This is a genomic window from Micromonospora gifhornensis (genome assembly GCF_016863515.1).
GTDB classification, from domain to species: Bacteria; Actinomycetota; Actinomycetes; order Mycobacteriales; family Micromonosporaceae; genus Micromonospora; species Micromonospora gifhornensis.
On record NZ_BOPA01000029.1, the window covers coordinates 1 to 56,467 of the forward strand.

At 71.1% G+C, this 56,467-nt stretch carries 48 protein-coding genes and 2 pseudogenes (1 of these 50 cut by a window edge); 27 read left to right on the forward strand and 23 right to left on the reverse strand.

Going from position 1 to position 56,467, the window contains the following annotated elements:
* Both Vgi01_RS20905 and Vgi01_RS20910 read left to right on the forward strand, forming a co-directional pair.
* Positions 1-198, forward strand: a pseudogene (locus Vgi01_RS20905) (hypothetical protein); the annotation flags it as partial.
* A gap of 43 nt (positions 199-241) precedes the next feature.
* A complete protein-coding gene (locus Vgi01_RS20910) occupies positions 242-490 on the forward strand; it encodes a hypothetical protein (RefSeq protein ID WP_102660215.1) in 249 nt (82 codons plus the stop codon).
* A gap of 211 nt (positions 491-701) precedes the next feature.
* Here the strand turns inward: Vgi01_RS20910 and Vgi01_RS20915 are convergent, their stop codons facing one another.
* Together Vgi01_RS20915 and Vgi01_RS20920 are read right to left on the reverse strand one after the other, a co-directional pair.
* Positions 702-1,628: an alpha/beta hydrolase gene (locus Vgi01_RS20915; protein WP_102660216.1), complete on the reverse strand. Its 927-nt coding sequence runs from the start codon at positions 1,626-1,628 to the stop codon at positions 702-704.
* On the reverse strand, positions 1,625-1,966 hold the full coding sequence (locus Vgi01_RS20920) for a hypothetical protein (RefSeq protein WP_102660217.1): 342 nt from the start codon (positions 1,964-1,966) through the stop codon (positions 1,625-1,627). Before Vgi01_RS20920 ends, Vgi01_RS20915 begins: the two co-directional genes overlap by 4 nt.
* A 74-nt stretch (positions 1,967-2,040) precedes the next feature.
* On the opposite strand from Vgi01_RS20920, the gene Vgi01_RS20925 reads away from it, so the two are divergent.
* Entirely contained in the window at positions 2,041-2,628 is a 588-nt protein-coding gene (locus Vgi01_RS20925; protein ID WP_204292119.1) for a helix-turn-helix domain-containing protein, read from the forward strand.
* On the opposite strand, the gene Vgi01_RS20930 is transcribed toward Vgi01_RS20925, so the two are convergent.
* Complete coding sequence (locus Vgi01_RS20930) at positions 2,580-3,014, reverse strand: VOC family protein (protein WP_102660219.1); 435 nt, start codon at positions 3,012-3,014, stop codon at positions 2,580-2,582. The genes Vgi01_RS20925 and Vgi01_RS20930 overlap by 49 nt on opposite strands.
* The gene (locus tag Vgi01_RS20935; RefSeq protein ID WP_013735626.1) at positions 2,990-3,562 is read right to left on the reverse strand and encodes a cob(I)yrinic acid a,c-diamide adenosyltransferase; all 573 of its coding nucleotides are present in this window, start codon (positions 3,560-3,562) and stop codon (positions 2,990-2,992) included. The genes Vgi01_RS20930 and Vgi01_RS20935 overlap by 25 nt, the downstream gene beginning before the upstream one ends.
* On the opposite strand from Vgi01_RS20935, the gene murA reads away from it, so the two are divergent.
* The gene (gene murA / locus Vgi01_RS20940) at positions 3,561-5,003 is read left to right on the forward strand and encodes a UDP-N-acetylglucosamine 1-carboxyvinyltransferase (protein ID WP_102660220.1); all 1,443 of its coding nucleotides are present in this window, start codon (positions 3,561-3,563) and stop codon (positions 5,001-5,003) included. The two genes, Vgi01_RS20935 and murA, sit on opposite strands and share 2 nt — an antisense overlap.
* 74 nt (positions 5,004-5,077) lie before the next feature.
* Positions 5,078-5,926, forward strand: coding sequence for a 3-hydroxyacyl-CoA dehydrogenase family protein (locus tag Vgi01_RS20945; RefSeq protein ID WP_204292120.1), 849 nt, complete (start codon positions 5,078-5,080; stop codon positions 5,924-5,926).
* 139 nt (positions 5,927-6,065) lie between these two features.
* Here the strand turns inward: Vgi01_RS20945 and Vgi01_RS20950 are convergent, their stop codons facing one another.
* From Vgi01_RS20950 to Vgi01_RS20970, 5 genes are all read right to left on the reverse strand, one after another.
* Positions 6,066-6,914 (reverse strand): ABC transporter permease, encoded by an 849-nt coding sequence (locus tag Vgi01_RS20950; RefSeq protein ID WP_204292121.1) that lies wholly within the window; start codon positions 6,912-6,914, stop codon positions 6,066-6,068.
* On the reverse strand, positions 6,911-7,759 hold the full coding sequence (locus tag Vgi01_RS20955; RefSeq protein ID WP_204292122.1) for an ABC transporter ATP-binding protein: 849 nt from the start codon (positions 7,757-7,759) through the stop codon (positions 6,911-6,913). The genes Vgi01_RS20950 and Vgi01_RS20955 overlap by 4 nt, the downstream gene beginning before the upstream one ends.
* A gap of 126 nt (positions 7,760-7,885) precedes the next feature.
* Positions 7,886-8,185, reverse strand: a complete 300-nt coding sequence (locus Vgi01_RS20960) for a DUF1540 domain-containing protein (RefSeq protein WP_102660224.1) — start codon at positions 8,183-8,185, stop codon at positions 7,886-7,888.
* Between the two features lie 29 nt (positions 8,186-8,214).
* On the reverse strand, positions 8,215-9,213 hold the full coding sequence (locus Vgi01_RS20965) for a polysaccharide deacetylase family protein (protein ID WP_239089093.1): 999 nt from the start codon (positions 9,211-9,213) through the stop codon (positions 8,215-8,217).
* A gap of 105 nt (positions 9,214-9,318) precedes the next feature.
* Positions 9,319-9,939 (reverse strand): DUF4126 domain-containing protein, encoded by a 621-nt coding sequence (locus tag Vgi01_RS20970; RefSeq protein ID WP_102660241.1) that lies wholly within the window; start codon positions 9,937-9,939, stop codon positions 9,319-9,321.
* 71 nt (positions 9,940-10,010) lie between these two features.
* Here Vgi01_RS20970 and nucS point away from each other — a divergent pair, with 71 nt between their 5' ends.
* Positions 10,011-10,670, forward strand: coding sequence for an endonuclease NucS (nucS, locus tag Vgi01_RS20975; RefSeq protein ID WP_102660226.1), 660 nt, complete (start codon positions 10,011-10,013; stop codon positions 10,668-10,670).
* A gap of 13 nt (positions 10,671-10,683) precedes the next feature.
* Here nucS and Vgi01_RS20980 read toward each other — a convergent pair whose 3' ends face one another.
* Complete coding sequence (locus Vgi01_RS20980; RefSeq protein WP_204292123.1) at positions 10,684-12,186, reverse strand: aldehyde dehydrogenase family protein; 1,503 nt, start codon at positions 12,184-12,186, stop codon at positions 10,684-10,686.
* Positions 12,187-12,404: 218 nt separating this feature from the next.
* On the opposite strand from Vgi01_RS20980, the gene Vgi01_RS20985 reads away from it, so the two are divergent.
* The 5 genes from Vgi01_RS20985 to Vgi01_RS21005 all read left to right on the forward strand — a co-directional run bounded on the left by Vgi01_RS20985 (position 12,405) and on the right by Vgi01_RS21005 (position 16,979).
* Positions 12,405-12,815 (forward strand): FHA domain-containing protein, encoded by a 411-nt coding sequence (locus tag Vgi01_RS20985; RefSeq protein WP_102660228.1) that lies wholly within the window; start codon positions 12,405-12,407, stop codon positions 12,813-12,815.
* 32 nt (positions 12,816-12,847) lie between these two features.
* Positions 12,848-13,903, forward strand: a complete 1,056-nt coding sequence (locus tag Vgi01_RS20990) for an alpha/beta fold hydrolase (protein WP_204292124.1) — start codon at positions 12,848-12,850, stop codon at positions 13,901-13,903.
* Positions 13,904-14,041: 138 nt separating this feature from the next.
* Entirely contained in the window at positions 14,042-15,670 is a 1,629-nt protein-coding gene (locus Vgi01_RS20995; RefSeq protein WP_204292125.1) for a 3-hydroxyacyl-CoA dehydrogenase family protein, read from the forward strand.
* A gap of 107 nt (positions 15,671-15,777) precedes the next feature.
* On the forward strand, positions 15,778-16,104 hold the full coding sequence (locus Vgi01_RS21000) for an Rv1322 family protein (RefSeq protein ID WP_102660231.1): 327 nt from the start codon (positions 15,778-15,780) through the stop codon (positions 16,102-16,104).
* A gap of 65 nt (positions 16,105-16,169) precedes the next feature.
* Complete coding sequence (locus Vgi01_RS21005; RefSeq protein ID WP_204292126.1) at positions 16,170-16,979, forward strand: alpha/beta hydrolase; 810 nt, start codon at positions 16,170-16,172, stop codon at positions 16,977-16,979.
* A 43-nt stretch (positions 16,980-17,022) separates the two neighbouring features.
* Here the strand turns inward: Vgi01_RS21005 and Vgi01_RS21010 are convergent, their stop codons facing one another.
* The 3 genes from Vgi01_RS21010 to Vgi01_RS21020 all read right to left on the reverse strand — a co-directional run bounded on the left by Vgi01_RS21010 (position 17,023) and on the right by Vgi01_RS21020 (position 19,119).
* Complete coding sequence (locus Vgi01_RS21010) at positions 17,023-18,285, reverse strand: AI-2E family transporter (RefSeq protein ID WP_204292127.1); 1,263 nt, start codon at positions 18,283-18,285, stop codon at positions 17,023-17,025.
* 100 nt (positions 18,286-18,385) lie between these two features.
* Positions 18,386-18,568, reverse strand: coding sequence for a DUF397 domain-containing protein (locus Vgi01_RS21015; protein ID WP_204292128.1), 183 nt, complete (start codon positions 18,566-18,568; stop codon positions 18,386-18,388).
* A complete protein-coding gene (locus Vgi01_RS21020) occupies positions 18,559-19,119 on the reverse strand; it encodes a helix-turn-helix domain-containing protein (RefSeq protein WP_204292129.1) in 561 nt (186 codons plus the stop codon). Before Vgi01_RS21020 ends, Vgi01_RS21015 begins: the two co-directional genes overlap by 10 nt.
* Positions 19,120-19,480: 361 nt before the next feature.
* On the opposite strand from Vgi01_RS21020, the gene Vgi01_RS21025 reads away from it, so the two are divergent.
* Positions 19,481-19,864: a hypothetical protein gene (locus tag Vgi01_RS21025; protein ID WP_239089096.1), complete on the forward strand. Its 384-nt coding sequence runs from the start codon at positions 19,481-19,483 to the stop codon at positions 19,862-19,864.
* A gap of 155 nt (positions 19,865-20,019) precedes the next feature.
* On the opposite strand, the gene Vgi01_RS21030 is transcribed toward Vgi01_RS21025, so the two are convergent.
* The 3 genes from Vgi01_RS21030 to mce form a co-directional block, all read right to left on the reverse strand.
* Positions 20,020-22,293 carry a hypothetical protein gene (locus Vgi01_RS21030; protein ID WP_204292130.1) on the reverse strand — a complete coding sequence of 758 codons (2,274 nt, stop codon included), beginning with the start codon at positions 22,291-22,293 and terminating at the stop codon, positions 20,020-20,022.
* A gap of 171 nt (positions 22,294-22,464) precedes the next feature.
* Positions 22,465-23,733: a DivIVA domain-containing protein gene (locus Vgi01_RS21035; protein ID WP_102660237.1), complete on the reverse strand. Its 1,269-nt coding sequence runs from the start codon at positions 23,731-23,733 to the stop codon at positions 22,465-22,467.
* Between the two features lie 414 nt (positions 23,734-24,147).
* Entirely contained in the window at positions 24,148-24,630 is a 483-nt protein-coding gene (mce, locus tag Vgi01_RS21040; protein WP_204292131.1) for a methylmalonyl-CoA epimerase, read from the reverse strand.
* Positions 24,631-24,691: 61 nt separating this feature from the next.
* Between mce and Vgi01_RS21045 the strand changes: the two genes are divergently transcribed.
* The 6 genes and pseudogenes from Vgi01_RS21045 to Vgi01_RS30800 form a co-directional block, all read left to right on the forward strand.
* Positions 24,692-25,891 (forward strand): acetyl-CoA C-acetyltransferase, encoded by a 1,200-nt coding sequence (locus tag Vgi01_RS21045; RefSeq protein WP_204292132.1) that lies wholly within the window; start codon positions 24,692-24,694, stop codon positions 25,889-25,891.
* Between the two features lie 62 nt (positions 25,892-25,953).
* Entirely contained in the window at positions 25,954-26,889 is a 936-nt protein-coding gene (gene meaB / locus Vgi01_RS21050) for a methylmalonyl Co-A mutase-associated GTPase MeaB (protein ID WP_373307010.1), read from the forward strand.
* A 326-nt stretch (positions 26,890-27,215) separates the two neighbouring features.
* Positions 27,216-27,620 carry an Asp23/Gls24 family envelope stress response protein gene (locus Vgi01_RS21055; protein WP_102658598.1) on the forward strand — a complete coding sequence of 135 codons (405 nt, stop codon included), beginning with the start codon at positions 27,216-27,218 and terminating at the stop codon, positions 27,618-27,620.
* A 99-nt stretch (positions 27,621-27,719) separates the two neighbouring features.
* Positions 27,720-29,408: a coenzyme B12-dependent isobutyryl-CoA mutase large subunit gene (gene icmA, locus Vgi01_RS21060; protein WP_102658597.1), complete on the forward strand. Its 1,689-nt coding sequence runs from the start codon at positions 27,720-27,722 to the stop codon at positions 29,406-29,408.
* Between the two features lie 100 nt (positions 29,409-29,508).
* Complete coding sequence (locus Vgi01_RS21065) at positions 29,509-30,414, forward strand: tetratricopeptide repeat protein (RefSeq protein ID WP_204292133.1); 906 nt, start codon at positions 29,509-29,511, stop codon at positions 30,412-30,414.
* A 180-nt stretch (positions 30,415-30,594) separates the two neighbouring features.
* A pseudogene (locus Vgi01_RS30800) lies at positions 30,595-31,509 on the forward strand (arginase family protein); the annotation flags it as partial.
* 1,110 nt (positions 31,510-32,619) lie between these two features.
* Here Vgi01_RS30800 and Vgi01_RS21075 read toward each other — a convergent pair.
* Complete coding sequence (locus Vgi01_RS21075; protein WP_204292171.1) at positions 32,620-34,569, reverse strand: penicillin-binding transpeptidase domain-containing protein; 1,950 nt, start codon at positions 34,567-34,569, stop codon at positions 32,620-32,622.
* A gap of 290 nt (positions 34,570-34,859) precedes the next feature.
* Between Vgi01_RS21075 and Vgi01_RS21080 the strand changes: the two genes are divergently transcribed.
* Entirely contained in the window at positions 34,860-39,914 is a 5,055-nt protein-coding gene (locus Vgi01_RS21080) for an NAD-glutamate dehydrogenase (RefSeq protein WP_102658594.1), read from the forward strand.
* 129 nt (positions 39,915-40,043) lie between these two features.
* On the opposite strand, the gene Vgi01_RS21085 is transcribed toward Vgi01_RS21080, so the two are convergent.
* Both Vgi01_RS21085 and Vgi01_RS21090 read right to left on the reverse strand, forming a co-directional pair.
* On the reverse strand, positions 40,044-40,727 hold the full coding sequence (locus Vgi01_RS21085) for a class F sortase (RefSeq protein ID WP_102658593.1): 684 nt from the start codon (positions 40,725-40,727) through the stop codon (positions 40,044-40,046).
* Between the two features lies 1 nt (position 40,728).
* Positions 40,729-41,805 carry a GVDTG sorting domain-containing protein gene (locus Vgi01_RS21090; RefSeq protein ID WP_204292135.1) on the reverse strand — a complete coding sequence of 359 codons (1,077 nt, stop codon included), beginning with the start codon at positions 41,803-41,805 and terminating at the stop codon, positions 40,729-40,731.
* A 529-nt stretch (positions 41,806-42,334) separates the two neighbouring features.
* Here Vgi01_RS21090 and Vgi01_RS21095 point away from each other — a divergent pair.
* Positions 42,335-44,146 carry a glycoside hydrolase family 6 protein gene (locus tag Vgi01_RS21095; RefSeq protein ID WP_204292136.1) on the forward strand — a complete coding sequence of 604 codons (1,812 nt, stop codon included), beginning with the start codon at positions 42,335-42,337 and terminating at the stop codon, positions 44,144-44,146.
* 135 nt (positions 44,147-44,281) lie between these two features.
* Here the strand turns inward: Vgi01_RS21095 and Vgi01_RS21100 are convergent, their stop codons facing one another.
* The 3 genes from Vgi01_RS21100 to Vgi01_RS21110 all read right to left on the reverse strand — a co-directional run bounded on the left by Vgi01_RS21100 (position 44,282) and on the right by Vgi01_RS21110 (position 46,428).
* Positions 44,282-44,665: a hypothetical protein gene (locus tag Vgi01_RS21100; protein ID WP_102658590.1), complete on the reverse strand. Its 384-nt coding sequence runs from the start codon at positions 44,663-44,665 to the stop codon at positions 44,282-44,284.
* A gap of 193 nt (positions 44,666-44,858) precedes the next feature.
* Positions 44,859-45,824, reverse strand: coding sequence for a hypothetical protein (locus tag Vgi01_RS31465; RefSeq protein ID WP_204292137.1), 966 nt, complete (start codon positions 45,822-45,824; stop codon positions 44,859-44,861).
* Between the two features lie 10 nt (positions 45,825-45,834).
* Entirely contained in the window at positions 45,835-46,428 is a 594-nt protein-coding gene (locus Vgi01_RS21110; RefSeq protein WP_102658588.1) for a hypothetical protein, read from the reverse strand.
* Positions 46,429-46,773: 345 nt separating this feature from the next.
* On the opposite strand from Vgi01_RS21110, the gene Vgi01_RS21115 reads away from it, so the two are divergent.
* The 7 genes from Vgi01_RS21115 to Vgi01_RS21145 all read left to right on the forward strand — a co-directional run bounded on the left by Vgi01_RS21115 (position 46,774) and on the right by Vgi01_RS21145 (position 55,642).
* On the forward strand, positions 46,774-49,524 hold the full coding sequence (locus Vgi01_RS21115; RefSeq protein WP_204292138.1) for a sensor histidine kinase: 2,751 nt from the start codon (positions 46,774-46,776) through the stop codon (positions 49,522-49,524).
* The gene (locus tag Vgi01_RS21120; RefSeq protein ID WP_199180218.1) at positions 49,524-49,943 is read left to right on the forward strand and encodes a roadblock/LC7 domain-containing protein; all 420 of its coding nucleotides are present in this window, start codon (positions 49,524-49,526) and stop codon (positions 49,941-49,943) included. Before Vgi01_RS21115 ends, Vgi01_RS21120 begins: the two co-directional genes overlap by 1 nt.
* Positions 49,933-50,322: a DUF742 domain-containing protein gene (locus Vgi01_RS21125; RefSeq protein ID WP_102658604.1), complete on the forward strand. Its 390-nt coding sequence runs from the start codon at positions 49,933-49,935 to the stop codon at positions 50,320-50,322. Before Vgi01_RS21120 ends, Vgi01_RS21125 begins: the two co-directional genes overlap by 11 nt.
* Positions 50,303-50,905 carry a GTP-binding protein gene (locus Vgi01_RS21130; protein ID WP_102658585.1) on the forward strand — a complete coding sequence of 201 codons (603 nt, stop codon included), beginning with the start codon at positions 50,303-50,305 and terminating at the stop codon, positions 50,903-50,905. The genes Vgi01_RS21125 and Vgi01_RS21130 overlap by 20 nt, the downstream gene beginning before the upstream one ends.
* 92 nt (positions 50,906-50,997) lie before the next feature.
* Entirely contained in the window at positions 50,998-52,035 is a 1,038-nt protein-coding gene (locus tag Vgi01_RS21135; protein WP_102658584.1) for a lactonase family protein, read from the forward strand.
* A 144-nt stretch (positions 52,036-52,179) separates the two neighbouring features.
* A complete protein-coding gene (locus Vgi01_RS21140) occupies positions 52,180-53,946 on the forward strand; it encodes a substrate-binding domain-containing protein (RefSeq protein ID WP_102658603.1) in 1,767 nt (588 codons plus the stop codon).
* 208 nt (positions 53,947-54,154) lie between these two features.
* On the forward strand, positions 54,155-55,642 hold the full coding sequence (locus Vgi01_RS21145; RefSeq protein WP_102658583.1) for a sugar transferase: 1,488 nt from the start codon (positions 54,155-54,157) through the stop codon (positions 55,640-55,642).
* A 9-nt stretch (positions 55,643-55,651) separates the two neighbouring features.
* Here the strand turns inward: Vgi01_RS21145 and Vgi01_RS21150 are convergent, their stop codons facing one another.
* Positions 55,652-56,467, reverse strand: the 3' portion of a protein-coding gene (locus tag Vgi01_RS21150; protein WP_102658582.1) for a PP2C family protein-serine/threonine phosphatase. It continues 312 nt past the right edge of the window; only the last 816 of its 1,128 coding nucleotides appear in the window; the start codon falls outside the window, past its right edge — the gene reads right to left on this strand; its stop codon occupies positions 55,652-55,654.

Sequence of the window (56,467 nt, forward strand, 5' to 3'; positions counted from 1 at the left end):
CTGACCAAGGCCGCCCAGACGGTGCAGGTGTCGGCCTACCCGGACCACTACGCCCAGTGGAGCAGCAGGCCGCTGACCTGGTCGCCAAGTACTGGAACAGCTGACCACCAGACCAACGCCCGACTGGCCGGACCCCACACCCGGGGGCCGGCCAGTTCGGCGTCTGGCGGCCTGTGCGTGACTGCAGGCCCGGTGTAGTCCGCCGCGCGCCCCGGTTGCGGCTCTCGGCGAGGATGGGGTCATGTCTGCGTGGGACAAGTGGCGGGGCCGCCTGGGCGTGGTCCTCGGTGCGGTCGGGCTGTCGGTGTTCATGCCTGTCGCGGCCTGGGCATCGTCGGGCAGCGGCGAGATCGTGGTGCGGGCGGGACAGAACGCACGCCCCGCCAAGGCGGGGTTCAGTGGCCTCGACTGCTGCCTGGCGGTGCTCTTCGGCATCGGTCTGCTGGTGGTGCTGCTCATCAAGCTCTCCCGCAACCGCCCCTCAGACTGACACCCCCACCGCCACCACCACCGCCACTGACACCGCCACGGCCACCGCCCCCAGACGGACACCGCCGCCGTCCACCCGCCCTACCGCTGCACGTCTCGTTGATCATGGCCGGAACGGCTGGCCGATGAACCAGGCCAACACCGGAACACCTGTAGACCAACACGGAAAGCCGGCACCCGATCTCGGGTGCCGGCTTTCCGGCGTCTTCACATCAGGTCAGCTCGGCGACACGGGCGCGGAGCCAGTCGACGACCGCGCCGGTGACGGCTGGATCGACCGGGTTGCGGATCTCCCGGCGGTACGCCCCCAGCGACGGCGGACCGGGCTGGTGTCGCAGCACGTGGGTGACGTCCGGCAGGAGTCGGGTCTGCACCGGGCCGCCGGCGTGCTCGGCGATGAGCGTCAGGTCGGCCGGGTCGACCTGGAGGTCCTTGCTGCCGGTGACGGCGAGGATCGGCGCGTTGATGCGGGCGAGGTCGTGTCGTGGGTCGTACCGCAGGAACTCCCGCATCCACTTCGCGTTGATCCGCTGCCCGCCGATACGTGTCACGTCGGCGGTGGTGGCCAGGATCTTCTCGTGGTTGCGGGACACCCTGGCCACCAGGTTCAGACGCATGAGCCGCAGTAGCAAGCGTACCGGGGCGGGCAGGGTGGGCACGATCTGTGCTGTCTGCCAGCGCAGCACCTCGGCACCGAGCCGGGCACTGCTGGAGAGCAGGACCAGCCCGGCGGTGGTCACGCCACGCGCGGCGAGCGTGGTGGCGGTCAGTGCCCCTTCGCTGTGCCCGACCAGGAACAGCGCCCGGCTGTCCACGCTCGCGTCGGCCTCGAGTGCGGCGAGGGCCGCCTGGGCGTCGTCGACGTTGTCGTGGAACCCGGTGGGCCAGAACCCGCCGGAGCTCTCGCCGATCCCGCGCCGGTCGTACCGCAGGGTGGCGATGCCTGCGGCGGCCAGCGCGGCGGCCAGGTCCCGTTGAATGCCGAGGCGCATCCGGCGGTGGTCGCCGTCGCGGTTCAGCGGCCCGGAACCGGGCAGCAGCAGCGCGGTGGGGTGGGGCCCCGGACCGTCCGGCAGCGTGAGGGTGCCGACCAGGCGGTGACCGGCGGACTGGAACGTCAGTTCGCGGTCGGTGCTCACCGGCGTACCGCCTTCGCCACGGCAGCCGCGTCGTCGGTACCGATGACCAGGGCGTCGTACCGCTGGCCGGTGAGGGTGATGCGCACGGCCGGTTGGTTGGCGCGGACGCTGACGAACTCCTTGCCGGCCCGGCCGCGCCAGGTGCCGACCTTGCGGGCACCGGGCAGGCCGAGGCCGGGCGCCCGGATGCCTCGGGGGGCGCGCAGACCGTCGGGCTGCACGGTGACGGCGGTTACGGCGGAGCGCGGAACGGTGACGTCGCCCCGGAGCGCCCACAGCTTCTCGGCGGGGGTGAGCCGGACGCGGATCGAATCGGGGGTGAGGTCGATGGTGGCCATCGGCGCTCCTTCATGCTCGCTATAATCTCGTCAGCGATAACATTATCAGAGATGAGAACGATGGGGAGGCGTTTGTGGCCCTCGACACTGCTGAGCTGCTGCTGCATCCGGTACGACTGCGGATCGTCCAGGCATTTCTGGGCGGCCGGACGCTTACCACCGCCGACCTGCGCGCCGAACTGGCGGACGTGGCCCCGGCGACGCTGTACCGGCAGGTCGCCACCCTCACCGGTCACGGGGTCCTGCGGTCGGTCGGGGAGCGGCGCATCCGGGGTGCGATCGAGCGCAGCTACCAGTTGGACGAGGCGGCGGCTGCGGTGGACGCCGACACGATCCGCGGGATGACCCCGGAACAGCACCGGCGGGCCTTCCTCACCTTCGTCGCCGGGCTCCTCGCCGACTTCGACAGCTACCTCGACAGCGGTGGTGGTGACCTGGCCCGTGACCTGGCCGGCTATCGGCAGAACGCGTTCTACGCCACCGACGCCGAGCTGGTCGAGTTCATCACCCGGATGCGTGAGCTGTTCGCCGAGTACGTGGCGCTCGGGCCGGGACCGGGCCGGACACGACGGTTGTTCACCACCGTCCTGCTCCCGGCCGACCCGGTGGCCGCTCAGGACGAGGGGGGCGCGCCGTCGGAGGCCACCAACTCCACCTCGTAACCCTGCCCGTCGGACAGGTACGCGGCGTAGGTGTCGGCACCGCCGGCGTACGGGTGGCGGTCGGGGAAGAGCAGTTCCCAGCCGTACGCCGGGGCCTGCTCGACAAGCCGGTCCACCGCGGCGGGTGGACCGGCGTGAAAGGCCAGGTGGTTCAGGCCGGGCGCGAGCCGGTCGTGGCGTCGACCGGAGAGCGCGGGCGACTGCTCAAGGACCAGGTACGTCGGGCCGAGCCGCCAGGAGTGGCCGGCCGGCCACTGCTGGAACGGTGTCCAACCCAGGTTTCCGAGCAGCCAGCCCCAACTGTGCATTGCTGCGCCCAGGTCGGGTACCCAGACCTCCACGTGGTGCAGGGCGCCGAACGTCACCGGCCTCCGCCGGGGACCCATAGCACGTCTCCGTCCGGATTTGCGGCTCTTGACAGGATAAAGAGCAGATCCGACAGCCGGTTGAGATACTTTGCCGGGAGGTGGCTGGTCCGGTCGGGGTCGTGTGCGACGAGCGCCCACGCCGACCGCTCGGCGCGCCGGGCGATCGTCCGCGCCACGTGCAGCAGTGCCGCGCCCGCGGTGCCGCCGGGGAGGATGAAGGAGTCGAGGTTGCTCAGGCGCGCGTTGTACTCGTCGCACCAGCCCTCAAGGCGCTCGACGTACCCCTCGGTGACCCGCAGCGGCGGATACTTGGGGTCCGGTTCGACCGGGGTGGACAGATCGGCGCCCACGTCGAACAGGTCGTTCTGGATCTGCCCGAGCACCGGACGCAGGGCGTCGTCGAGCTGTCCCAGGGCCAGTGCCACGCCGATGGCCGCATTGCACTCGTCGACATCGGCGTACGCGCAGATCCGCGGGTCTGTCTTCGACACCTGCTCGTTGTTGCTCAACCTGGTCATGCCGGCGTCGCCGGCCTTGGTGTAGATGCGCGTGAGGTGGACGGCCATGACGCACAGCCTACGGATACCGGACCTGACCATCCCGACCCGCCCGCAGCCGGGTACGGGCTGGTCCGCCGGGGTGGGACCGGGTGACGCGGGTGACCCGGCGATATCCGACGTCGATGTCATCCGGGTCAACGGTGCGGCCCGACTCGCCGGCACGGTGCACGTGGTCGGCGCGAAGAACTCGGCGTTGAAGCTGATGGCCGCCGCGTTGCTCGCACCCGGCCGAAGCGTGATCACCAACGTGCCGCGGATCACCGACATCGCCATCATGGGTGAGGTGCTGCGCAGGCTCGGCTGCGACGTGCGGTTCGACGAGGACGACCCGGTGGACCCGATGGTGGCGGTCGGCGGGGTGCCGCGTTCCCGGTCGGTCACCATCGACGTGCCGGAGCGGCCGGGCGTCGAGGCCGACTACGACCTGGTGCGTCGGCTCCGCGCGTCGATCTGCGTGCTCGGACCGCTGCTGGCGAGGTGCGGCTACGTGCGGGTGGCACATCCGGGCGGCGACGCGATCGGTTCGCGTGGACTGGACATGCACATCTCCGGGCTGACCCGGATGGGTGCCGACATCTCCGGCGAGCACGGCTTCGTGATCGCCTCCGCGCCGCAGGGACTGCACGGTGCGGAGATCACGCTGGAGTTTCCCAGTGTCGGGGCGACCGAGAACCTGGTCATGGCGGCGGTGCTGGCCGACGGCACGACGGTGATCGACAACGCGGCCCGCGAGCCCGAGATCGTGGACATCTGCACCATGCTCATCCGGATGGGCGCGCTGATCGAGGGCGAGGGCACGTCCACCATCACGGTCGTCGGCGTACCCCGGTTGCAGCCGGTGCGGCACGCGACGGTGGGGGACCGGATCGTCGCCGGCACCTGGGCCTTCGGGGCCGCGATGACCCGCGGCGACGTCACCGTGACCGGCCTCGACCCGAGCTACCTGGAGATCGCGCTGGACAAGGTGGTCGCGGCCGGCGGCCTGGTGGAGACCCGGGCCAACGCCTTCCGGGTACGGATGGACGACCGACCCCGGGCGGTGGACGTGGTGACCCTGCCCTATCCGGGCTTCGCCACCGACCTGCTGCCGATGGCGATCGGTCTGGCCGCGCTCAGCGACGGTGCCTCGCTGATCACCGAGAACATCTTCGACGGCCGGTTCATGTTCGCCAACGAGATGATGCGACTCGGCGCGGACATCAAGACCGATGGGCACCACGCGGTCGTACGCGGCCGCGAGCGGCTCTCCGGCGCCCCGGTACGCGCCACCGACATCCGTGCCGGCGCGGGACTGATCATCGCCGGGCTCTGTGCCGACGGGGTGACCGAGGTGTCCCACGTGCACCACGTGGACCGGGGCTATCCCGACTTCGTGGCCGACCTGCGGGCCCTCGGCATCGAGGTCGAGCGGGCCACCGCGCCGGAGGAACCGGAACTGACCATCTGAGCCGCCTTAGCCGTCGTTCAGGCTCGCCGACTAGGGTGCAGACAGACACTCGAATCGCAGCGAGGGAGCAACAGATGGCGGGTCGACTCGCGGTCGTCGGTGCCGGGCTGATGGGCTCGGGCATCGCCCAGGTGGCGGCGCAGGCAGGCTGGCAGGTGACACTGCGGGATCTGGACGACGCGGCGACGCAACGCGGCGTGGACGGCATCCGCAAGTCGCTGACCCGGTTCGCCGAGAAGGGGAAGATCTCCGCCGACGACGTCGAGGCGACGCTCGGCCGAATCACCCCGACCAACGACCTGGAGGCGGCGGCGGACGCGGACATCGTCGTCGAGGCGGTCTTCGAGCAGCTGGAGATCAAGCACGAGGTGTTCCGCGCGCTCGACCGGATCTGCAGGTCGGACGCGATCCTGGCCACCAACACCTCGGCCATCCCGGTGACCCAGATCGCGGCAGTCACCGAGCGTCCCGAGGCGGTCGTCGGCACGCACTTCTTCTCGCCGGTGCCGATGATGAAGCTCTGCGAGCTGGTCCGTGGCTACAAGACAAGCGACGCGACCCTGGAAACGGTCAAGTCCTTCGCCGAGGAGATCGGCAAGACCGTGGTGGTGGTCAACCGGGACATCGCCGGCTTCGTCACCACCCGGCTGATCTGCGCCCTGGCCATGGAGGCGGTCCGGCTGGTCGAGGCGGGAGTCATCTCCGCCGAGGACCTGGACACCGCCTGCAAGCTCGGCTTCGGCCACGCCATGGGGCCGCTCGCCACCGTCGACCTGACCGGCGTCGACGTGCTGCTCAACGCGACCCGCAACATCTACACCGACACCGCCGACGAGAAGTTCTTCCCGCCGGAACTGCTCCAGCGCATGGCCACCGCCGGCGACCTGGGCCGCAAGTCCGGCCAGGGCTTCTACTCCTACTGACGGTGTGTTGTAAGGAAGGGCACCTTATTAACGCCTCGTGCATAGGAAGGGCCCCTTATTAACAAGATCAGCTGGATCTCGTTAATAAGGGGCCCTTCCTCTACCGCAGGCGTTAATAAGGTGCCCTTCCTTGCACCCGTCAGCCGTCGCGGCGGGTGGTCCAGCGGAAGGTGGTCAGGCAGAGCACCAGGCCGATCACGCACCAGGCGCCCAGCACCAGCGCGACCCGGGTCAGCTCGAAGGACCCGCCCGGCTCGTTGGCGCCGAAGCTCTCCGGCAGGAAGACCGCGCGCAGCCCCTGGCACATCCACTTGAGCGGGAAGATGGCCGCCACCTGCTGCATCCAGGTCGGCAGGTTGGTGAAGACGAAGAAGACGCCGGAGATGAACTGGAGCACCAGGGCGATCGGGGTGACCACCGCCGAGCCGCTGCGCGCGGTGCGGGCCAGCGACGAGATGGCGATGCCGCACAGGGTGCAGGCGGTGATGCCCAGCGCGCTGACCCAGCCGAAGGTGAGCCACGCCGTCGCGGTGCTCGGCAGATCCAGGTCGAACAGGGCCACCGAGACGCCGAGCAGCAGGGCGGTCATCACCACGCCGGTGACCAACACCATGATCACCTTGCCGGCGAACCAGACCCACTTCGGCATCGGCGTGCCCCGGTAGCGCTTGAGCACGCCCCGGTCCCGCTCGATGGGGATCCAGATGCCGAGGTTCTGGAAGCTGACCGTCATCAGACCGGTCGCGATCATGCCGGTGATGAAGTACTGCGTGTAGCTGACCCCGTTGCCGAGATCGCCGTCGAAGATCGAGGCGAAGATCAGCACCATGATGATCGGGAAGCCGAGCGTGAAGACCACGGACTCCCGGCTGCGCAGGAACTGCCGGATCTCCATCCGTCCCTGACGCAGGGCGAGACTGGCCGAACCCGGCCGGCGGGCGGGCGCGGCGGCGGCGACCGGGGCCGCCGGCTTCGTCGTGGTGGTCATCGGTGTCCGATCATCCGCAGGTAGATGTCTTCGAGGGTGGGCCGGGTGACGGTCAGGCCGGGCACCTCGCCGCCGAACCGCGCGGCCAACTCCGCCACCAGCGCCGTCGGCGTCGCGCTCTGCGCGCTCTCCGGGGTGCCTTCCGGCGTACGCCAGGAGACCGTGGCCAGGGCCTCCTGCCGGTTGCCCAGGCTGGTGGGTGGGGCCACCTCGACCAGTCGGCCGCCGGTGATGACACCGACCCGGTCGGCGAGGGCCTCGGCCTCGTCGAGGTAGTGCGTGGTGAGCACGATTGTGGTGCCGGCCGCGGCGAGGTCGCGGATCAGCTCCCAGAACTCGCGGCGGGCCTCCGGGTCGAAACCGGTGGTCGGCTCGTCGAGGAAGAGCAGTTCGGGGCGGCCGATGATGCCCAGCGCGACGTCCAGTCGGCGTTTCTGCCCGCCGGAGAGGGTGTGCGTACGGGCACGGGCTTTGCCGGCCAGGCCGACGCGGGCGATCACCTTGTCCGGGTCGTCGGCGTCGGGGTAGAAGGCGGCGAAGTGGCGTACCACCTCGGCGACGGTCAGCTCGTCGAACTCGCCGGTGCCCTGGAGCACGATGCCCACCCGGGCCCGCCACTGCGGGGTGGCCTCGGTCGGGTCGACGCCGAGCACCCGCACCTCACCGGCGTCGCGGTGTCGGTAGCCTTCGAGAATCTCCACGGTGGTGCTCTTGCCGGCGCCGTTCGGCCCCAGCAGGGCGAACACCTCGCCCCGGTGAACGTCCAGGTCCAACCCGGCCACCGCGACGTTGTCGCCGTACGCCTTGCGCAGTCCCCGGACGTGGATCGCCACGTCGTCACTCATGACGTCAAGTGTGCGACCCGTGCCACCAGGTCAGCTGCGTCGGGGGTGGTGGTTTCCACCACCCGAGGTGTTAAGAAGGGCCCCTTGCTCTACCGGAGGCGTTAACAGGGGGCCCTTCCTTACCGCTCAGCGGCGGGTGTAGGTCATGCAGTCGGCCATGTCGGCGTCGGGGCCGACCCGGATCGCGGGCGCCTGGCACTCCAACTGCTCGTTGTGCCGGCAGTCGGCCCGCTTGCAGGCGCCCACCTGCGCCTTCTGGCCGTCGGCACCGGCCCGGATGGCCGGCATCTCGATGAAGGTGTGGCAGTGGGCGTGGTCCATGCTGCCGATCGTGATGGCGAATGCGTGGCAGTCGTTCGTGTGGTTGTACGCACAGGCGGCCACCACGCACTCCTGGACGCGCGGCATCTCCAAGGCTGCGGTCATCGCGACCTCCTCTAGGTATTTGCCTGATTTTAGGCATCTGGGAGATCTGTACGGTCCGGTTCGCGGGATCCGGCACCGGCCTGGCCCGTGCCGAGCACCTCGGAGAGCAGGGCCGGTTCGAGACCTCGTTCGGCGAGACCCGCCAGGATGTGCGGCAGTGCCTCGTCGGTCATCGGCGCGTTGGCCTCGGTCACGTGCAGGACGATCACCGAGCCGGGGCGTACCTGGTCCAGCACGGCCCGCACGATCGGCTGCCAGGCCGTGGCGAACGGGTCGCCGCTGACCACGTCGCCGTCAACGACGGTGAGGCCGAGCGGGGCGAGTGCGGTGAGCGCCGCCCGGTCGTGGCAGAGCCCGGGGAACCGGAAGTACCGGGTCTGTCGACCGCCGTAGGCGCTGACGAGGTCGAAGGTGCGGGCGACGTCGGCGGTCATCTTCCGGCGGTCGATGCGGGGCAGTCCGTAGCAGTCCGCGGTGAAGGCATGGTGCCCGTAGGTGTGGTTGGCCAACTCGAATCGCGGGTTGGCGGCCAGCCGTCGGGTCACCTTCGGGTACTGCTCCACCCACATGCCGGTGAGGAAGAAGGTGGCTGGTATACCGTCGCGCTCCAACCGGTCGATGAGCTTCAGATTGGCGTACGACGTGACGGCGCCGCCGCGCAGGTGCCGTCGCATCGCGTCGGTCATGTCCGCGTCGAAGGTCAGTGCCACCTTGTTGCCCCGGCGTGGGCCGTGGTCGACCACCGGCGGCAGCGCGTCGGTCCGGGTCGCGCCGGGCAGCGTGTCGGCCGCGCCGGGCAGCGTGTCGGCCGGCGGGGTGGACGGCACGTTCGACGGTGTCGCCGACGCCTCCGGCCGGTCACCGGCATCCGCCTCCGCTTCGACGAACCTCGCGCCGGATTCGGACCGCTGCCCGAGGTCGGCATCGTCGGGCTGGCGCAGCGGGTTCAGGACGGCCAGCAGGGTGAGGGCACCGACGACGGCGGCGAGCGTCACCACGAGCGGAACGCGGGAAGTCTTCACGGACACCGGAGGATGATGTCAACCGCGCCCGGCGGCCGACATCATCCGGCCCGGCAGCGCCGGGGGCGGGTCGGAGGCGCAGTGCGTACGCCCAGGTGGGACGCGCCCCGGTCAGACGCGGAAGCCGGCCTCGCGGGCGGCCCGGCGTTCCCGGCGGCGTTCCGCCCGACGACGCAGGAACCAGGGCAGGAAGAGCAGGAAGGCGACCAGGAACACCAGCACCAGCACCGGCAGGATGATCGCCACCAGGGACATCACCACACTTGTGGCGTCCTCGGCGGTGCTCGCCACCGGGGCACCGACGCCGGCCGTGGCCGCGTTGATGACCGGCCGGGCGGCGGACTTGAGCAGGTGGATGCCGAGGGCGATGACCACCCCGGCCAGCACCGGCAACCACTGACCCCCACCGGCGAAGAAGCTGTCGGGATCGCTGACCGTCACCGTCTCGGCGGCCGAGCCGGCACCGAAGGCCAGACCGCCCGCCGTCGGCCGGACCACCGTCTGCACCACGTCGTTGATGTGGTCCACCACCGGCACCTTGTCCGCGACGACCTCGACGACCAGCAGAGCGGCGAGGATCGCGAGCACCCAGCCGTTACCCAGCCACTGCCAGCCGCCGGGCAGGTCGATCACGCTTGTGTAGCGGGCCAGCCCGCCCATCAGCAGCAGCGGGATGTACGCGTTCAACCCCGCCGAGGCGGCCAGTCCGGTACCGGTGAGCAATTCGAGCACCATCTCAGCATCGCACCGGCACGCCAGTGGCGCTCGGCGGCGATCCGCGGTGCCTCCGCTACCCTCGTCGGGTGCGGTTGGTGATTGCGAAGTGCTCGGTGGACTATGTCGGACGGCTCTCGGCCCACCTGCCGCCGGCCACCCGGTTGCTGATGGTCAAGGCGGACGGATCGGTGTCGATCCACGCCGACGACCGGGCGTACAAGCCCCTGAACTGGATGAGCCCGCCCTGCCGGCTGGAGGAGGCTCCGGGCGTGTGGCGGGTGGTCAACAAGGCCGGCGAGGAGCTGCGGATCACCCTGGAGGAGATCTTCCAGGACACCTCGTACGAGCTGGGCGTCGACCCGGGGCTGCGCAAGGACGGTGTCGAGGCGCACCTGCAGGAGTTGCTGGCCGCCAACCCGGAGACCCTGGGCGAGGGCTTCACGCTGATCCGTCGGGAGTACATGACCGCGATCGGCCCGGTGGACCTGCTCTGCCGGGACGCCAACGGCGGCACCGTCGCCGTCGAGGTGAAGCGGCGCGGCGAGATCGACGGGGTGGAGCAGCTCACCCGCTACCTCGAACTGCTCAACCGGGACCCGCTGCTCGCCCCGGTGACCGGCGTCTTCGCCGCGCAGGAGATCAAGCCGCAGGCCCGGGTGCTCGCCACGGACCGGGGGATCCGCTGCGTCGCGGTGAACTACGACCGGCTGCGCGGCATCGAACGCGACGAGCTGACCCTCTTCTAGGGGCTTCCGGCTTCTAGGGCTTCCGGGCGTACAGCAGCTTTACCGCTTTGACCAGGCGGTCGACGTCGGCCTGGGTCCGCTCGAAGGTGGTGGACGGCAGCAGCGAGCGGGCCCGCCGGCGGGTGATCGCCTTGGCCCGGCCGAACTCCCGCAGCCCGTCCTCGCCGTGGATGCGACCGAAGCCCGACTCGCCGACCCCACCGAACGGCAGGGTGGACATCCCGGCGAAGGTCAGCGTCGAGTTGATCGAGGCCATGCCGGAGCGCAGGCGACGAGCGATCGCCACCGCCCGTCGCTCGCCGAAGACCGAACCGCCGAGGCCGTACGGCAGGGCGTTCGCGCGGGCGAGCGCCTCGTCGGCGTCGCGGACCCGGTTGATGGTCACGGTGGGCCCGAAGGTCTCCTCGCGTACGGCGAGGGACTCCTCCGGCACGTCCACAAGCACCGTCGGATGGGCGTACGGCGGCTGGACCGAATCCGGGCCGCCCAGCGCGGCGCGTCCGCCCCGGGCCAGCGCGTCGGTGATGTGCCGGCGGATGACGTCGAGCTGGCTCGGCATGGTGATCGGCCCGATGTCCGCGCCGTCGGCACCGACGGTCAGCCGGCTGGCCCGCTCGACCACCTTCTCCACGAAGGCGTCGAAGACCGGCTCCACCGCGTAGACCCGCTCGATGCCGATGCAGGTCTGCCCGGCGTTGGTCATCGCGCCCCAGACGCACGCCTCGGCGGCGGCGTCCAGGTCGGCGTCGGCGTCCACGATCATCGCGTCCTTGCCGCCGGCCTCCAGCAGTACGGGGGTCAGGGTCTCGGCGCAGGCCGCCATGACCTTCTTCGCGGTCGCCGTGGAGCCGGTGAAGGCCACCTTGTCGACCCCGCTGCGGCACAGCGCGGCACCGATGTCGCCGAGCCCGTGCACGGCGGTGAGAACGGGCTGCTCCGGTACCACCTCGGCGAAGGTGTCGACCAGCCACTGCCCGACGAGCGGCGTGTACTCGCTGGGCTTGAAGACCACCGCGTTGCCGGCGGCCATCGCGTACGCGGCGGAGCCGATCGGGGTGAAGACCGGATAGTTCCAGGGGCCGATGACGCCGATCACGCCGTGCGGTTGGTACTCCAGGTGGGCGGAGAACTCCGCCAGCACGAGCCGGGACCGGACCTTGCGGGGGCCGAGTACCCGGCGGGCGTTACGGGCCGCCCAGTCGACGTGTTCCACGGCGGTGACGATCTCGACGATCGCGTCGGCGACCGGCTTGCCGCCCTCGATGTGCACCAGCTCCGCCAGCTGCTCCATCCGTTGGGCGATCAGTTGTCGCCAACGCAGCAGCCGGTCGCGTCGTGCGTCGAAGCCGAGCCCGGCCCACCACCGGCCGGCCGCGCGGGCCCGCTCGACGGCCTGCTCGACGTCGGCGACGGTGGCGAGCGGAAGCCGTCCGGCCTCGGCACCTGTTGCCGGGCTGGTCGAGACCAGGTGATCGCCCTCGATCACGGGGGTGCCGGGCAGATGCACAGCCGTCATGGCCGGAAGTCTAAACCCGAAACCTACTCATCGGTAGGACGCGCGTCCGGGGTGGTGCGCCACGGCACCGGCCGGGCGAACGGGCGGTATTCGTGGAAGTGGCGAACGGAAGGTGGCTTGCTGGTTACTGCTCGATGGCCGGATGGGCGGTAGAGGTGACCGGTAGGTGATGGCAGGCTGGGTCGGGGATGGCGCAGAGCGTGGAGGTCTGACGGTCCATGGAGCAACATCCGCAACTGCTGCCGATGCTGACGGTGGCCGCCGGCCCGATGCGCGGGCTCGGTTTCCGGCTGCGTGCACAGCCGATGGTGATCGGCCGGGACACGGCGGCGGACATCGTCGTGCACGATCCGCACATGAGTCGTCGACACGCGGAGATCCGGCTGGCCGGTGACGGGGTTTCCCTGCTGGATCTCGGCTCCACCAACGGCACCTGGGTCAACGGGCTGCGCACCACCGGGCCGGTCTGCCTCACCGACGGCGACATGATCCTGGTCGGCCGTACCGAGCTGCGTTTCTTCGACCCCGCACTGGCACGGACCGACCCGGTGGGCCTGAGCTTCGGCGTGCCCCGGCAGGAACGGCGCGCCACGCTGGTGCTGCCCACCGGTGGGGGTCGGGCACATTGACGGGTGCGGCGCGGCTTGCCAGCATCGCGCGAATGAAGACCGAGCACCGCAGGGTGACAGCCAACGGAATCTCCCAGGCCGTCCGGGTGGCCGGCCCCGCCACGGGTGTGCCGGTGCTGCTCATCCACGGCAACTGCTCCTCGGCGGCTTTCTGGGAGCCACTGATCCGGCGGCTACCGGAGACGTTGCGGGTCGTCGCGCCGGATCTGCGCGGGTACGGCGACACGCAGACCGCGCCGGTGGACGCCGGGCGGGGCCTCGCGGACTTCGCCGACGACGTGGCCGCCCTGCTCAACGAGCCGAGCCTCTTCGCCGACGGGGCCCGACCGGTGGTGGTCGGCCACTCGCTCGGCGGGGGAGTGGCGATGCGCCTGCTGGTGGACCATCCCGACCGGGTGAGCGGGCTGCTGCTGGCCGCACCGGTGTCGCCGTACGGCTTCGGTGGCACCCGCGACCTGGCCGGCACGCCGACCACCCCGGATTTCGCGGGCACCGGCGGCGGCACGGCCAACGCCGACTTCGTGGCGCGGTTGGCGGCCGGTGAACGCGACGCGTCGGCACCCGCCAGCCCGCGCAGCGTGCTGCGCTCGGCGTACGTGGCCGACCCGGCCTCGCTCGGCGACGACGAGGAACTGCTGCTCGACAGCCTGCTCTCCACCGCCACGGGCACTGACAACTATCCCGGCGACGCCGTGCCGTCGCCGCACTGGCCCGGATTCGCGCCGGGAGGCCGGGGCACCCTCAACGCCCTGGCACCCGCACACTTCCGGATCGCCGACGAGTTGGTGGCGGTCACGCCCAAACCGCCGGTGACCTGGATCCGGGGCGACGCCGACGTGATCGTCTCGGATGCCTCCCTGTTCGACCTGGCCCGGCTCGGCGCACTGGGTGTGCTGCCCGGCTGGCCCGGGCCGCAGGAGTGTCCGCCGCAGCCGATGGTGGGCCAGACCCGCGCCGTCCTCGACCGGTACGCCGCAGCGGGCGGCAGCTACCGGGAGGTGACGCTGCCCGGCTGCGGGCACAGCCCGCACCTTGAGCGACCGGCGGAGTTCGTCGCGGAACTGCTCGCCCTCTGCCCCCACGCCTAGCCTGCGCTCTACCGCCGCGACCGGGTCGCACTCGGCCCCCGCGCCTGCTGACCGTCCGTAGCGTGGGAGACTCGCGCCGATAGCCTTAGCGGCCGTTAACTACCCGGCCGCGCGGAGCGGACAGGGAAGGCCAGGGGCATGGCGCGCGAGTTCACCAGGGTGGGTGTGGTGGGGCTGGGCACCATGGGTGCCGGCATCGTCGAGGTGTTCGCCCGCAACGGCGTCGACGTCGTCGCCGTGGAGATCTCCGACGCCGCCCTGGAACGTGGACGGGCCAACCTGACCGGCTCGACCGACCGGGCGGTGGCGCGGGGCAAGCTCGCCGAGGCCGACCGGGACGCCCTGCTCGGCCGGGTCACCTTCGCCGTCGGGCTGGACGCGCTGCACTCGGTGGACCTGGTGATCGAGGCGGTTCCCGAGCGGCTCGACATCAAGCAGCGGCTCTTCGCCGAACTGGACCGGGTGTGCAAGCCGGAGGCCATCCTCGCCACCAACACCTCGTCGTTGAGCGTCACCGAGATCGCGGTGGCGACGACCCGGCCCGACCAGGTGATCGGCATGCACTTCTTCAACCCCGCGCCGGTGATGAAGCTGGTCGAGGTCGTGCGTACGGTGGTCACCTCGGCCGACGTGGTGGCGGACGTGGAGGCGCTCTGCGTACGCCTCGGCAAGGTCGACGTGACGATCACCGACCGAGCCGGGTTCATCGCCAACGCCCTGCTGTTCGGATACCTCAACCAGGCGATCGGCATGTTCGAGGCCCGCTACGCCACCCGCGAGGACATCGACGCGGCGATGAAGCTCGGCTGCGGTCTGCCGATGGGCCCGCTGGCCCTGCTGGACCTGATCGGCCTGGACACCGCGTACGAGATCCTCGACACCATGTACCGGCGCGGCGGGCGCGACCGTCGGCACGCCCCGGTGCCGCTGCTGCGGCAGATGGTGACCGCCGGGCTGCTCGGCCGCAAGTCCGGCCGGGGCTTCTACACCTACGAGCGGGCCGGTTCCGGCAGGCTCGTACCGGACGAGTTGACGCCGACGGCCCCGGCATCGACCGACGGCGCGCGAGCCGTCACCACGGTCGGGGTGGTCGGCTCGGGTCCGCTGGCCGCCGGCCTCGTGGAGACCTTCACCGCCGCCGGGTACCAGGTCGTGCCGGTCGATTCTGCTGCGGAGTTGCCGCGGTTGGCCGACGTCGACCTGGTGGTCGAGGCGACTGCCGACGATCTTGACGGGAAGAAGACGCTCTTCGCCGGCCTGGGCGAGGTCTGCAAGCCGGACGCGGTGCTGGCCACCACCACCTCCGCGCTGCCGGTGATCGACCTGGCGATGGCCAGCGGACGCCCGGCCGACGTGGTGGGCCTGCACTTCGCCAACCCGGCCACCCCGCTGGTGGAGATCGTCGAGACCATCCGCACCTCGGCGGAGGCCACCGCCACCGCCCGCGCGGTCGTCGCCGCCCTCGGCAGGACCGGGGTGGTCTGCGCGGACCGGGCCGGGTTCATCGTCAACGCGCTGCTGTTCCCGTACCTCAACGACGCGGTACGGATGCTGGAGGCCGACTACTCCACCACCGACGACATCGACAACGCCATGAAGCTGGGCTGCGGCTACCCGACCGGCCCGTTCGAACTGCTCGACACCGTCGGGCTGGACGTGGCGTTGGCCGTCCAGCGGGCGCTGTACCGCGAACTGCGTGAGCCCGGTCTCGCCCCGGCACCCCTGCTGGAGCAGCTGGTAACCGCCAACCGCCCCTTCCGGAGGTAAGGAAGGGCACCCTGTTAACGCCTCCGGTAGAGCAGGGGCCCCTTGTTAACACCAGTGGTGTCACCTCAGGGCAAGGCTGCCGCCAGCACGGTCGTACGCTGGATGACGTGAGCCCCCGTCGCAACCGCCCCCGCCGCGATGACGCCGAGCGCCTGGACACCGAGCGGGCCCGACAGGGCGTCGCCTCGGTGCAGCAGTGGCGTGACGGGGACTGGCAGGTACGCGGAATCAGCGGCGGTTCGTCGGTCAAGACGTACCGTTGCCCCGGTTGTGACCAGGAGATCCGGCCTGGTGTGGCGCATCTGGTCGCCTGGCCCGCCGACGGTCGGGGCGACCTCACCGACAGGCGGCACTGGCACAGCGGGTGCTGGCGGGCCCGCGACCGCCGGGCACCCGTCATCCAGCGCGGACGCGGCGCACCCCGGCACGGCTGAGGCCGGCGGGGCGATCTTTGTCACCTCGGGCAGCGGGGCCGACGGCGACGCGGGAGGATGGCAGGGTGAGTGCACCGATTCGCGCATCGTCGATCCTGCCCGGTCGACGGGAAGACATCGAGCTGCACACCGCGGACGGGCTGTGCCTGGTCGGTGAGCTGGCGCTACCGCTCGACCGGCCACCGGCAGCCACCCTGGTCTGCCTGCATCCGCTGCCCACCCACGGCGGGATGATGGACAGCCACGTCTTCCGCAAGGCGGCCTGGCGACTTCCCGCCCTGGCCGACCTGGCGGTGCTGCGGTTCAACACGCGCGGCACCAGCAGCGTGCGCGGCACCAGCGAGGGGACGTTCGACTCGGCCGTCGGCGAGCGCTACGACGTGGCCGCCGCCATCGAGTACGCCGAGTTCCACGAGCTGCCCGACATCTGGCTGCTCGGCTGGTCGTTCGGCACCGACCTGGCCCTGAAGTACGGCTGCGACCCGGCGGTGACCGGCGCGATCCTGCTCTCGCCGCCGCTGCGCTTCTCCGAGTCGGCCGACCTGACCCCGTGGGTCGAGTCCGGCAAACCGCTTACCGCGTTGGTGCCGGAGTTCGACGACTACCTCCGCCCCGAGCAGGCCCGTGAGCGGTTCGCAGCGATCCCGCAGGCCGAGGTGGTCGGGGTGCCGGGAGCGAAGCACCTCTGGGTCGGTGACGCCGAGACCGTGCTCGACGAGGTGGTCCGGCGGGTCAACCCGGCCGTCTCCGTACCGCTGCCGACCACCTGGGACGGCCCGATGGAAACCGGCGACGCCAGCGCGTACGCCGACCGTACGGTGGCCGCCTTCGCCGACACCCCGGTAGCGGGCCCACCACAACGCCAGGCCGACTGAGGCGGCTGGCCTCGGGGCAGCGCCCGGCCGAGGGCTGGCCGGGTCAACGGGCGTCCTGGCGGGGGAGTACCACCTCGCGCAGGATCAGTTGGGTGGCGGCCACGGTCGGGATGGCGATGAGCGCCCCGATCACCCCCAGCAGGGACACCCCGAGCAGCGCCGCGACCAGCGCGGCGACCTCGTTGACGTGCACCGACCTGCGCATGATCTTGGGGTAGATGAGATAGTTCTCGATCTGCTGGTACACCACGAAGAAGACCACGCAGGCGATCCCGACGGACGGATCGGTGGCGAAGCCGACCAGGCTGACGATCACCGCGCCGAGCGTCGCGCCGATCTGCGGGATCAGGTCGGTCACCGCGACGACGACCGCCAGCGCGAACGGGTACGGCAGGCCGACGATCAGCGCGAACACGAACGTGGTCACGCCGGCCAGTACCGCGATGGACAGCGCACCGACCATGTACGCGCCGACCTTGGTCAGGATCTCGTCGCCGATGAGCTGCACCCGCTCGCGGCGGGAACGCGGCACCAGCGCGTAACCGAGATCGCGCATCCGGTCGAAGTAGACCAGGAAGTAGATGGTCAGCACCAGCACCGTCAGCACCCGGAAGACCGTGCCGAAGACCAGTTGGGCCCCGCCGAGCACCCCGCCCAGCGCCCGGCCGACCACGTCCGCGTTGGCCGCCTCCTGGGCCCGGCGCATCAGGTCGAACCGCACCACGAGATCGTTGACGGCCTCGTTGCGCCGCAACGTGTCCAGATAACTCGGTAGCTGGTCGAGGAACTGCCCGGACTGGATCACGATCGGCGGTACCAGGGCCAGCACACCGGCGGCGAGCAGCGCCAGCACCGTCAGCGTCACCGCAGCCACGGCCAGCCCGCGCGGCAACCCCGCGGCGCACAGCCGGACCACCGCCGGGTGCAGGCCCACCGCGAGGAACAGCGCGATGACCACCAGGACCAGGATCCCCGCCGCGTTGCGCAACCCCAGATAGACGGCGTACGCGGACAGCACGCCGAGCGCACCGGTGAAGCCGACGAGGAAGCTGTTGCGCCGCAGCGGACGCCCCGGAATACCGAACCGACCGGCGTCCCCGCCCGCGCTGCCCGGTGCCGGAGCGGCTGGCTGCTCAGGTGGTGTCCCCGTGGATGCTGTTGGCTGCGGCTGCCGTGCTGCCGCCGTGGGTTCTGCGGCCTGCCGCTGTGGGCCGTCCTGCTGGTCTGGCCTGGACTCCTGTGGGCCGTCCTGCTGGTTCGGCTTGGACTGCTCCGGGCCGGAGCGATGCGGGCCGTCGTGGGCCATCGGTCTCCCCGTTCACACTCCGACGAGCATGCGTCGGTCGTCGATGCCGGCTCGTCCGGGCCGGCGGTTGCCGGGCCGCGACCCGGTGGTCGAGGTGGGGTTACCGCCGCTTGAGGTGACTGACGAAGGTCTGCCAGGTCTGCGGGGTGAAGGCGAGCACCGGCCCCTGCCGGTCCTTGCTGTCGCGGACCGCCACCACGTCGGGCAGGTTGTCGGCCACCTCGACACAGTCGGTGCTTCCGCTGCGGGTGGCGGTGCGCCAGGTCGCGCCGGTCAGGTCCATGACTTCGCCACTTCCGTGAGGAGTTCGATCGACTGCTGGCGGGACAGCGCGTCGTTGCGCACCGCCTCCCACCGCGCCAACAGGGTAGCCACATCGGACTCACCGTCGGTGGGTCGGGCGGTCAGCTGGGTCTCCTGGCTCGCCACCCAGCCTCCTTCCGCGCCCCGCGCCTCGTCGTCGCTGAGCAGGTCGTCGCAACGGATTACCGCGCGGGCGTACCCCTCGGTCTGGAGCAGCGCCGGGATCAGCGTGGGCTGGAAGATCCGCAGCTGACTGGCCAGACGTTCGGCGTCCAACCAGGGCAGGAACCAGGACGGCTGGCCCTCGCGCTCGGCGATCCGCAGCAGCGCCACCAACAGCCCACCGGAACGCAGCACCTCGTCGGCGCGGGTGAGCAACTGCCGATCGTACGGTCGGCTGCCGGTCTCGACCGCGGAGACCATCGACGGCGAGTAGTGCACGAGTTTGCCGAACTCCTCCTGGCTCAGCCCAGCGGTGGTGCGCAGCCGGCGTAACTGGGACCGGATCAGGTGAGCACTCGTCTCCTCCACAGTGCCTCCACAATCGCGTACCGAGAAGCGCTCATCAGTTGCCGGTGGTGCGGCGGTTGCGCAGGCCCGTCACGACCACGCTCGATGACTTCCGACAGTAGTGCTCCGGTCAGCAGACTGTCAGCCATGCCGGACACGCTCGCTGCCAGCAGGGCGCGGGCGGGCCCTGGCCGGGTCGCCCCGACACCCCCGGTGGGCGCCCAGGGCCGCCCACCCATTCCCCCGGGTGGGCGGCCCCTCCCCAATCACTCTGGGTACGTTTGTTGTCGCTGGAGCAGCAAGAAACGTACCCAAACCTGCCGTCACGGAGGTCGACGTGCGTGTTCGCTGCTATCAGCGCCCGAAGCTCCTGGGGCTGGCGATGGTGGGTGGCCTCGTGTCGGCGGCGTCGGGCAACCGGGAAGCGGCCGCGATCAGCACCCGGCTGCCGACCCCGGGCCGTGGCCCCCGCCCCGAGCGACCCCGCGCCACCGGCCACGACACCCCACACACCCCGCTGCGACCGATGTGGTGCTGTCGCGCCGACGGCCAGCCCTGGCCCTGCGCACAGGCCCGGCTCCTGCTGCGAGCGGAGTACGACCAGAATCCGGTCGGCCTGTCGATCTATCTCGCCGGTCTGATGTACGAGGCGATGCGCGACCTCTACCGACTCAACCCCTACGACGGGCCGGAACCCGCGGCGCTGTTCGACCGCTTCCTCGCCTGGGGCCCACGCCGCCGCCCACCGTCCGAGCAGCCCTCCTGACCACCGCCCGGCACGACCCGCCTGGCTGTCGCCTGGCATGCCAGCACCTGCCGCCCAGCACGACCGGCCTGACCTGGTGGCTCGCCGCCCGGCATGCCAGCACCCGCCGCCCGGCACGACCTGCCTGACCTGGTGGCTCGCCGCCCGGCGTGGTGTCAGTCGGAGGTGATCTTGCTGGGCTTGGCGCTGCGCTCGTCGGTGGTCGGCTTGCTGGGGCGCTTGCCGCCCTCGCCGGTGCTGGTGATCTTCGTCGGGGTGGCGCCCCGACCGCCCGTGCCGGGCACCGCGGCAACCGTGGGCTCGCCGTCCACGCCCGCGCTGGCCGTGCCGCCGTCGACGGTGGCTGGCTCGACCGCCGGCTTCGCCGTGGGCGAATCGTCCACAGTGGTCACCGGCTCGGCGACCGGCTTCGTCACCGGGCCTGCGCCGTCGGCGGCCAGTTTTGTCATCGGGCCTGCGCCATCGGCGGCTGGATCGCCGCCGTCGGCGGCGACGGCGGCCGTCTCCAGGGCAGGGCGGTGGCCGTTGACCGGCGCGTCGGCGGGCACCGCGACTGGGGTGCCGTTGGCGGGAGAGCTGCCGTTGACCGAAGGGCCGTCCACCGTACGGGCGACCGTGGCGGCCGACGGTGCGGCAGCGGGCGAGGACGAGCCGGCCGGGGCCGGTGACGTCGGGCCGTCCGGAGTCGTGGCCGTCTCCAGCCGCAGTTCCAGCAGCTTGCGCTGCAACTCGTCGGACTCCTGCCGGGACTTCCAGGTCTCCTGACGCAGGTCGGCGAGCTGCTGCTGAGCCTTGGCGATCTCCAACATCACCTGGGCGAGCTGCTGCCGGCTCGCCGCCGCCTCCTGCTGCGTCGCGGCGAGATGCTGCTGGGTGGTGGCCAGGTGCTGCTGGGTGGTGGCCGCGTACTCCTCGAACTGCCGGCGGGAGGAGGCGACGTACTCGTCGGCCTCGCGCCGGGCGTTGGTGGCGAACTCCTCGGCCTCGCGCCGGGTGTCGGTGGCGTACTCCTCGGCGGCGCGGCGCTGCTCGGCCGTGTCGGCCTCGGCCTGCCGTACCAGCTCACCGGCCTGCTCCTCGGCCCGGGCGCGGACGGCGGCGGCATCCTGCTCGGCGGCCCGGCGGATCTGGTCCGCCCCCTGCTCAATCTCGTTCTTGCGTGCGGTGTACTCCGACTCCAGCTCCGCGCGGCGCGTCTCGAAGCCGGACTCCAGCTCGGCGGTACGGGTGCGGACCTGCTCCTCAAGCTTGGCGGTACGAGCGCTGAGCCGCTGCTCCAACTCGACCGTGCGGGCCTGGTGCTGCTGATCCAACTCCTCGCGGCGGCTGGTGAACTCGCGTTCGGCGGCCGCCTTGCGCTGCGCCAACTCGCGGTCCGCCGCCTCGCGTCGGCCGTTTACCTCTTTCTCCACCCCGGCCCGCCAGGCACCCAGCTCCTGCTGCGCCTGGGCGCGCGTGTGCTGGACGTACGCCTCGGTCTCGTTGCGCATGCGCTGGGCGTACGCCTCGGTGTCGGCGCGGGTGCGCTTGGCCGCCTCGGTGGCCTGGGTGGTCAGCCGCTCGGCCTCCTGGCGGGCCTTGTTGCGGGCGGCCCGGCCGGCCTCGGCGGCGTCGTCGATGATCTGCTTGGCTTCCTGGCTGGCCTTGGCGTGGGTGGCCCGCCCGGCCTCGGTGGCCTGGTCGACCAGGCGCTTGGCCTCCTGCTGGGCCTTGGCGTGCACCTCCTTGGCCGCCTCGCGCAGCTGGGTCGCCTCCTGCTGGGCGGTGGCGTGCGCCTCGCGGGCCGCCTCGCGCAGCTTGGTCGCCTCCTGCTGAGCCCGCTGGTGGATCTCCTTGGCGGCGTCCCGTAGCTGCGTGGCCTCCTGCTCGGCCTTGGCCAGCGCCTCCTGCGCGCTCTTGCGCAGCCGGGCGGCCTCCTCCTTGGCGGCCTTGCTGGCCGCCTCGGACTCGGCCCGGCGAGCCGCAGCCTGCCGTTCCTCCTCGGCCCGGCGGGCGGCCAGGGCGATCTCGAAGTCCTTGAGCGCCTCGGCGGCCTCGGCCCGCGCCTCGTCGATGATGTGCTCGGCGGCAGCCCGGCGGGCCTCGATCTCCTCGTTCGCGACGGCGAGGATGTCCTCGGCCTGCTCCTCGGCCAGCGCCAGGATCTGCTCGACGCGTGGCCCGAGATGCCGGAACGCGGCCCGGTCGACCACTGCGGCCTGCTTGCGCACCGCAGCCAGATCGCGCTGGAGCACCTCGACCTGACCGGCCAACTTGTGGATCTGGGCGAAGGCCTGCTCCCGCTCGGCCTCCAGCGCCGCGATCTCGTGCTCGGCACGAGCGACGTACTTCTCGACCTGTTTTTTGTCGTACCCCCGCAGGGCGGACTCGAAGCTGGGCTCCGTGGTCACGTCCCCGCCGAGAGCGAACAGTTCCTCGCCGTGCGACATGCACCCATCCTCACACGCATCGGGCCCTCCTGGGGCGATACGGACGCCCCTGTTGGGAGCTACTTCACCCACGCAGGTGGGCCGTGCTCTGTGTTCTCAAGGCAGGGCGACGCGGGGTGTCGCCGGTCACCCGGTGTCACCCCGCGTCGTTGATCATGCCCCGGTGTCGTGTCAGCTGGACGTGTCCGCGGCCACCTTCTTCTCGGCGTCGTCCGCCGGCTTGGCCGTGGCCGCCGGCTTCTCGGCCGGGGCGGCGTTGTTGGGCACACCCGGGACGATGCCGGCCAGGCCGGAGAGCATCTGCCCGAGCTGCGAGGTGACCGCGTCCTTCTGCCGGGTGAGGTCCTCGACCTCGCGGCGCGCCGCCTGGGTGGTCAGCTCGGCCTCGGTGCGGGCCTCGGTGAGCAGGCGCTGGGACTCGGCACGGGCCTCGTTGAGCGTACGGTCGGCGAGCGCCTTGGCCTTCTCGATGGTCTCGGTCGCGTTGCGCTCCGACTCCACCCGCCGGGCCTCGGCACGCTGCTCGATCTCCTTGGCGCGCTCCTGCGCGGCGCGAGCCCGCTGCTCGGCCTCGCCGACCAGCTTCTGGGTCTGCGCGACCTGGGCGGCGTGCCGCTCCGACTCCTCGCGCTCGGCCTTCTCCCGCCGCTCGGCGAGCTGGAGCTCCAGGGCCTGGAGGTCCTTGTCGCGCTTGTCACGGGCGTCGGTCAGCAGCTTGGTCGCCTCGGCACGCTTCTCCTCGGCCTCACGGGCGGCCTTGGCCCGCTGCTGAGTGATCTCGCGCTCAGCGGTGGCGCGCAGGGTGGCGACCTCGCGCTCGACCGTCGACTTCAGCTCGGCCACCTCGTGGGCGGTCACCGTGCGTAGCTGCTTGGTCTCGCGCTCGGCATCGGCACGCAGCGTGTCGGCCTCCCGGCGAGCCTGGACCCGGACCTCGGCGGCCTCCCGCTCGGCGGCGGTACGGAGGTTGCCGGCCTCCCGCTCGGCGGTGGCCTTCATCGCCGCCGCCTCGGCCCGCGCCTTGTCGGTGATCTCCCGCGCCTCCAGGCGGGCGGCGGAGAGGATGCCCTCCGACTCGCGCTTGGCCTCGTTGCGGTGGTCGTTGGCCTGCTCCTCGGCGAGCCGGAGGATCTGCTCGACCCGGGTGCCGAGGCCGGACAGCGTGGGGCGGCTGTTCTCCTCAAGCTGCTTGCTGGTGTCGGTGAGCTTCTGCTCCAGGGCGGTGAGCCGCTGCTCGGACTGGCGGAGCCGGCGCTGGGCGTCGTTGAGCGCCTGCTCGGCGTCGGCGCGGTCCTTGTTGGCCTGGCTCAGCGCGGCGTTCAGCCGGCCGATGAAGTCATCGACCTGACCGGTGTTGTATCCGCGCAGGCCAACCGTGAAATCTGGCTGCGAGTTCGCGTTATCGAAGAACGCGAGAGGGGAGGACTGCTGCTGGGGCATTGGGACATACTGGCAGACCCCCCGGGGTGCTTCGCAAGAGCGGGCCGCCCTTTGCCGTCCTCTTTACATGGTCAACTCGTAGCGTCACCGGAACCCCGCGCCGACGGGCGATCTTGCCAGTTCGGGGAGGAGCCCGACGGTACGCAGCGTGACGCGAAAAAGGCATCGAAGTCATCCGCCCACTGCTTTTCTTTCCGGGCGCTGCGCCCCGCGCGAATGGTCGCCGGGCCGGGACGGGGAAAAGCATTGCGCGTTCACCGAAAGGCCATCGACGGCTCCTCCGTCAGGCCAACGTCCGCAGCACCTGTCGATCACGTCACGTCCGTCGATGAATACGGTTTGCCTGGATCGGCGGGCGCTGGGGACCTCGGCGGGTTGGTCGGCGTCGGTGGGCCGGACCGCGGGGGATGGACGTCAGGCGGTGGTGGGGTGGGGGGCGGGTTCGACGAGTTCGACCAGGACGCCGCCGGCGTCCTTGGGGTGGACGAAATTGATCCGCGAGCCTGCGGTGCCTCGCCGGGGGGTGTCGTACAGCAGCCGCAGGCCCCGGTCGCGTAGCGCCGCGCAGGCCGCGTCGACGTCCGTCACGGTGTACGCCACCTGCTGCACGCCCGGACCGTTGCGGTCGAGGAACTTCGCGATCGTCGACTCCGGGGTCAGCGGGGCGAGCAGTTGCAGGCAGCCACCCTCCGTGGTCGGCCCGACCGCCAGCATCGCCTCCCGTACACCCTGCTCTGTGTTCGTCTCGGTGTGTACGCACCGCATGCCGAACGTCCGGGTGTAGAAGTCGATCGCGGCGTCGAGGTCGGCCACGGCGATCCCGACATGGTCGATGCGTCGCAGGCCGATCTCTGTGACATAGTCGGCAGCGGACTCGACGGGGGAGTTCTCAGACATGACGCTAGTCTGACCGAACAATCGTTAAGGCGTACGGCCGGCACCCCCCTCGGAGGCAGGTATGGCTTCGGTGATCGTCAGCGGCGCGCGGACCCCGATGGGGCGCCTGCTGGGCAACCTCAAGGACCTACCGGCGACGAAGTTGGGCGGCATCGCCATCTCGGCAGCCCTGGAGCGGGCCGGGGTCGCCCCCGACCAGGTGCAGTACGTGATCATGGGTCAGGTGCTCCAGGCAGGTGCCGGGCAGATGCCGGCCCGCCAGGCGGCCGTGGAGGCGGGCATCCCGATGTCCGTACCGGCGCTGAGCATCAACAAGGTCTGCCTCTCCGGCCTGGACGCGATCGCCCTGGCCGACCAGCTGATCCGGGCCGGCGAGTTCGACGTCGTGGTGGCCGGCGGCATGGAGTCGATGACCAACGCCCCGCACCTGCTGCTCGGCCAGCGCGGCGGTTACAAGTACGGCGACGTGACGCTCAAGGATCACATGGCGCTCGACGGGCTGACCGACGCCTGGGACTGCTGCGCCATGGGGGAGTCCACCGAGCGGCACGGCAGCACGCGCGGCATCACCCGGCAGGAGCAGGACGAGTTCGCCGCGGCCAGCCACCAGCGCGCCGCCGCCGCCCAGAAGAACGGTCACTTCGCCGACGAGATCACTCCGGTGGTCATCCCGCAGCGCAAGGGTGACCCGCTGGTGATCAGCGAGGACGAGGGCATCCGCCCCGACACCACCGCCGAGTCCCTGGCGAAGCTGCGCCCGGCGTTCGCCAAGGACGGCACCATCACCGCGGGCAGCTCGTCGCCGATCTCCGACGGCGCCGCCGCGGTGGTCGTGATGAGCAAGGCGAAGGCCAAGGAACTGGGCCTGACCTGGCTGGCGGAGATCGGGGCGCACGGCAACGTCGCCGGCCCCGACAACTCGCTGCACTCGCAGCCGTCCAACGCCATCCAGCATGCCCTGCGCAAGGGCGGTCTGACCGTTTCCGATCTCGACCTGATCGAGATCAACGAGGCGTTCGCGCAGGTCGGCATCCAGTCCATCCGTGACCTCGGGGTCAGCCCGGACAAGGTCAACGTCAACGGCGGCGCGATCGCGCTGGGCCACCCGATCGGCATGTCCGGCGCCCGCCTGGTGCTCACCCTCGCGCTGGAGCTCAAGCGGCGCGGCGGCGGTACCGGCGCGGCAGCGCTCTGCGGTGGCGGCGGCCAGGGCGACGCGTTGATCATCCACGTCCCCAACCCGGCCGAGACCTCTTCGTGAGTGACGTGAACGGCAGTGTTCCGGCTGCGGCCACGTCGGTGCGCCGTAGTCGGGACGTGCCGATGCTTGTCGATCGGGCTCGGGCGGGTGACCATCGTGCGGTGGCCCGGTTGATCACGCTTGTCGAGTCGGGCGACGAGACGCTGCCGGCGATCGCGGCGGCGCTCGCACCGTACGCCGGTCAGGCTCAGGTCGTGGGCCTGACCGGTTCGCCGGGGGTGGGCAAGTCGACCACCACCAACGAGCTGGTACGCGCGCTGCGGGCCCGGGGCCATCGGGTCGGGGTGCTCGCCATCGACCCGTCCAGCCCGTTCACCGGTGGGGCGATCCTCGGTGACCGGGTACGGATGCAGGATCACGCCACCGACCCGGGTGTCTACATCCGCTCGATGTCCAGCCGTGGGCATCTCGGCGGCCTGTCGGCGGCGACCCCCCAGGCGGTACGCGTGCTGGAGGGTGCCGGCTGCGACGTGGTGCTGGTGGAGACCGTCGGGGTCGGGCAGGCCGAGGTCGAGGTGGCCTCGCTTGCCGACACCACGTTGGTGCTGCTCGCGCCGGGGATGGGTGACGCGATCCAGGCGGTGAAGGCCGGCATCCTGGAGATCGCCGACGTCTTCGTGGTCAACAAGGCCGATCGGGACGGTGCCGACGCCACGGCCCGTGACATCCAGGGCATGATCGCTCTCGGTGAGCGTGGGCCGGGCGAATGGCGTCCGCAGGTGGTCCGTGCGGTTGCCGTCCGCGGCGAGGGCGTCGACGACATCGCCGCGGCGATCGACAAGCACCGGGGCTGGCTGGTCGAGCACGACGAGCTGCGCCGCCGCCGGGAGGCGCGGGCCGCCGCCGAGATCGAGGCCATCGCGCTGGGCGTGCTCCGCGCCCGGATCGGCTCCTTGCGCGACGGTACGCAACTGCCGACGCTGGCCGCCGAGGTGGCCGCCGGCACCACCGACCCCTACGCCGCCGCCAACACCCTCCTCACCCAACTCACCCGCTAGCCCTCACCCCACCCCGCCGCGCCGGGCGCCCCGCCCCGCGCCGCGCCGGGCGCCCCGCCCCGCGCCGCGCCAGGCGCCGTCGATCATGCACTTGTTGTCTCGACATAAGGCGTGAATGGGGCTTTTCGGCGACCAGAAGTGCAAGATCGCGGGTGCGGGTGCGGGTGCGGGTGCGGGTGCGGGTGCGGGTGCGGGTGCGGGGGAGGGGAGGGTGCGGGGTGTGGGGGAGGGGTGGGGTGAGGTGTCCACTGCGGAGGGAGGGGGGGGCGGTTAGGCTCGCAGCGGCTCGCGGTGGGCGGGTGGTGGATGCGTGCGGGGGAGTGAGCGTGGATCACGAGATGACGCAGGAGATGCCGATGACGCCGGATGCGATGGCTGGCGGTCGTACGGACATCTCGGACGAGGTGGTGGAGAAGATCGCGGTGGCCGCGACGAAGTCGGTGCCGGGTGTGGTCGAGTTGGGCGGGGACATCGCCCGGTTCTTCAACGCGGTGCTCGATCGGGTGGGGCTCGACCAGGTGGGTGACGCCCGTCGGGGCTGCTCGGCGCACGTCACAAATGGTGCGGCCGTGGTCAACCTGGTCATCGTGACCGACGCGGGGCATCCGGTGCCCGAGGTGAGCACGGCGGTGCGGGCCGCGGTGACCCGGGCGATCGAGGCGTACGGGCTGCGGGTCGACGAGATCAACATTCGGGTGGACGACGTGGCCATCGGGGGTCCCGCGAGCTGAGCGTGCGGTTACCGTCCGGTACGAACTTCCTTATCGATCGTTCAGGAAGAGTTCTACACTCGACGTGCAGTCTTCAAGGACTCGAGGAGGAGCCCGGAGATGAACGCCGACGAGATCGCTGCCGGACGGGCCCGCTGGCAGGCCCGCTACGACGCCGCGCGCAAGCGGGACGCGGACTTCACCACACTCTCCGGGATCCCTGTCGAGCCGGTCTACGGCCCGCCGGAGGGGGTCGCGTACCCGGGGTTCGACCGGATCGGCTGGCCGGGCGAGTTCCCGTACACCCGGGGTTTGTATCCGACCGGCTATCGGGGACGGACCTGGACCATCCGGCAGTTCGCCGGGTTCGGTAACGCCCGGCAGACCAACGAGCGCTACAAGATGATCCTCGGCGCCGGTGGCGGTGGCCTGTCGGTCGCCTTCGACATGCCCACCCTGATGGGCCGCGACTCCGACGACCCGCAGTCGCTCGGCGAGGTCGGCCACTGCGGGGTGGCGGTGGACAGCGCCACCGACATGGAGGTGCTCTTCGACGGCATCGACCTGGCCGCGGTCACCACCAGCATGACGATCTCCGGGCCGGCGGTGCCGGTGTTCTGCATGTACCTGGTCGCCGCCGAGCGGCAGGGCGCCGATCTGTCCACACTCGACGGTACGTTGCAGACCGACATCTTCAAGGAGTACATCGCGCAGAAGGAGTGGCTGTTCGACCCCGAGCCGCACCTGCGCCTGATCGGTGACCTGATGGAGTACTGCGCGACCGAGATCCCGCGCTACAAGCCGCTGTCGGTCTCCGGCTACCACATCCGCGAGGCCGGCTCGACCGCCGCGCAGGAGTTGGCGTACACCCTCGCCGACGGTTTCGGCTATGTCGAGCTGGGCCTCTCGCGCGGGCTTGACGTCAACGTCTTCGCCCCGGGGCTGAGCTTCTTCTTCGACTCGCACGTCGACTTCTTCGAGGAGATCGCCAAGTTCCGCGCCGCCCGCCGGATCTGGGCCCGCTGGCTGCGCGACGTCTACGGCGCGACCAGCGAGAAGGCACTCTGGCTGCGGTTCCACACGCAGACCGCCGGGGTGTCGCTGACCGCCCAACAGCCGGTCAACAACGTCGTACGCACCGCCGTGGAGGCGCTCGCCGCGGTGCTCGGCGGCACCAACTCGCTGCACACCAACGCACTCGACGAGACGCTCGCCCTGCCCACCGACGAATCCGCCGAGATCGCCCTGCGTACCCAGCAGGTGCTGATGGAGGAGACCGGGGTGACGAACGTGGCCGACCCGCTCGGCGGATCGTGGTACGTCGAGGCGCTCACCGACCGGATCGAGGCCGAGGCGGAGGAGATCTTCGCCCGGATCCGGGCGCTGGGCGGCGAGGGTCCGCACGCCATCGGCCCGATGACCTCCGGCATCCTGCGCGGCATCGAGGACGGCTGGTTCACCGGGCACATCGCCGAGTCGGCGTTCGTCTACCAGCAGGCGCTGGAGAAGGGCGACAAGAAGATCGTCGGCGTCAACTGCCACACCGGCACGATCGCCAAGGACCTGGAGATCCTGCGCATCTCGCACGAGGTGGAGGTGGAGCAGCGCCGGGCGCTGGCCGAACGCAAGACCGGCCGGGACGACGCGGCGGTGCGCGCGGCGGTGGAGAAGATGGTGGCGGTGAGCCGTACCGGGGAGAACATGATCCCCGCGATGCTCGACGCCGTACGCGCCGAAGCCACCCTCGGCGAGATCTGTGACGCGCTGCGGGCGGAATGGGGCGTTTACCGCGAGCCTGCCCGGTTCTGACCCAGGCTCGAAAAGTGCGGCTGGGCAGGGGTGACAGTGGCAACTGTCTCCGGCCACGGTTGATCTGAGTTCCGCGCCTCGCGTGCGAGACTAGGTAACCATGAGCGACCCACGGATCACCTCGTCGATCTTTACCCGCGGCGCGGTCGACCTCAGCGCGCTGCGCACCCCCGCCCCCAGCCCCGCCCCGGCACAGGCCGGTCCCCCCGCCGCCGCACCCGGTGGTTCCGTCGGTGGGGCGGCCGTCATCGACGTGACCGAGGCGAACATCCAGTCCGCAGTGCTCGAACGTTCGCTCACCACACCGGTCGTGGTCTTCTTCGGGGCCGCCGGCTATCCGGAGAGCGACCAGTTCGCGCCGGTGCTGGAGCGGCTGGCCGCCGAGGGGGGCGGCACGTGGCTCCTGGCCCGGGTCGACGTGCAGCAGCAGCCCCGGCTCGCGCAGATGTTCCAGCTTCAGGCGCTGCCGACCACGTACGCGATCGTCGGCGGCCGGCCGGTCGACGCCTTCCCGGGTGTGGTGCCCGAGCCGCAGTTGCGCCAGTGGATCCAGGCGGTCCTGAAGGCCGGCGGCGTCTCCGTGGCCGAGCCGGAGGACCCCCGACTCGACGCGGCCGACGACGCCCTGATGGACGGCGACCTGGACGCCGCCGAGCAGGCGTACCGCAAGATCCTGGCCGAGACCCCGAACGACGCTGCGGCGGAGGCGGGCCTGGCCCAGGTCGGTCTCGCCCGCCGGGTCTCCGGCGCCGACCCGCAGACCGCGCTCGCCGCCGCGGCGGCCAACCCCGACGATGTCGACGCCCAGCTGCTGGCCGCCGACATCGAGGTGCTCAGCGGCCAGGCCGAGCAGGCATACCAGCGTCTCGTCGGGCTGGTCCGGCGCACCGCCGGTGAAGACCGGGAAAAGGTACGCCAGCACCTGGTCGGCCTGTTCACCATCGCCGGCCCGGAAGACCCGACGGTCGCCTCGGCCCGTCGAGCCCTGGCCAGCGCCCTGTTCTGACCCTCCAGCCACCGCCAGCGCGGGCCGGCACACGCCGGCCCGCCCCGACACCCACAAGGACGGGAGCCCAGGTGAGCGCGAGGAGTGAGCTTGCGAGCCCCGCAGTCGTGAACGGAAGGTGGGTCTGGTGAGCGCGAGGAGTGAGCTTGCGAGCCCCGCAGTCGTGAACGACAGCGGCCCATGATGCGCCGGATCGCCGTCCTCGATGCGCCGAGCAACCTCGGCCTGCGCCCACCCACGGTCACCTCGGTCCCGGGCTGCGGGAAGGCGCCGGGCGCGCTACGTGACCAGGGCCTGCTGCCCCGGCTACGGGCCCGCGACGCCGGCTGCCTGACCTCGCCGCGCTACGACGCCGGTGACTGGCGACCGGGCGACGGGGTGTGCCACGCGCGGGAGATCGCCGACTACTCGGCGGCGCTTGCCGACCGGGTCGGCGCGATCATCGACCGGGGCGAGTTCCCGCTGGTCCTTGGCGGCGACTGTTCGATCCTGCTCGGTTCGGCACTGGCCATGCACCGCCTCGGCGAGGAGGTCGGCGGCCGGATCGGCCTGATCTACGTGGACGGCCACTCCGACTTCCGGCACCCCGGCAACGCCTCCTACGTCGGGGCGGCAGCCGGTGAGAGCCTCGCCCTGGTCACCGGGCGGGGGCAGGCCGACCTGGCGGCCATCGAGGGGCGACGCCCCTATTTTCGCGACATCGACGTGGTGGTGCTCGGCATCCGGGCCCAGGACGAGTACCGGCTCGACCTTCAGGCCGCCGGGATCGTCACCCGTCCGGTGCCGGCGCTGCGTGCCGAGGGCGCGGCGCGGACCGCCCAGTGGGCGCACGAGCAACTGGCCGACTGCGTCGGCTACTGGGTGCACGTCGATGTGGACGTACTCGATCCGGCCGTGATGCCGGCGGTCGACGCTCCCGACGCGGGCGGCATCGCCTTCGCCGAGCTGGAGATCCTCCTCGCCGGCCTGGTCGACACCCCGCACTGCCTCGGCGTCGAGTTGACCGTTTTCGACCCCGACTACGACCGGGACGGCGCGTACGCCGCCGAGATCGTCAACACCGTGGTGGCGGGTCTGCGCCCGGTCACCGCGCCCGCGCCGTTGCTGACCCGGTCGAGCACCGACCGGACGGCACCCGCTCCCCGCCGGACCGCCGACCGCGCGTCGGGCCGAGCCGACCGTGCGGGCCTGAGCGCCCACCCGGACCTGGCCGATCGCCCGGACCTGGCCGATCGCGCGGATCTGGCCGATCGCGCGGATCTGGCCGATCGCGCGGATCTGGCCGATCGCGCAGATCTGGCTGACCGCGCAGATCTGGCTGACCGCGCAGATCTGGGCGCTCGTGGGGACCTGGTTGCCCTTGGGGACCTGGATGGGCGCGCCTATCTCGCCGACGCTGCGGATCTGGCCGAGCGTGGGGACCTTGGTGACCGTGCGGACGAGGCCGTACGTGCGGCGGGCGCTGTCGCTGCGCCGGATCGACGCGACACCGACTTCTCCGCCGGCCCGGGGTCCTTGCGTCGGTCAGCGGCGGAGGAGGGGTCGGCTGGTCCGGTGTCCTTGCGCCGGACGGCGGTGGACGACCAGGCCGGGCCGGCTGCGGACGGTCCGCGCCCGGTGGCCACGGATTCGACTGATGGTCCGCGCGTGGCCGGTGGTCTGCGTCTGGTGGCCGCCGATCCGATTGGTGATCTGCACGCGGCCGGTGGTCTGCGCCCGGTGGTCGCCGAGCCGCCTGCCGCCCTCGCCAGCTCGACCGACCCGGATGCCCCGGCCGACGGACCCGCCTGACCCGGCTGCCTGGCCGACCCGGATGCCCCGGCCGACGGTCCTGCCTGACCAGCTGGTCTTGGCTGATCGGGCTGCTCCGGCCGATGGGCCCGGCTGGTCCGGTTGTCTTGGCTGATCGGGCTGCTCCGGCCGACGGTCCCGGCTAACCGGGTTGCCTTGGCCGACCCGGATCCTCCGGCCGTCGGGCCCGGCTGGCCGGGTTGTCTTGGCTGGTCGCCCCGGCCGACGGCGGGGACGACCCGGCCGAGCCGGATGAGATCGGTGGCGGAGCCGGTCAGGGCGGTGAACCCGATGATCGACACCGTTACGGCGGAATGGCGGTGATCCGGGTGCTTTGATCACGCCATTCCGCCGTAACGGAGTTGATCAGGACAGCGCCGCTCGGCGATCAGGACAGCGGGCAGCGTTCGGTGGTCAGGGGAGGGCGCGTAGGAAGCGTTCGGCGATGGGGACGGCGGTGGCGCTGCCGGAGCCGCCCTTCTCGACGAAGACGGCGAAGGCGATGTCGCCCTGCCAGCCGATGAACCAGGCGTGCGTGTTCTTCGGGTTGTTGTCGTACTCGGCGGTGCCGGTCTTGCCGTGCACCGGCTCGCCCGGTACGTCCTTCAGGGCCGTGCCGGTGCCGTCGGTGATCACCGCTCGCATCATCTCGCGGACGGCCGTGACCGCCTCGGGCTTCAGCTCCGGGCCGGGCTCGCCGGCCGGCTCCGGTGCCGGGTCGAGGACCAGCTTGGGCGGAGTGAAGGCGCCCTTGGCCACCGCCGCGGTCGCCGCCGCCATGGCCAGCGGGCTGACCACCGTGGTGCCCTGCCCGATCGCGGCGGCAGCCTGCTCGGTGGCACCACCGCCGGCCGACACCTTTCCGGTGAACGCGTCGAGGCCCACCTGCCACTGGCCTTCCAGGCCGAGGTTCCGGCCGGTGGCGGCGAGCCCGTCGGCACCGAGTTGCGGGGCCAGGGCGGCGAAGGCCGTATTGCAGGACTTGGCGAAGTTGGTGCGGAACGGCACCTCGCCGAGCTCGAAGTTGTTGGAGTTCTTGAACGAGCGGCCGTCGACGACGAGGGTCTTCGGGCAGTCCACGTCGATGTCCGGGGTGACCGCGTCGCGTTCGACCAGGCCGAGGGCGCTGACCATCTTGAACGTGGAGCCCGGCGGCACCTGCGCGGTGAAGGCCAGGTTCTCTCCGGCGGCGCCGGGGCCGTTGGCGGCGGCCAAGACCGCGCCGTCGCTGATTCGTACGGCGACCAGGGCGGAGCGGCGTCGCTCGGCTCGTAGCGCCTGGTCGGCCGCCTTCTGGGTGGCGACGTCGAGGGTCGTCCTGACGGGCTTGCCGGGCTGCGGCTCGCGTTGGAACACCTCGGTGCCGGTGGGCTCCAGCGTCCCGTCCTGCAGCGGCCGCTTGATGATCACGGTGAGCCCGGGTGCGCCGCGCAGGTGTTCGTCCCAGCGGCCCTGCAATCCGCCGTGGCCGACCAGGTCGCCGGGGGCGTACCGGTCGGGGTTCTTGGCCAGGTCTTCGGCGTGCGCGGGGTCGACCGTGCCGAGCACCGCCCGGGCGAACTCCCGGGTCGGTGCGAGGTCGAGCTTGTCGCTCTGGAACTTCGTCCCGGGCAGGTCGTAGATCCGTGACCGGATCTGCCGGTACGCCTCGTCGCGCAGGGTGACCACCTCGACGAACGCGTCCGGTTTCGCCTCGTTCAGCCGCTTGGGCAGATCCGACAGGTCCACGGGCGGGGTGATCGCCGGGCGGATCGCGCGGAAGGCGGCGTCCAGCTCGCGGGTCATGGCCTTGACGTCGGTGACCTCGCTGGGTTGCAGCCCGACCCGGACCACGTCGCGCGGCGCCACGATCGGTTCGCCGGCGGCGTCGAGCACGGTGGCCCGGGGGGCCCGCACCCGTTGCAGTCCCAGTCGGTCACCGCGGGTGAGCTGCTCCTGGACGATCTGTGGCTCCCAGATCACCTGCCACTGGTCGTCGCGACCCTGGGTGAGTCGCACCGGCCGGTCGTACGCCCAGCTCGTCTCGTCCGGCAGCGTCCACTCCAACCGCACCGTCGCGGTGGCGGTGGCCTGGACCACTGACGGGTCGCCCTGCCGGGTCAGCGTGAGCGGGGCGTCGACCAACTCGCCGGACAGCTCCCGGATCTCCTGGGCGACGGTGGCGGCGGGCACCTTCGCGCCGGTCGGGTCGACGAAGCCGATCGTGTTCAGGTCGCCGGTACGCCACCCGTTGAGGAAGGCGTCGACGGTGCGTTCCGGGCCGTCCTCGCCGGAACAGGCGACCAGGCCTGCCGAGGCGACGAGGCCGGCGACCATGGCGGCGAGACGTGACCAATTGTGGCGATGTCGGTGCGAGCGGTGCATCAGCGCTGGTTCCTCCTGGTCAGGCTGCACTGCACGGTAGTACGTCCGGGCAGCCCGCACTGACCCGGTCGGCCGGGGTCTGGCGAAAAGACAGGCCGGTGACGATGTGATGAACAACATGAGCTGGGGTACTCCTGACCCGGCCGAACCTCGTACCGCAACGGGTGAAAGGACGACCGTCCGAGATCCGGAAGGCCGGTCATAGGTCCGCCGACGGATGAACCGGTCGGTCGGCCTAGGCTTGGCGGAAGAGTGACCCACAACGCGGTGGGTCGAGGGGAGTGGCACCGATGGACCGGCGTCCGGCGATCAAACCGGGACCCGACCTCCGGCAGGCTGACACCAGCCGGGACGACAGCTTCGACACGGCAACCGACGGAGACGGCTACGGCCGCCTCGATTCAGGAACGACCGGCATGACCGGTTCGAGTATCGACACCCTCTACGACTTGGGTCTGCCACCAGAGGCGTTGGCAGGCGACGTGGAGGACGCCGAGCTCGACGAGCCGGTACCCAACGCCGAGCGACTGGTGGCGCAGGCGGTCGCACTGGCCGGCGACGACCATGACGCGGCGACCCTGGTGGGGCGTTTCTGGCGGTTCGCGCCGGACGAGGAGCTGATCGGCTTCACCGCCGAGGAGATGCTCGAAGCCGCCCGGGCGCACCGGGAGTTGGCCGAGCAGCGGGTGCCGGGCGAGCTGAAGCTGCGGATCCACTCACCCGACGCGGAGCAGCACCACAGCGTCATCGAGATCGTCACCGACGACATGCCGTTCCTGGTCGACTCGGTGACCGCGCTGCTCAACAGCCACCACCTGGACGTGCACCTGCTGGTGCACCCGCTGGTGGTGGTGCGCCGCGAGCCGCTGGGCCGGCTGATCGAGGTGGCCGCCGACGTGGAACCGGACGACGCGATCGCCGGTGACCTGGTCGAGAGCTGGATGCACATCGAGGTCGACCCGGTCCGTGATCCGGCGGAGCGGGACAAGCTGCGCCGCGAGTTGCAGCGGGTGCTGACCGATGTGCGGGAGGCCGTCGAGGACTGGCCGAAGATGCGCCAGCAGGCCCTCTCCCTCGCCGACGACCTGGCCGCCGCGCGGACCAGCGACAACCGGCCACCGGTGCCGGAGAAGGACATCACCGACTCGGTGGAGTTGCTGCGCTGGCTGGCGCACGACCACTTCACCTTCCTGGGGTACCGGGAGTACCGGTTGGTGCCGGACTCGGACAAGGGCGGGCCGGCCCTGGAGGCCGTGCTCGGCACCGGGCTGGGCATCCTGCGGCAGGACTCGCCGGAGGCGCGGGCGCTGTCGTCGATGACCCAGGAGGCACACGAGAAGGTCACCGAGAAACGCCTGCTGATCATCACGAAGGCGAACTCGCGGGCCACCGTGCACCGCTCGGCGTACCTGGACTACATCGGTTTCAAGATCTTCGACGACAACGGCGAGGTGGTGGGGGAGCGGCGGTTCCTGGGCCTGTTCTCCACCGCCGCGTACCGGACCAGCGTGCAGGAACTGCCGGTGGTCCGCCGTAAGGTCGCCGAGGTGCTGGACCGCTCCGGCCTGAGCCAGCGCAGCCACTCCGGCAAGGACCTGCTCCAGATCCTGGAGACGTACCCGCGCGACGAGCTGTTCCAGATCAAGACCGACGACCTGTACCACGCGGTGATCGGTGTGCTGCGGATGGCCGGTCGCCGGCAGCTGCGGGTGTTCCTGCGCCGCGACGCGTACGGGCGGTTCATCTCCTGCCTGATCTACCTGCCCCGGGACCGGTTCACCACGCAGAACCGGCTGCGCATGCAGGACATCCTGCTGCGCGAACTCAACGGTGTCGGGGTGGACTACACCACCCGGGTCACCGAGTCGATGCTGGCCCGGGTGCACTTCATCGTGCGTACCGACCCGGGCAACCCGCCCGGGGAGATCGACGCCGACCTGCTGGCCGAGGAACTGGCCGACGCCACCCGGCTGTGGGACGACGACTATCGGCTGGTGTTGGAGCGCAAGCTCGGTGACGAGCAGGCCAAGCACCTGTTCGTCAGGTACGCCGACGCGTTCCCGGAGGGCTACAAGGACGGGCACACGCCGTACGAGGCGATGAAGGATCTGGCGAAGCTGGAGCTGCTGGAGGAGCCCGGCCAGCTGGAGATGCACCTGTTCCGCAAGCAGCCGCTGCCGCGTGCGGTCGCCCGGGGAGCGGACGTCGACGAGTCGATGGACGTCCGGTTCAAGGTCTACCGGTACGGCGAGCCGATGATGCTCTCGGCGGTGCTGCCGGTGCTGCACTCCCTCGGCGTACGGGTGGTCGACGAGCACCCGTACGAGGTGGAACGCGTCGACGGCCGGATCTGGCTGTACGACTTCGGGCTGCGACTGCCCGAGGGCCACCAGGACCTGGCCGAGGTGCGCCCGCACGTGGAGAACGCCTTCGCGGCGGCGTGGCGGGGCGAGGCCGAGGTGGACGGCTTCAACGAGCTGGTGCTGCACGCCGGGCTCACCTGGCGGCAGGTCGTGGTGCTGCGGGCGTACGCGAAGTACCTGCGGCAGACCGGCACCGTCTTCTCCCAGGACTACATGGAGTCGACGTTCATCGCGTACCCGCATCTCGCCCGGCTGCTGGTGCAGCTCTTCGAGACCCGGTTCGAGCCGGGCACGCTCACCACCGAGCAGCGCGAGCAGCGCAGCGCGGAGCTGGTCGCCGAGCTGACCTCCGCCCTGGACGACGTGGCAAGCCTCGACCAGGACCGGATCCTGCGGGCCTACCTGACGCTGATCCAGGCCACCCTGCGGACCAGCTTCTACCAGAAGCCGGGCAGCGGGCGTCCGAAGGCGTACGTGGCGTTCAAGCTGGACCCGCAGGCGATCCCGGACCTGCCCGCGCCCCGGCCGAAGTTCGAGGTCTTCGTGTACTCGCCGCGCTTCGAGGGCGTGCACCTGCGGTACGGCCCGGTGGCCCGTGGTGGTCTGCGCTGGTCGGACCGGCGGGAGGACTTCCGCACCGAGGTGCTCGGCCTGGTCAAGGCGCAGATGGTGAAGAACGCCGTGATCGTGCCGGTGGGTGCCAAGGGCGGCTTCGTGCTCAAGCAGAAGCCGGGCGACCGCGACGAGGCGGTGGCCTGCTACAAGGAGTTCGTCGGCGCCCTGCTCGACGTCACCGACAACATCGTGGCCGGTGAGATCGTGCCGCCCGACGACGTGGTTCGGCACGACGGCGACGACCCGTACATGGTGGTGGCGGCAGACAAGGGCACGGCGACCTTCTCCGACATCGCCAACGAGGTCTCCGTCGCGCACAAGTTCTGGCTGGGTGACGCCTTCGCCTCGGGTGGCTCGGCCGGGTACGACCACAAGAAGATGGGCATCACCGCCCGGGGCGCCTGGGAGTCGGTCAAGCGGCACTTCCGCGAGCTGGGCCACGACACCCAGAGCCAGGACTTCACAGTGGTCGGTGTCGGCGACATGTCCGGTGACGTGTTCGGTAACGGCATGTTGCTGTCGGAGCACATCCGGTTGGTGGCCGCCTTCGACCACCGGCACATCTTCCTGGACCCGGATCCGGACGCGGCGTCGTCGTACGTCGAGCGGAAGCGGCTGTTCGCGCTGGCCCGTTCGACCTGGGAGGACTACAACGCCGAGCTGATCTCGGCCGGCGGTGGGGTCTACTCGCGTACGGCGAAGTCGGTGCCGATCTCGCCGCAGGTGCGCGCGGTGCTCGGGCTGGACGACGACGTCGAGCAGATGAGCCCGCAGGAGCTGATGAAGGCGATCCTCACCGCACCTGTGGATCTGTTCTGGAACGGCGGCATCGGCACCTACGTCAAGGCGTCCACGCAGAGCAACGCCGAGGTGGGCGACAAGTCCAACGACGCCATCCGGGTCAACGGCAAGGACCTGCGCTGCCGGGTGGTCGGCGAGGGCGGCAACCTGGGCTTCACCCAGCACGGCCGGATCGAGTACGCCCAGACGGGCGGTCGGATCTACACCGACTTCATCGACAACGCGGCCGGGGTGGACTGCTCCGACCACGAGGTGAACATCAAGATCCTGTTGAACACCGCGGTCGCCGACGGCGAACTGACAGTTCCCGAGCGGGACGAGCTGCTCGCCGCGATGACCGACGAGGTCGGCCAGCTGGTGTTGCGGGACAACTACGACCAGGCCCGGGCGATCAACAACTCGCAGGCGCAGGCCGCCTCACTGTTGCCGGTGCACCGCCGGATGATCACCGAGCTGGAGCGGTCCGGCACGTTGAACCGGGCGCTGGAGGCGCTGCCGTCGGACGAGGAACTGGCGGTACGCACCGAGTCGGGGCTGACCGCTCCGGAGTTCGCGGTGCTGCTCGCGTACGTGAAGATCGCCTTGGAGAAGGAGACCCTCACCGACGGGTTGGCCGACGAGGAGTGGACCAACGAGGTGTTGGTCAACTACTTCCCGACGCCGATGCGTGAGCGGTTCGCCGAGCGGATGGGCCGGCACCGGCTGCGCCGCGACATCGTGACCACCGTACTTGTCAACGAGGCGGTCAACCGGGGTGGCATCTCGTTCATCTTCCGGGTGGTCGAGGAGACCGCGGCCCCGGCCGCGGACGTGATCCGGGCGTACGTGGTGGTCCGTGAGGTCTTCGGGCTGCGTGCGCTCTGGGACGCGGTCGAGGCGCTGGACAACAAGGTCGACCCGGAGTTGCAGACCGACGTCTACCTGGACACCCGACGGCTGCTCGACCGGGCGGTGCGGTGGCTGGTGACCAACCGCCGGTCGCCGATCGACGTGCGCGCCGAGATCGATCGGCTGCGTGCCGGGGTGGCCCGGTTGCTGCCGCAGCTGGAGACGCTGTTCTACGGCACCGAACGGGAGGCGATCGCGGCGCACATCGACGCGATGACCGAGCGTGGCCTGCCACGTGAGCTGGCCGAGCAGAGCACCCGTCTGATGTACAGCTTCGGTCTGCTCGACGTGGTGGAGACCGCGGCCGCCTCCGGGCGCGACGTGGGCGAGGTGGCCTCGGTCTACTTCGTGCTCTCCGACCGGTTCCGGGTCGATTCGCTGTTGTCGAAGATCTCGCTGCTGCCCCGCGAGGACCGGTGGCAGACGTTGGCCCGGATGGCGCTGCGCTACGACCTGTACGCCGCGTTGGCCGCGCTGACCGGCGAGGTGCTCGACTCCACGCCGGCCGACCTGCCGCCGCTGGAGCGGGTGCAGCAGTGGGAGCAGTCGAACGCGACCTCGATCCATCGGGCGGAGCGGGCGATGGGCGAGTTCGACGAGTCGCGGGCCGATCTGGCGGCCCTGTCGGTCCTGCTGCGGCAGATCCGGACTCTCGTCCGTACCTCGGCTGCCACCTGATCCGAGAACGACCGACGAACCGTGGCCCGGCGGGAGAACCGCCGGGCCACGGGCCGTTTCGGGGGTCGGTCAGGGGTGGACTGGTCAGGGGTGGGTCGGTCAGGGATGGGTCGGTCAGGGATGGGTCGGTCAGGGAGTCAGGGAGGCGAAGACGATCACGTTGTCGGGGTAGTCGCCGGTGACCTCGTCGAACTGGCCGCCGCAGGTGATCACCCGTAGACCGGGCCGGTCGTTGGGGCCGTACACCTGCTCGGTGGGAAAGGCGTCCTTCGGGTGGGAGACGACCGAGTCCACCTGGAAGCTGGCGGGCCTGCCGTCGGCTCGGGCGACGGTGATGGTGTCGCCGGGTTGCAGGGCGCCGAGGGAGAAGAAGACGGCGGGTCCGATGGCGGCCGAGTCGACGTGGCCGACAATTACCGCGTTGCCCACCTCGCCGGGGCTCGGACCGGGTTCGTACCATCCGGCCAGCAGCGCCTGGTCCAGCGGGGGAACCTGCACCGTGCCGTCGGGATTGGTGCCCAGCGGCATGATCTCCGCCTGGACCCCGATGCGGGGAATGCTGATCGCGGTCGGCGCGGAACGGGGCAACGCGGCCGCCACATGTGCGCCGCCGAGGTCGGCGTCGTCGAACGGGGTGTCGGCCGGCGGGGTGGCTCCCGCCCGTGCCACCGGCTGGGGCGGGCGGACGGTCTCGGCACCCTTCATCGAGGCGCCGATCAGCCCGGACCCCACCATCGCGAGCGCCACGACGACGGCGGCGCCGACGGCGCGCCACGGGTTACCGTGACGGCCGTCGGCCCGCCTCGTCGTCACGTCAGGCCGCGAACTCATCAGTCCGACGGCGACGCAGCAGCACCAGGCCACCCAGGGCCGCCGCGCCGACCAGGCCCGCTCCGGCGGTGGCCATGCTGCGGTCGGTGCCGGCGGTCAGGCCACCGTCACCACCGTCGACCCCACCGTGCGGCAGCACGACCAGCTCGCCCTCGCCGCAGGAACCCTCCAGCTTGTACGTGCCGGGCTTGGCGTCCCTGGCGATCCGGGCCTCGCCGTAGTAGACGAAGTCCTTCTCGTGCTCCCAGCCGTCGCCCTTGCCGTGCTCGCCGCGGTCCTTCCAGTCCGACTCGGACTTCTCGCCGTGCTTGTCGTCCTCGCGGCCCTTCCAGTCGCGTCCGTCCTCCGCGTCCTGGCCGTGCTCGTCGCTCTTCCAGTCGCGCTCCTCGTCGGCGGCCGCGCCTCCGCCGGCACCGGCCTGGGGAGCGTCCTCGCGGCCCTGCCACTCGCCGCCCTCCTCGCCGGACTTCCAGTCGCCGCCGCGGTCTTCACCGCCCTTCCAGTCCTTGCCGTCCTCGCCGCCGTCCTGGCCGGGCTTCCAGTCGCCGCTCTCGTCGCCGGACTTCCAGTCGCCGCCGCGGTCTTCGCCGCCCTTCCAGTCCTTGCCGTCCTTGCCACCGTGCCACTCGCCGCTGTCCTCGCCGGACTTCCAGTCGCCGCTGTCCTCGCCGCGCTGCCAGTCCTTGCCGTCCTTCTCGTGCTCGCGGCCCGGCCAGTCCTTGCCGTCCTTACCGTGTTCGTAGGAGCCGTCCTCGCCGTTCCAGCCGCCGCGGTCCCACTTGCCACCGTCGCGCTCCCACTTGCCGCCGTCGCGGGCCGGTTCGAGCTTGACCTTGCCGGTGACCTTGGACCAGACAAAGGCGTTCTCCTGCGGCTTCTCGCAGATCTCCACCAGCTTGATCTCTTCGCCCGGCTTCGCGGCGTGCGGCTTGGCGAAGACCTTGCCCTCGTTCTCGTGCGGCTGGCCGTCGGCGAACGCGACCCCCGGCGCGAACACCAGCAGGGAGGCGCCGCCGAGGGCAGCCCCCGCCACGACCTTCCCGAGCATCTTCTTAGCCATGACCTGTGTCACTCCATCCCTGATTGTCCTGCGGCCGGTTGCAACCGAGCCAGAACCGACGTTAGACCGTTTCATGACTTATGCAGGGAAAGATTCGTGTTTTGGCATTAGTTCCGGTAGTGGGGCCACCCGATGGGTTGGTGCCGGGGAAGTGGGGCTGCCCCGAACTCGTCCCTGGTGTCGCTGCCTCAGGTGGTGTTCGCGCATGCAGGGGGAGTTGGGCCGGTTGTCCGCTAGGCTCCGGAAGTATCGAGCCATTGCCATGGAAGCGCTCCCATGCAAGAATCGCTCCACGCGGTGAGCGGAGCCACACCGCGCAGGCAGGGAGTCGAGGGCAACCGGTCACACCGGACGACCACCCGCTGAGGCGACCGGGTCAGCCCCCGGTTGCCGCACCACCACCAACGCCCGTCCGGGTCGGGCGCTTTCACAAGAATCCCGTTGGCACCGGCGGTCGCCCGCGCAGGGCGCCCTGGGGCCACGTGCCGGGCCGTACGCGGATCCGGTCTCGCCCAAGGAGATCAGTGGCATGAATCTGTGGAGAAAACTGTCCGGCCCTCGCCGGGCCGTCGCGCTGGCCGGCGCGAGCGCGCTGGTCGCGGGCGGTTTGGTGACGCTGCCGGTCTCGGCTGCGTACGCGGCGACGCAGTGCGACGTGGCCTACACGACCAACGACTGGCCGGGCGGATTCACCGCCAACATCACGATCAGGAACATCGGCGACCCGATCAACGGGTGGACCCTGGGCTTCACCTTCCCCGACGGCAACCAGCGGGTGCAGAACGGCTGGTCGGCCCGGTGGTCCCAGTCGGGCCGGAACGTGACCGCGCAGAACGAGTCCTACAACGGGAACCTCTCCACCGGCGGCACCGCCAGCATCGGCTTCAACGGTGCGTGGAGCGGTAGCAACCCGCGTCCGACCTCGTTCACGATCAACGGCGTGGCCTGCAACGGTGGCACCCCGCCGCCCACCAGCCCGCCGCCGACGAGCCCGCCGCCCACGGACCCGCCGCCCACGGACCCGCCGCCCACGAGCCCGCCGCCCACGAGCCCGCCGCCCACCAGCCCGCCGCCCCCCGGCACCAAGGTGGACAACCCGTACCTGAACGCCAAGGGCTACGTGAACCCGGAGTGGAAGGCCAGGGCCGAGTCGGTTCCCGGCGGCAACCGGGTGTCCAACATCTCGACCGCCGTCTGGATCGACCGGATCGCGGCCATCGAGGGTACCGAGGACAGCCAGTCCAACGGCCCGATGGGCGTTCGGGACCACCTGGACGAGGCCGTGCGCCAGGGTGCCGACTACATCCAGTTCGTGATCTACAACCTCCCCGGCCGTGACTGCGCGGCGCTCGCCTCCAACGGTGAGCTGGGGCCGAACGAGCTGCCCAAGTACAAGGCCGAGTACATCGACCCGATCGCGGCGATCATGCGCGACACCAAGTACAGCAACCTGCGGATCATCAACGTCATCGAGGTCGACTCGCTGCCGAACCTGGTGACCAACACCTCGAACAACCCGGGTGGCACGGTCATGTGCGACACGGTGAAGGCCAACGGCGCCTACGTGAACGGTGTCGGTTACGCCCTGGCCACCCTGGGCTCGATCCCGAACGTCTACAACTACGTCGACGCCGGGCACCACGGCTGGCTCGGCTGGGACAGCAACTTCACCCCGAGCGCCCAGGTCCTGAAGCAGGCCGCCACCGCCTCCGGCAGCACCGTCAACCACGTGCACGGGTTCATCACCAACACCGCGAACTACTCCGCGCTGATCGAGCCGTACGCGAAGGTCGACGCCACGGTGAACGGGCAGACGGTCCGGCAGGCCAAGTGGATCGACTGGAACTGGTACAACGACGAGCAGAGCTTCGCTCAGGCCTTCCGGCAGGAGCTGGTCCGCCAGGGCTTCCCGAGCAACATCGGCATGCTGATCGACACCTCCCGCAACGGCTGGGGCGGCCCGAACCGGCCCACCGCCGCGGGTCCGACGACCAGCGTGGACGCCTTCATCGACGGCGGCCGGGTCGACCGTCGTATCCACAAGGGCAACTGGTGCAACCAGGCTGGTGCCGGTATGGGCGAGCGCCCGAAGGCCGCGCCGGCGACCGGTATCGACGCGTACGTCTGGGCCAAGCCCCCGGGCGAGTCGGACGGCTCCAGCCGCGAGATCCCGAACAACGACGGCAAGGGCTTCGACCGGATGTGCGACCCGACCTACACCGGTAACGACCGCAACGGCAACAGCCGCAGCGGCGCCCTGCCGGACGCCCCGATCTCGGGCGCCTGGTTCTCGGCGCAGTTCGCCGAGCTCATGGCGAACGCCTACCCGCCGCTGTCCTGACAGTCAGGCACACCCGCCGCCAGCGGTAGGTGAGGCACTGCGGCGGCAGGTTACCCGGGCCCCTGGTCCGACCGCACCGGTCGGACCAGGGGCCCACCCCTGTGCACGGCGAGGAATCCCCGCCGCGGGGTGAGGTCAGGGCACGGTCTTCTCGACCGCCGCCCGACCGGTCTCGGCCAGCTCCCGCCGCGCCCGCTCGATGTTCTCCGCGGTGGGATCCTGGCCCCGGGCCACCACCAGATCCTCGGGATCCCAGGGCTGTTCCGCGCCGGTGCGGATGTTGTCCGGAGCGGCGCCGGTGCCGGTGCCGGTGGCACCCGTTCCGGCGGCGTACGGATCACCGATGATCTCGTCGGTCGATTCGCCCCGGTCGGCCTGCTCGCCCGGTTCGGTGAACACCGGGGTGTCCGAGTCGGGACCGCCCCCGGTCATCAGCTGGGGCACCCCGGAGTCGTCGTCGACCGCCGCGGCCACCTCGGGGCGCTCCTCCAGCGGCCGTTCCCGCCCACGCTCGGTCATCGTTGCCGCCCTCCTGTCCGCAGCCACATCAACCTGGCCCCCATCGGGGTACCCGCCAGGTGGGACGACATGCCTCACCACCGGGCCGGCTCGGGGCACGGGACAGCCGTGGGCGGCGCGCACAGCGCGCCGCCGGGGTGGCACAGCAAACGGCGGACGCCTGCTTCCGCAGGACGCCCGCCGCTCGTGGTGGTCAGCGACCGAGAACCCGGTCCAGGAAGTCGCGGTACTCGCGTACGGCCACCCGCAACTGCTCGGTGTCCGTGGCACCGGCCTCCTGCCAGCTGCCGAGCTTCTCCTTGTGCTGGGTCAACGCGGTCGACAACGCCTGCATGGCCTCGTCGACCAGGGTCTGGGCCTCACCGGCCGCGGCCCGGGGGTCGTCGACGAAACGCAGCTGGACGTCGCGCCAGCGGTCCCGGAAACCCTGGGCCGTCGTGTCGTCGAAGAGCGTCGCCGCTCCGGCCGGTACGGCGGCGCTGGACCCGTTGGCGGTGTCCGCGACACCGGTCGCCGGCTGCGCGTCCGGGTCGACCATCGCCGGCGTGGCGCTGCCGTAGCCGGCCCCGCCGGCCGCCGCAGCCGCGGTGTCGGTCCCCGGTCCCGCCGTCCGGTCGTCGTCGAGGGTGTCGGTCAGCGCGGCACGGTCCTCGTCGTCCTCGTCGAACCGGTCCCCGTCGACCTCGTCGGAGCGGTCGGCCCGATGCGTCCCCGCGTCACGGGCGACATCGTCCGCCTCCGTCACCTCGGCCGGGTCGATCTCGTCGTGCCGTCCACCGAACTCGGCCGTGGGGTCGGCACGCAGCCCTTCGCGCTCGCCGTCGACGGCACCGTCGCCGGGCCGGGCGGTGCGCTCCGCACGCGGGTCGGGCTTGTCCTCCGGCCGGGGGTTCGCCAGCGCGGAAGCTGCCACCGCGCCGCCGACCGAGGTGGCGCCGAAGGCCGTCGGCACCGGTCCCGGGTCGTGGAACTCGGCCCGCTCGTCGTCGTCGCCCGGTCGGCCGTCCCACGGCCGGTTCCGGTCCGCACCGGACTCCGTGTGGGCCGCCCGCTCGGTGCCGTCGAACTCGTCCGTCACGTGGTCGTCGTCGGTGACCGGCACGGGGGTCGACCGTACGGTCTCGGGGTGGTCGTTGTTGAGCTGCTCTTGCTGCCGCATGGTGGTCTCCTCAGCGGTTGGTGGCGTCGTGGGCGGCGTCGGGCTGGCGCTGTTCCGGGGTCGTCCGTGCCGCAGGCTCCTCCCCGAGCAGGTCGGCGAAGAGGGCGCGGTAGTGGACGACGGCCTGGCGGAGGTCCTCCGTGCTGGCCTCGCCACGGCTGTTGCGCAGGTGGATCTCGTGCGCGTCCCGGTAGTGGCTGAGCGTGCGGGCGTGCTCGACCGACAGGTGCGCGATCTGGTCGGTGAAGTCACCGGTGGGGTAGCCGCGTTCGGCGATCAGCCGGGTGACCAGTTCGTCGGCCTGCCCGACGGTTTCGGCGGGGGAGTCGACGAAGCGGACCTGAAGTTCCTCCCAGGCCTCGGCGTACCGGGCCCGGGCGGTCGGGTCGAGGGGGATCAGTTCGAGTTCGGCGTGCCGGCGCTCGCGTTCGCGCAACTCCCGCTCGGCGGCGCTACGGCTGTCCTGTTCGGCGATGACGTGGTCGTACTCCGGGCCGAAGCGCTGCCGCAGTGCCCGGCGGCGGCCGGCGACCACCAGGGCCGCGGCGACGGCGGCGACGATCAGGATGACGAGGACGGTGACGACTATCTGCGTGGGCGACATGGCTCCTCCTTCGCCTGCAGGTATTCCCTCCGTCCACTGATCGCCAATCCCGTTCCGGAGCACTTTCCTCGCCCACGTCGACCTCTGGCGGCCCCGATGCCGTCACAGGTTCGCCTATTGCGGCGGAAACGACCGGTTCGGGATGGATTCGGACGGGATGTGCGTCAACCGAACGTTCGTCAACGTACCGGTAGTCTCGACGGACGGTAGTGCGGCGAGCGCGGATTACGTATCCTGCCCAAGGCGCCCGAGCCGGCGTCCCGGCGGACAACTGGGGCGTTCGCGGCAACGGTGCTGCCCGGCCGTGCCGGAGCCCCTCCAGCCACCCTTCCGGGCGAGGTCCGATTGAATACCCGCGACTGGCCGATCCGCTCCAAGCTGACCGCCCTGGTCGTCGTGCCGGTGACCGCACTGCTGGCGCTCTGGATATTCGCGACCACGCTCACCTTCGGCCCGGCGCTCGACCTGCTGGCCGCCCGTACCCTCCTGTACGACCTGGGCCGGCCCGGCGAGACGGTGGTGGCCGAGTTGCAGCGCGAGCGGCGGCTCTCCGTGGTGCAGCTCGCCTCGCCCCGGACCAACCTGTCGGAGTTGCGCGAGCAGCGGGAGCGGACCGACGCGGCAGTGACGCAGCTGCGCCTGCGGGTATCCGGGGAGAAGTTCCGGGACGCCGCCGGTGAGCTGCTCGAAGCGCGGCTGGACCGGCTGCTCGGCAAACTGGAGGCGTTGCCGGCGGGACGGGCGGCGATCGACCGCCGGGAACTGGACCGGATCGGCGCCGTCGGTCTCTACAGCGACCTGGTCTCGGCCGCGTTCCACACCTTCGAGGCCCTGGCCAACCTGCCCGACCACGATCTCAACCGCGAGGCGCGGGCGCTGACCGACCTCGGTCACTCCCGGGAACTGCTCGGGCAGACCGATGCGCTGCTGGCCGGGGCGCTGACCGCCGGCGGGTTCGCCAAGGGCGAGCACACATTGCTCGTGCAGAGCATCGGTAACCAGCGGTTCCTCATCGCGTCGGCGGTGGCCGACCTGCCCGCCCCCGAGCAGGCCGCCTACCAGCGCCTGGCCGAGCAGGACGGGTTCACGCGGCTGCGCACGATGCAGGACGAGCTGATCGCCGCCGGGCCGTCGGGCCGGGTCACCGTGGACGCCCGCGCCTGGCAGTCCGGGTACGACACCGTCCAGCAGTCGTTGCGCGACTTCGAGCTGACCCAGGCGGACGGACTGGCCGACCGCTCGGTGCCGATGGCGGTCAGCATCCTGGCCCGACTGGCCGGCGCCGGGCTGCTCGGCCTGCTCGCCGTGGTGGCGTCGTTGGTGGTGGCGTTGCGGATCGGCCGGTCCCTGGCACAGCGGCTCACGCTGATGCGCGGGCGGCTGAAGGAGACCGCGGAGCAGGGCCTGCCCGACGTGGTGGAGCGGCTGCGCCGGGGTGAACAGGTGGACGCCGCCCGCGAGACACCGGTGGCCGACCAGGGCACCGACGAGATCGGCCAGGTGGCCCAGGCCTTCACCGAGGTGCAGAAGGTCGCCATCCGCGCGGCCCAGGTCGAGGTCACCCTGCGCCGTGGGCTCAACGAGGTCTTCCTGAACATCGCGCGTCGCAGCCAGGGCCTGGTGCACCGTCAACTCGCCCTGCTCGACCGGCTGGAACGCGACGCGGAGGATCCGGACCATCTGGCCGAACTGTTCCGGGTCGACCACCTCGCGACCCGGCTGCGCCGGCACGCGGAGGATCTGGTCATCCTGGCCGGGGCCACGCCAGGGCGCGGCTGGCGTGAACCGGTCGCCATGGTGGATCTGATCCGGGGGGCGATCTCCGAGGTCGAGTCGTACGACCGGGTCGACATCACGGACCTGCAGCCCGCCGGCACGGTGGGCCGGGCGGTCGGCGACATCATCCACCTGCTCGCCGAGCTGATCGAGAACGCGACCGCCTTCTCACCGCCCGAGTCACGGGTGCAGGTCTCCGGTGAGCACGTTCCCCACGGGTACGCGCTCTCCGTCTCCGACCAGGGGCTCGGCATGACCGCGGCGGCGATCGAGGAGGCCAACCGCAAGCTGGCCCGGGCACCGGAGTTCGATCCGGCGGAGACCGCCCGACTCGGACTGTTCGTGGTGGCGCGACTCGCCGGCCGGCACGGCATCCGGGTGCGCCTGCGCCGGTCGGACGGGGCGGGGCTGACCGCGGTGGTGCTGATTCCCACCGAGTTGATCACCGCCGAGCCGTCGGCGCTGCCCCCGCTCGACGCGATGGAGGATGGCGACGACGCCAGCCTGGAGCAGCGGCGGCTGGTCCGGGCCACCCGACTCACGACCGTCCCCCGACCACGCACCCGCGCCGGGACGTCCGAGCGTCCGCAGTCCTCCCGCCCATCTGCGAAGCTGGGCGGCCCGAGCCAGGCCTCGACCGTCGGTGCGGCCGAATCCGACGGTCTGCCTCGACGCATCCGACGGCGCCCGGCCGGCTCCACCGCCGACCCGACCGCCTCCAGCGCCACCACCGAGGCGGGGGGACCGACCGCTGAGGTCGCCCTCGGACCCACCTCCAGCGTTGAGCCGGCTGGTTCGGACGTCGAGTCGGCCCGGTCGAGCGTCGGGCCGGCCGGGACCGAGGAAGCCGTGCCTGCGGGCGGCGAGCGGGACCAGGGGCGGACGGTACCGGCCGCGACGGACCGCGGTGGAGTGGTGGACAGCCCGACCGTCCCGCTGCCCGCGTTGACCCGCCGGTCGACCGGTTCGGGGGCACTCGACGGGCCCACCCTGCGGCAGCCCCTGGCGATCCCCGCAAGCAGCGCCGGGCGGCTGGCCGAGCCGACGCCGCGCAGCCCGGAGGAGGCACGTCGGTTCATGTCGGCGTTGCAGTCCGGCACCGCGCAGGGCCGGCTGGCTGCCGCGCGTACGCAGTCGACCGACGGTCGCCCCACGGAGGTCGGCTCCACCGGCCGGGAGGGGCAGGGCGACCCGCCCACCGGGCATCCGTCGGACGAGACCGCCGCAGCGAACCGGGAAACGAGCACCGACGAGGCTGGACCGCCACCCGGCGGACCGGTCACCGTGGAATCCCCGACCGTTACTGAGAGGGACGCCTGATGCAATCGACGAGGCAGAGTGCCAATCTCGACTGGTTGCTCGACGATCTGGTGGAGCGCCTGCCCGCCGCCCGGCGGGCGGTGGTGCTGTCGGCGGATGGCCTGCTGCTCGGTTCCTCCGCCGAACTGGACCGTGCCGACGCTGAGCATCTGTGTGCCCTGGCCTCCGGTCTCGCCAGCCTGGCGCGTGGCGCCAGCCGGCACCTGGCGGGTGGACCGGTCCGGCAGACGGTGGTGGAGATGGAGTCCGCGTACCTGTTCGTGACGGCGGCCGGGCAGGGCGCCTGCCTGGCCGTGGCGTGCGACACGGACGCCGACATCGGGCTTGTCGCGTACGAGATGGCCATGCTGGTGACCCGGGTGGGTGAGAACCTGCAGGCACCGGTCCGCGCGTCGCTGGGTGGCGCCGATGCGGTCTGACTTACCGGGGCACCGACACGAGTGGCTCGACGACGACGCCGGGCCGGTGGTGCGGCCGTACACCCTGACCGGTGGCCGGGTGCGCTCCTGCGCGGACGGATTCGACCTGGTCGCGTACGTGTTGGCCAGCCCGAACCCGGATCTCGGCGCGTACCCGGAACTGCATCCCGAGCACCGGCTGCTTGTGGAACTGGCGGGCCAGGGCACGCCGGTGGTGGAACTCGCCGCCGATTTGGACCTGGCGGTGGGTGTCGTCCGAGTGCTACTTGGTGATCTGCTCACCCGGGGACTTGTCGCCGTGCAACAACCGCCGCGCGCCACGTACCTGCCCGACAACGACATCCTCAAGGCGGTGGTGGATGGACTCCGTGCGTTATGACGCCGAGCGTCAGGGTTCTCGGATTCCGATCGCGCTGAAGATCCTCATCGCCGGTGGCTTCGGCGCCGGCAAGACGACTCTGGTGAGCGCGTTGAGTGAGGTACGGCCGCTGCAGACCGAGGAGATCCTCACCGGGGCAGGCGCCGACACCGACGACCTCTCCGGCGTCGAGGGCAAGTCGACGACCACGGTGGCGATGGACTTCGGACGAATCACCATCAACGACGATCTTCAGCTGTACCTGTTCGGTACGCCGGGACAGGACCGTTTCTGGTTCCTCTGGGACGAGTTGGCCTTCGGGGCGCTGGGCGCGGTGGTGCTCGCCGACACCCGCCGGCTGGCCGACTGCTTCCCCTCGATCGACTACTTCGAGCAGCGGGGTGTGCCGTTCGTGGTCGGGGTCAACTGCTTCGACGGCTCGCAACGGTTCAGCCTGGAGGCCGTACGCCGGGCCCTGGACCTCGACCCGGACGTGCCGATGGTGCTCTGCGACGCCCGGGACCGGCAGTCCGGCAAGGCGGTGCTGATCTCCCTGGTCGAGCACGTGGCCCGGCAGCGGGGCGAGCCGGTGCCGGCGGCGTGACCACCGCGGGCCCGGACCGGCAGGTCTAACCCGGCGGTGTCGGGGGAAGGTTTCTGGTGGCGAGGCAGTGTCCAGCGGAGAGGTGACACCTGGTGGCAGGTCGAGGCGAGATCGTTTACATCGGCGGATACACGGCGCACAGCGGCGGCCGGGGCACGGGGATCGTCGCCGCCCGACGTGATCCGGACTCCGGCGAACTGACCTCGTTGGGCACCGTCGCGGTCGCCGCGTCGCCGTCGTTCCTCGCCCGTCATCCCCACCGGCCCGTGCTCTACGCGGTGAACGAGCTGCCCGACGGGCAGGTCAGTGCCTGGCAGGTGGGGCCCGAGGGCGAACTGACGGAGATCGGCTCGTGGGCGACCGGCGGGGCCGAGCCCTGCCACCTGGCCGTCGCGCCGGACGGCCGGTTCCTGTTCGTGGCCAACTACGGTGGCGGGAGCGTGACGGTCTTCCCGCTCGACGCCGACGGGGTGCCGGGCGAGCGCAGCGACGTGGTGGAGCATTCCGGTCACGGGCCGGATCCGGAGCGCCAGGAGCGGGCCCACGCGCACATGGTCGTGCCCGGGGTCGGTGGTGAGCCGCTGCTCGCGGTCGATCTCGGCACGGACTCGATCTACCGGTACGACCTCGACGCCGCCTCCGGACGGTTGGTGCCCCGGCCACCCCGGGTGCGTACGCCCGCGGGAGCCGGCCCCCGACACCTGGCCCGGCATCCGGACGGACGCCGCTGTTACGTCTCCGGGGAGTTGGACCGGTCGGTGCTGGTCTACGAGGCGGACGAGGACGGCGTGCTGCACCAGCGAGGGCGGGTCGACGCCAGCGACCGGGCCGGGCACGTCCAGCCGTCGGAGATCGCCGTCGATGCGGACGGTCGCCATCTCTACCTGGCCAACCGGGGGGTCGGCACGATCTCCGTCTACTCGATCGGGGCGGGTCTACCGGAACTGGTCGATGAAGTGGAGACCGGCGGTGAATGGCCCCGCCATTTCGTGCTGCTCGGAGAGCATCTCTACGTCGCGGACGAACGGGCGGACATGGTGCGCACCTTCCGGGTCGATCGGGAGACCGGGGTGCCGATGGCGATCGGTGAGCCGTTGCCGATTCCCAGCCCCACTTGCGTTCTGCCCTGATCGTGGTGGTGGGCAGCGATCCATCCACATTGCGCCGCTGAGTCGTCACTCAAAGTTACTAAATCACGGTAAACTGTTTCTCCTCTGTAACTTTCGTCCGAACGGCCATGGCAGTCCCATGGCCGGGTCCGCAAGATGGTCAGCGTGTCAGCAGGCCGCCATCGCATGCGTTCAGGTATTCACGGTGCCGCCGCCGCAGCCGCGGTCGGCGTGCTCGTCGTCACCGCCGGTGGGTGGGTGGGTTATCGCCAGCTCGCCGGCCCGGACTGCTCTGGCAAGATCGAGTTGTCGGTCGCGGTCGCGACCGAACTCGCGCCGGCGGTCGACGCGGCGGCCTCCGAGTGGGAGGAAAAAGGTGCTGCGGTCGACGGCACCTGCATCGACGTGACCGTAGCGGCTGCCGACGCGGTCGAGGTGGCAGCGGTGGTGGCGGCCAAGCACGGGGCGAGCCTCGCCGGCGTAGGCCAGGCCAGCGGCACGGCGGTGAGCCCCGACGTCTGGATCCCGGACTCCTCGACCTGGCTGTTGCGGTTGCAGACCGGCGGTGCGGCGGCCTTCGCGCCGGGCAACGGCGCGTCGATCGCGAGCAGTCCGGTGGTCGTCGCCATGCCCGAACCCATCGCCGGACGGCTGATGGGCTGGCCGCAGAAGGAGATCGGCTGGACCGAGCTGCTGGCCCGGGTCAACAGCGACCGGCCGTTGAAGACCGGCATCGTCGAGCCGACCCGCGACGCCGCCGGCCTGTCCGGGCTGCTGTCGCTGATGACCGCCGCGGCCTCGTCCGGCGGTGCCACCGCCGAGCAGGACCGCATCGGCGCGCTGCGGGCGCTGGCCTCGGGTGCCTCGGCGCTGCGCCAGGACCTGCTCGCCAAGTTCCCCACCGCGTCGGACGGCACCACGTTGGCCAGCTCGCTGGGCGCGGCGGCGCTGTCCGAAGAGGACGTCATCCAGTACAACGCGAAGAAGCCGCCGGTGCCGCTGGCGGCGCTCTACCTGAAGCCGTCGCCGCTGCCGTTGGACTACCCGTACGCGGTGCTGCCGGGCATCGAGCCGGCCAAGGACTCCGCCGCCCGGGTGCTGTTCGAGGTGCTCACCACACCTTCGTTCAAGGACAAGCTGGCGGCCCAGGCGCTGCGTGGGCCGGACGGCAACTGGGGTAGCGGCTTCGAGCCGCCGCAGGGCGCACCGAGCCCGGCCGGCGGCGACCCCTCCGCGGCGCCGCCGCCGCAGGGCGGCATCGCCGCCGGTGGCCTCGCGCCGGACGCGGTGGAGCGGGCCGTCTCCAGCTGGTCCATCGCCACCCTCTCCGGTCGGATGCTCTGCATCATCGACGTGTCCGGCTCGATGAAGAAGGCGGTGCCGACCGCCAACGGGGCGACCCGGCAGCAGGTCACCGCGGAAGCGGCCCGGCGGGGTCTGAACCTGTTCGACGATTCCTGGTCGATCGGCCTGTGGGTCTTCTCCACCAGGCTGGACGGCGCGCGTGACTACCGTCAGGTGGTGCCGACCGGCCCGCTGTCGCGGCAGCGCAGCAACCTGGAGCGGAGCCTGGACACGATCACCTCGTCGAGCGGCGACACCGGTCTGTACGACACGCTGCTGGCGGCGTACAAGGACGTGCAGGAGAACTGGGAACCGGGCAAGGTCAACTCGATCGTGCTCTTCACCGACGGCAAGAACGAGGACGCCGACGGCATCTCGCAGCGGCAGCTGCTCGCCGAGCTGAAGCGGATCAAGGACCCGGACCAGCCGATCCAGGTGATCATCATCGGCATCGGCACCGAGGTCAGCAAGGCGGAGCTGGACACCATCGCACAGAGCGCCGGTGGGGGTGCGTTCGTCGCCGCCGACCCGACTAAGATCGGTGACATCTTCCTGCGAGCGATCGCCCTGCGGAAGGCGCCGGCCTGATCGGTGCCTCAAGGGCGAGCCCTGCGGTATCGGGGAAACCCTTACCACAGGCCAGCTTCCGGCTGGTTACCCGGCACGGAAAGTGACGGCAATACGTCGGAAGCAATTGGCCGTCATAGTTTTCAAGGGAGGATGTCGACGTGCATCGGCAGCTCCGGCTCTCCGTCGAGCCGGACCCGTGCCGTCGGCGAGCGAAGTGGGAGGGCTGGTGACCTCGGCGACGCTGTTGACCCCCGCCAGATCTTCAACAAGACCCGACGGCACGGCGTCATCGAGCAGTTCGATACGCGGTGCCCAGCGGGCCTACGTGCGAACCCTGGTGGTGCTGGACGCCACCGTCCTGACCCTGGCGGTGCTCGCCGGCTACGCGGCCCGCTTCGGTGAGGCCGCGCCGCGCGGCACCCACGTGCCGTACGTCGTGGTCGCTCCCGGGCTGGTGCTGGCCTGGCTGCTGTCGCTCAAGGCGATGCGCTGCTACGACGACCGGGTGATCGGCTACGGCGCGGACGAGTACCGGCGGGTCAGCATGGCCAGCCTCCGCCTGGCCGGTGCGGTGGCCATCGCCGGTTACATCGCCGACGTCGGCGTGTCCCGGGGATTCCTGGCGATCTCGTTCGCCGTCGGCCTGGTCGGGCTCGAACTCGCCCGGTTCGCCGCGCGCAAGCGCCTGCACCGGGCCCGCTCGGCGGGGACCGGCTGGTCCCGGCGGGTGCTGGTGGTCGGCGACACCGCGCACGTGCTGGAACTGGTGCACACCCTGCGACGCGAGCCGTACGCGGGCTATCAGGTGGTGGGCGCGTGCATCCCGGACGCCCTGCTGGCCCCGGTGGCCCAGCGGCTCGGCGACGTGCCGGTGGTCGGCTCGTTCCGGGGCATCCCGGAGGCCGCCGCCGCCATCGGCGCGGACACCGTCGCCGTCACCGCCAGCGGTGAACTCACCGCCGCCCGCCTGCGCCGGCTCGGTTGGCAACTGGAGGGCACCGGGATCGACCTGGTGCTCGCCCCGGCGCTGACGGATGTCGCCGGCCCGCGCATCCACACCCGCCCGGTGGCCGGCCTGCCGTTGATCCACGTGGAGGCGCCCGAGTTCCGGGGCATCCGCAAGCTGGTGAAGGGCTTCGTCGACCGGTCGATCTCGCTCGTGGCGTTGGCGCTGCTGCTGCCGTTGCTCGTGGTCATCGCGTTGGCCATCAAGCTGAACAGCCGCGGCCCGGTGTTGTTCCGGCAGATCCGGGTCGGGCAGGGCGGTCGGGAGTTCGGCGTCTTCAAGTTCCGCACCATGGTGGTCAACGCCGATGCCCTGCTTGCCGAGTTGGCCGCGCGCAACGAGACCGACGGCCTGATGTTCAAGATGCGCGACGACCCGCGGGTCACCCGGGTCGGGCGGCTGCTGCGCAAGTGGTCGCTGGACGAGCTGCCACAACTGGTGAACGTGCTGCTGGGGCAGATGAGCCTGGTCGGCCCCCGCCCGCCGCTGCCCTCCGAGGTGGCCCGCTACGACGGCGACGTGGCCCGCCGGCTGTTGGTCAAGCCGGGCATGACCGGCCTCTGGCAGGTCAGCGGCCGGTCGGACCTGAGCTGGGAGGACGGCATCCGGCTGGATCTCTACTACGTGGAGAACTGGTCACTGGCAGCCGACCTGACGATTCTCTGGAAGACCTTCGGCGCGGTGGTCAACAGCCGGGGCGCGTACTGACCCGACCGGTCACGGCTGCGGTCCGTACCAGTCCAGGCAGACCACCACCGCGTCGTCGGTGAGATCGCCGGCGACGAACGCCCGCAGGTCGCCCAGCAGGGACCGGACCGCGTCCAGCGGGCTCATCGGCGCAGTACGGCGCAGCATCCGGTCCAACGCGCTCTCTCCGTAGCGGACGTCCTGCCCGGTCGCGTCGAGCACCCCGTCGCTGATCATGAAGAGGCGGTCGGCGGGCCGGAGTTGGATGTGCTGCTCGCGATAGTGCGACCCCTCGAACATGCCGAGGGGAAACTGCGCCTCCAGCGGTTGCACGCTGACCTCGCCGTCGCGAAGCAGGACGAGCCGGGGCGAGCCCGCGTCGACGGCGGTGAGCAACCCGCTGTGCAGGTCGACCTCGAGCAGCAGCGTGGCGAGGTACTGCTCGCCCCGGTGCAGGGCGTAGATCGCCTGGTCGGCCAGCGCGGCCTGGTCGGCCAGGGAGATGCCGGCCCGGCGGGCGTTGCGCAGCGCGCAGGTGGCCAACGTGGTGAGCATCGACGCGGCGACGCCGGCACCCATGCCGTTGATGGTGGCGGTCCACACCCGGTCACCGTCGTCGGACCAGTCGAAGCTGTCGCCACGTACCGCGTACGCCGGTTCCAGCTGCCCGGCCAGGCTGAAGGAGGGTCGGATCCGGCTGCGCCCCGGCAGCAGCTCCCACTGCATCTCGGCGGCGAGCGTGAGCCGCCGGGCCCGCCGGGCGGTGCGGTAGACGTCCGTTCCCGGGTCGACCGCGGTCAGTTCGTGGGCCAGGGCGGTGCCGATCTCGGCGAGGTCGGCCAGCAG

What these genes read in the sequence shown, in the direction of transcription:
- Vgi01_RS20910 (WP_102660215.1), top strand. Translation starts at nt 242, where the DNA reads ATGTCTGCGTGGGACAAGTGGCGGGGCCGCCTGGGCGTGGTCCTCGGT.
- Vgi01_RS20920 (WP_102660217.1), bottom strand. Translation starts at nt 1,966, where the DNA reads ATGGCCACCATCGACCTCACCCCCGATTCGATCCGCGTCCGGCTCACC.
- Vgi01_RS20930 (WP_102660219.1), bottom strand. Translation starts at nt 3,014, where the DNA reads ATGGGTCCCCGGCGGAGGCCGGTGACGTTCGGCGCCCTGCACCACGTG.
- murA (WP_102660220.1), top strand. Translation starts at nt 3,561, where the DNA reads ATGACGCACAGCCTACGGATACCGGACCTGACCATCCCGACCCGCCCG.
- Vgi01_RS20935 (WP_013735626.1), bottom strand. Translation starts at nt 3,562, where the DNA reads ATGGCCGTCCACCTCACGCGCATCTACACCAAGGCCGGCGACGCCGGC.
- Vgi01_RS20945 (WP_204292120.1), top strand. Translation starts at nt 5,078, where the DNA reads ATGGCGGGTCGACTCGCGGTCGTCGGTGCCGGGCTGATGGGCTCGGGC.
- Vgi01_RS20950 (WP_204292121.1), bottom strand. Translation starts at nt 6,914, where the DNA reads ATGACCACCACGACGAAGCCGGCGGCCCCGGTCGCCGCCGCCGCGCCC.
- Vgi01_RS20955 (WP_204292122.1), bottom strand. Translation starts at nt 7,759, where the DNA reads ATGAGTGACGACGTGGCGATCCACGTCCGGGGACTGCGCAAGGCGTAC.
- Vgi01_RS20960 (WP_102660224.1), bottom strand. Translation starts at nt 8,185, where the DNA reads ATGACCGCAGCCTTGGAGATGCCGCGCGTCCAGGAGTGCGTGGTGGCC.
- Vgi01_RS20980 (WP_204292123.1), bottom strand. Translation starts at nt 12,186, where the DNA reads ATGACGGCTGTGCATCTGCCCGGCACCCCCGTGATCGAGGGCGATCAC.
- Vgi01_RS20985 (WP_102660228.1), top strand. Translation starts at nt 12,405, where the DNA reads ATGGAGCAACATCCGCAACTGCTGCCGATGCTGACGGTGGCCGCCGGC.
- Vgi01_RS20990 (WP_204292124.1), top strand. Translation starts at nt 12,848, where the DNA reads ATGAAGACCGAGCACCGCAGGGTGACAGCCAACGGAATCTCCCAGGCC.
- Vgi01_RS20995 (WP_204292125.1), top strand. Translation starts at nt 14,042, where the DNA reads ATGGCGCGCGAGTTCACCAGGGTGGGTGTGGTGGGGCTGGGCACCATG.
- Vgi01_RS21010 (WP_204292127.1), bottom strand. Translation starts at nt 18,285, where the DNA reads ATGGCCCACGACGGCCCGCATCGCTCCGGCCCGGAGCAGTCCAAGCCG.
- Vgi01_RS21015 (WP_204292128.1), bottom strand. Translation starts at nt 18,568, where the DNA reads ATGGACCTGACCGGCGCGACCTGGCGCACCGCCACCCGCAGCGGAAGC.
- Vgi01_RS21025 (WP_239089096.1), top strand. Translation starts at nt 19,481, where the DNA reads ATGGTGGGTGGCCTCGTGTCGGCGGCGTCGGGCAACCGGGAAGCGGCC.
- Vgi01_RS21030 (WP_204292130.1), bottom strand. Translation starts at nt 22,293, where the DNA reads ATGTCGCACGGCGAGGAACTGTTCGCTCTCGGCGGGGACGTGACCACG.
- Vgi01_RS21035 (WP_102660237.1), bottom strand. Translation starts at nt 23,733, where the DNA reads ATGCCCCAGCAGCAGTCCTCCCCTCTCGCGTTCTTCGATAACGCGAAC.
- mce (WP_204292131.1), bottom strand. Translation starts at nt 24,630, where the DNA reads ATGTCTGAGAACTCCCCCGTCGAGTCCGCTGCCGACTATGTCACAGAG.
- Vgi01_RS21045 (WP_204292132.1), top strand. Translation starts at nt 24,692, where the DNA reads ATGGCTTCGGTGATCGTCAGCGGCGCGCGGACCCCGATGGGGCGCCTG.
- meaB (WP_373307010.1), top strand. Translation starts at nt 25,954, where the DNA reads ATGCTTGTCGATCGGGCTCGGGCGGGTGACCATCGTGCGGTGGCCCGG.
- icmA (WP_102658597.1), top strand. Translation starts at nt 27,720, where the DNA reads ATGAACGCCGACGAGATCGCTGCCGGACGGGCCCGCTGGCAGGCCCGC.
- Vgi01_RS21065 (WP_204292133.1), top strand. Translation starts at nt 29,509, where the DNA reads ATGAGCGACCCACGGATCACCTCGTCGATCTTTACCCGCGGCGCGGTC.
- Vgi01_RS21075 (WP_204292171.1), bottom strand. Translation starts at nt 34,569, where the DNA reads ATGCACCGCTCGCACCGACATCGCCACAATTGGTCACGTCTCGCCGCC.
- Vgi01_RS21080 (WP_102658594.1), top strand. Translation starts at nt 34,860, where the DNA reads ATGGACCGGCGTCCGGCGATCAAACCGGGACCCGACCTCCGGCAGGCT.
- Vgi01_RS21090 (WP_204292135.1), bottom strand. Translation starts at nt 41,805, where the DNA reads ATGGCTAAGAAGATGCTCGGGAAGGTCGTGGCGGGGGCTGCCCTCGGC.
- Vgi01_RS21095 (WP_204292136.1), top strand. Translation starts at nt 42,335, where the DNA reads ATGAATCTGTGGAGAAAACTGTCCGGCCCTCGCCGGGCCGTCGCGCTG.
- Vgi01_RS21100 (WP_102658590.1), bottom strand. Translation starts at nt 44,665, where the DNA reads ATGACCGAGCGTGGGCGGGAACGGCCGCTGGAGGAGCGCCCCGAGGTG.
- Vgi01_RS31465 (WP_204292137.1), bottom strand. Translation starts at nt 45,824, where the DNA reads ATGCGGCAGCAAGAGCAGCTCAACAACGACCACCCCGAGACCGTACGG.
- Vgi01_RS21110 (WP_102658588.1), bottom strand. Translation starts at nt 46,428, where the DNA reads ATGTCGCCCACGCAGATAGTCGTCACCGTCCTCGTCATCCTGATCGTC.
- Vgi01_RS21120 (WP_199180218.1), top strand. Translation starts at nt 49,524, where the DNA reads ATGCAATCGACGAGGCAGAGTGCCAATCTCGACTGGTTGCTCGACGAT.
- Vgi01_RS21125 (WP_102658604.1), top strand. Translation starts at nt 49,933, where the DNA reads ATGCGGTCTGACTTACCGGGGCACCGACACGAGTGGCTCGACGACGAC.
- Vgi01_RS21130 (WP_102658585.1), top strand. Translation starts at nt 50,303, where the DNA reads ATGGACTCCGTGCGTTATGACGCCGAGCGTCAGGGTTCTCGGATTCCG.